45 protein-coding genes and 5 pseudogenes (1 of these 50 running past the window's edge) are annotated in these 57,671 nt (G+C 55.2%); 19 read left to right on the top strand and 31 right to left on the bottom strand.

Annotation, left to right across the window (positions count from 1 at the left end; all coding sequences use genetic code 11):
* Positions 1–351 precede the first annotated feature (351 nt).
* On the top strand, positions 352–609 hold the full coding sequence (locus OE750_RS16040; RefSeq protein WP_263765327.1) for a hypothetical protein: 258 nt from the start codon (positions 352–354) through the stop codon (positions 607–609).
* Positions 610–1,167: 558 nt separating this feature from the next.
* Here the strand turns inward: OE750_RS16040 and OE750_RS16045 are convergent.
* The 3 genes from OE750_RS16045 to OE750_RS16055 form a co-directional block, all read right to left on the bottom strand.
* On the bottom strand, positions 1,168–2,280 hold the full coding sequence (locus OE750_RS16045) for a zinc-binding dehydrogenase (RefSeq protein WP_263765328.1): 1,113 nt from the start codon (positions 2,278–2,280) through the stop codon (positions 1,168–1,170).
* Positions 2,281–2,526: 246 nt separating this feature from the next.
* Positions 2,527–3,108 (bottom strand): rhomboid family intramembrane serine protease, encoded by a 582-nt coding sequence (locus tag OE750_RS16050; RefSeq protein WP_263765448.1) that lies wholly within the window; start codon positions 3,106–3,108, stop codon positions 2,527–2,529.
* Between the two features lie 189 nt (positions 3,109–3,297).
* A complete protein-coding gene (locus OE750_RS16055) occupies positions 3,298–3,555 on the bottom strand; it encodes a helix-turn-helix domain-containing protein (RefSeq protein ID WP_263765329.1) in 258 nt (85 codons plus the stop codon).
* A 68-nt stretch (positions 3,556–3,623) separates the two neighbouring features.
* Here OE750_RS16055 and OE750_RS16060 point away from each other — a divergent pair, with 68 nt between their 5' ends.
* From OE750_RS16060 to OE750_RS16075, 4 genes are all read left to right on the top strand, one after another.
* The gene (locus OE750_RS16060; protein WP_263765330.1) at positions 3,624–4,247 is read left to right on the top strand and encodes a hypothetical protein; all 624 of its coding nucleotides are present in this window, start codon (positions 3,624–3,626) and stop codon (positions 4,245–4,247) included.
* Between the two features lie 692 nt (positions 4,248–4,939).
* The gene (locus OE750_RS16065) at positions 4,940–6,226 is read left to right on the top strand and encodes a plasmid recombination protein (RefSeq protein WP_263765331.1); all 1,287 of its coding nucleotides are present in this window, start codon (positions 4,940–4,942) and stop codon (positions 6,224–6,226) included.
* Between the two features lie 273 nt (positions 6,227–6,499).
* On the top strand, positions 6,500–6,712 hold the full coding sequence (locus tag OE750_RS16070) for a hypothetical protein (protein WP_263765332.1): 213 nt from the start codon (positions 6,500–6,502) through the stop codon (positions 6,710–6,712).
* An 11-nt stretch (positions 6,713–6,723) separates the two neighbouring features.
* Complete coding sequence (locus OE750_RS16075; protein ID WP_263765333.1) at positions 6,724–8,442, top strand: recombinase family protein; 1,719 nt, start codon at positions 6,724–6,726, stop codon at positions 8,440–8,442.
* A gap of 404 nt (positions 8,443–8,846) precedes the next feature.
* On the opposite strand, the pseudogene OE750_RS16085 reads toward OE750_RS16075, so the two are convergent.
* The 3 genes and pseudogenes from OE750_RS16085 to OE750_RS16095 all read right to left on the bottom strand — a co-directional run.
* Positions 8,847–9,132, bottom strand: a pseudogene (locus OE750_RS16085) (hypothetical protein); the annotation flags it as partial.
* 11 nt (positions 9,133–9,143) lie between these two features.
* Positions 9,144–12,119, bottom strand: coding sequence for a CHAT domain-containing protein (locus tag OE750_RS16090; protein WP_263765334.1), 2,976 nt, complete (start codon positions 12,117–12,119; stop codon positions 9,144–9,146).
* A 10-nt stretch (positions 12,120–12,129) separates the two neighbouring features.
* Positions 12,130–14,313, bottom strand: a complete 2,184-nt coding sequence (locus OE750_RS16095) for a caspase family protein (RefSeq protein ID WP_263765335.1) — start codon at positions 14,311–14,313, stop codon at positions 12,130–12,132.
* 147 nt (positions 14,314–14,460) lie between these two features.
* Between OE750_RS16095 and OE750_RS16100 the strand changes: the two genes are divergently transcribed.
* Complete coding sequence (locus OE750_RS16100; protein ID WP_263765336.1) at positions 14,461–16,224, top strand: alpha/beta hydrolase; 1,764 nt, start codon at positions 14,461–14,463, stop codon at positions 16,222–16,224.
* Positions 16,225–16,237: 13 nt separating this feature from the next.
* Here OE750_RS16100 and OE750_RS16105 read toward each other — a convergent pair whose 3' ends face one another.
* Together OE750_RS16105 and OE750_RS16110 are read right to left on the bottom strand one after the other, a co-directional pair.
* On the bottom strand, positions 16,238–16,894 hold the full coding sequence (locus OE750_RS16105; protein ID WP_263765337.1) for a peptidoglycan-binding domain-containing protein: 657 nt from the start codon (positions 16,892–16,894) through the stop codon (positions 16,238–16,240).
* Positions 16,891–21,555: a CHAT domain-containing protein gene (locus tag OE750_RS16110; RefSeq protein ID WP_263765338.1), complete on the bottom strand. Its 4,665-nt coding sequence runs from the start codon at positions 21,553–21,555 to the stop codon at positions 16,891–16,893. The genes OE750_RS16105 and OE750_RS16110 overlap by 4 nt, the downstream gene beginning before the upstream one ends.
* A gap of 311 nt (positions 21,556–21,866) precedes the next feature.
* On the opposite strand from OE750_RS16110, the gene OE750_RS16115 reads away from it, so the two are divergent.
* The 7 genes from OE750_RS16115 to OE750_RS16145 all read left to right on the top strand — a co-directional run bounded on the left by OE750_RS16115 (position 21,867) and on the right by OE750_RS16145 (position 28,377).
* Complete coding sequence (locus OE750_RS16115; protein ID WP_263765339.1) at positions 21,867–22,574, top strand: IS6 family transposase; 708 nt, start codon at positions 21,867–21,869, stop codon at positions 22,572–22,574.
* Between the two features lie 138 nt (positions 22,575–22,712).
* The gene (locus tag OE750_RS16120) at positions 22,713–23,381 is read left to right on the top strand and encodes a hypothetical protein (RefSeq protein ID WP_263765340.1); all 669 of its coding nucleotides are present in this window, start codon (positions 22,713–22,715) and stop codon (positions 23,379–23,381) included.
* A gap of 103 nt (positions 23,382–23,484) precedes the next feature.
* Positions 23,485–23,673: a hypothetical protein gene (locus tag OE750_RS16125; protein ID WP_263765341.1), complete on the top strand. Its 189-nt coding sequence runs from the start codon at positions 23,485–23,487 to the stop codon at positions 23,671–23,673.
* 250 nt (positions 23,674–23,923) lie between these two features.
* Positions 23,924–24,754: a hypothetical protein gene (locus tag OE750_RS16130; protein ID WP_263765342.1), complete on the top strand. Its 831-nt coding sequence runs from the start codon at positions 23,924–23,926 to the stop codon at positions 24,752–24,754.
* A gap of 977 nt (positions 24,755–25,731) precedes the next feature.
* Positions 25,732–26,625 (top strand): hypothetical protein, encoded by an 894-nt coding sequence (locus tag OE750_RS16135; protein WP_263765343.1) that lies wholly within the window; start codon positions 25,732–25,734, stop codon positions 26,623–26,625.
* Positions 26,626–26,726: 101 nt separating this feature from the next.
* Entirely contained in the window at positions 26,727–27,377 is a 651-nt protein-coding gene (locus tag OE750_RS16140) for an IS6 family transposase (RefSeq protein WP_263765449.1), read from the top strand.
* Positions 27,378–27,939: 562 nt separating this feature from the next.
* Positions 27,940–28,377 carry a hypothetical protein gene (locus tag OE750_RS16145; protein ID WP_263765344.1) on the top strand — a complete coding sequence of 146 codons (438 nt, stop codon included), beginning with the start codon at positions 27,940–27,942 and terminating at the stop codon, positions 28,375–28,377.
* Between the two features lie 117 nt (positions 28,378–28,494).
* Here OE750_RS16145 and OE750_RS16150 read toward each other — a convergent pair.
* Positions 28,495–29,388 (bottom strand): annotated as a pseudogene (locus OE750_RS16150) (IS481 family transposase).
* Between the two features lie 314 nt (positions 29,389–29,702).
* Here OE750_RS16150 and OE750_RS16155 point away from each other — a divergent pair.
* From OE750_RS16155 to OE750_RS16165, 3 genes are all read left to right on the top strand, one after another.
* The gene (locus tag OE750_RS16155) at positions 29,703–30,029 is read left to right on the top strand and encodes a hypothetical protein (RefSeq protein ID WP_263765345.1); all 327 of its coding nucleotides are present in this window, start codon (positions 29,703–29,705) and stop codon (positions 30,027–30,029) included.
* A 4-nt stretch (positions 30,030–30,033) separates the two neighbouring features.
* Positions 30,034–30,168, top strand: coding sequence for a hypothetical protein (locus OE750_RS16160; protein ID WP_263765346.1), 135 nt, complete (start codon positions 30,034–30,036; stop codon positions 30,166–30,168).
* 1,153 nt (positions 30,169–31,321) lie between these two features.
* Positions 31,322–34,942, top strand: a complete 3,621-nt coding sequence (locus OE750_RS16165; RefSeq protein ID WP_263765347.1) for a hypothetical protein — start codon at positions 31,322–31,324, stop codon at positions 34,940–34,942.
* 81 nt (positions 34,943–35,023) lie between these two features.
* On the opposite strand, the gene OE750_RS16170 is transcribed toward OE750_RS16165, so the two are convergent.
* Positions 35,024–35,614: a rhodanese-like domain-containing protein gene (locus tag OE750_RS16170; RefSeq protein WP_263765348.1), complete on the bottom strand. Its 591-nt coding sequence runs from the start codon at positions 35,612–35,614 to the stop codon at positions 35,024–35,026.
* A 159-nt stretch (positions 35,615–35,773) separates the two neighbouring features.
* Positions 35,774–36,540 (bottom strand): annotated as a pseudogene (locus OE750_RS16175) (IS6 family transposase).
* 58 nt (positions 36,541–36,598) lie between these two features.
* Between OE750_RS16175 and OE750_RS16180 the strand changes: the two are divergent.
* The 3 genes and pseudogenes from OE750_RS16180 to OE750_RS16190 form a co-directional block, all read left to right on the top strand.
* Positions 36,599–36,832: pseudogene (locus OE750_RS16180) on the top strand (tyrosine-type recombinase/integrase); the annotation flags it as partial.
* Between the two features lie 12 nt (positions 36,833–36,844).
* Positions 36,845–38,044: pseudogene (locus tag OE750_RS16185) on the top strand (IS91 family transposase).
* Between the two features lie 726 nt (positions 38,045–38,770).
* Positions 38,771–39,949 carry an ABC transporter substrate-binding protein gene (locus tag OE750_RS16190; RefSeq protein WP_263765349.1) on the top strand — a complete coding sequence of 393 codons (1,179 nt, stop codon included), beginning with the start codon at positions 38,771–38,773 and terminating at the stop codon, positions 39,947–39,949.
* Positions 39,950–40,000: 51 nt separating this feature from the next.
* Here OE750_RS16190 and OE750_RS16195 read toward each other — a convergent pair whose 3' ends face one another.
* From OE750_RS16195 to OE750_RS16290, 20 genes are all read right to left on the bottom strand, one after another.
* Complete coding sequence (locus OE750_RS16195) at positions 40,001–40,483, bottom strand: TIGR02444 family protein (RefSeq protein ID WP_263765350.1); 483 nt, start codon at positions 40,481–40,483, stop codon at positions 40,001–40,003.
* On the bottom strand, positions 40,480–41,064 hold the full coding sequence (locus OE750_RS16200) for a UbiX family flavin prenyltransferase (RefSeq protein ID WP_263765351.1): 585 nt from the start codon (positions 41,062–41,064) through the stop codon (positions 40,480–40,482). The genes OE750_RS16195 and OE750_RS16200 overlap by 4 nt, the downstream gene beginning before the upstream one ends.
* Positions 41,061–42,395, bottom strand: a complete 1,335-nt coding sequence (locus tag OE750_RS16205; RefSeq protein ID WP_263765352.1) for a UbiD family decarboxylase — start codon at positions 42,393–42,395, stop codon at positions 41,061–41,063. Before OE750_RS16205 ends, OE750_RS16200 begins: the two co-directional genes overlap by 4 nt.
* Before the next feature lie 17 nt (positions 42,396–42,412).
* Positions 42,413–43,810, bottom strand: coding sequence for an aldehyde dehydrogenase family protein (locus OE750_RS16210; RefSeq protein WP_263765353.1), 1,398 nt, complete (start codon positions 43,808–43,810; stop codon positions 42,413–42,415).
* A gap of 128 nt (positions 43,811–43,938) precedes the next feature.
* Positions 43,939–45,030 (bottom strand): helix-turn-helix transcriptional regulator, encoded by a 1,092-nt coding sequence (locus tag OE750_RS16215; RefSeq protein ID WP_263765354.1) that lies wholly within the window; start codon positions 45,028–45,030, stop codon positions 43,939–43,941.
* A gap of 22 nt (positions 45,031–45,052) precedes the next feature.
* The gene (locus OE750_RS16220) at positions 45,053–45,436 is read right to left on the bottom strand and encodes a Rid family hydrolase (protein WP_263765355.1); all 384 of its coding nucleotides are present in this window, start codon (positions 45,434–45,436) and stop codon (positions 45,053–45,055) included.
* A gap of 38 nt (positions 45,437–45,474) precedes the next feature.
* On the bottom strand, positions 45,475–46,773 hold the full coding sequence (locus OE750_RS16225) for an FAD-dependent oxidoreductase (RefSeq protein WP_263765356.1): 1,299 nt from the start codon (positions 46,771–46,773) through the stop codon (positions 45,475–45,477).
* A gap of 570 nt (positions 46,774–47,343) precedes the next feature.
* Positions 47,344–47,550 (bottom strand): hypothetical protein, encoded by a 207-nt coding sequence (locus OE750_RS16230; protein WP_263765357.1) that lies wholly within the window; start codon positions 47,548–47,550, stop codon positions 47,344–47,346.
* A gap of 36 nt (positions 47,551–47,586) precedes the next feature.
* A complete protein-coding gene (locus OE750_RS16235; RefSeq protein ID WP_263765358.1) occupies positions 47,587–47,868 on the bottom strand; it encodes an AAA family ATPase in 282 nt (93 codons plus the stop codon).
* 108 nt (positions 47,869–47,976) lie between these two features.
* Positions 47,977–48,951, bottom strand: a complete 975-nt coding sequence (locus OE750_RS16240) for an ABC transporter permease (RefSeq protein ID WP_263765359.1) — start codon at positions 48,949–48,951, stop codon at positions 47,977–47,979.
* Positions 48,948–49,895, bottom strand: coding sequence for an ABC transporter permease (locus tag OE750_RS16245; protein WP_263765360.1), 948 nt, complete (start codon positions 49,893–49,895; stop codon positions 48,948–48,950). The genes OE750_RS16240 and OE750_RS16245 overlap by 4 nt, the downstream gene beginning before the upstream one ends.
* On the bottom strand, positions 49,895–51,469 hold the full coding sequence (locus OE750_RS16250; RefSeq protein ID WP_263765361.1) for a sugar ABC transporter ATP-binding protein: 1,575 nt from the start codon (positions 51,467–51,469) through the stop codon (positions 49,895–49,897). The genes OE750_RS16245 and OE750_RS16250 overlap by 1 nt, the downstream gene beginning before the upstream one ends.
* A gap of 1 nt (position 51,470) precedes the next feature.
* Complete coding sequence (locus OE750_RS16255; RefSeq protein WP_263765362.1) at positions 51,471–52,523, bottom strand: substrate-binding domain-containing protein; 1,053 nt, start codon at positions 52,521–52,523, stop codon at positions 51,471–51,473.
* Between the two features lie 34 nt (positions 52,524–52,557).
* A complete protein-coding gene (locus tag OE750_RS16260; RefSeq protein ID WP_263765363.1) occupies positions 52,558–53,505 on the bottom strand; it encodes a C-terminal binding protein in 948 nt (315 codons plus the stop codon).
* A complete protein-coding gene (locus OE750_RS16265; protein ID WP_263765364.1) occupies positions 53,502–54,515 on the bottom strand; it encodes an alcohol dehydrogenase catalytic domain-containing protein in 1,014 nt (337 codons plus the stop codon). Before OE750_RS16265 ends, OE750_RS16260 begins: the two co-directional genes overlap by 4 nt.
* Positions 54,512–55,246: an SDR family NAD(P)-dependent oxidoreductase gene (locus OE750_RS16270; protein WP_263765365.1), complete on the bottom strand. Its 735-nt coding sequence runs from the start codon at positions 55,244–55,246 to the stop codon at positions 54,512–54,514. The genes OE750_RS16265 and OE750_RS16270 overlap by 4 nt, the downstream gene beginning before the upstream one ends.
* A 35-nt stretch (positions 55,247–55,281) precedes the next feature.
* Positions 55,282–56,013 carry an SDR family NAD(P)-dependent oxidoreductase gene (locus OE750_RS16275; RefSeq protein ID WP_263765366.1) on the bottom strand — a complete coding sequence of 244 codons (732 nt, stop codon included), beginning with the start codon at positions 56,011–56,013 and terminating at the stop codon, positions 55,282–55,284.
* Entirely contained in the window at positions 56,010–57,098 is a 1,089-nt protein-coding gene (locus OE750_RS16280) for a glycerol dehydrogenase (RefSeq protein ID WP_263765367.1), read from the bottom strand. Before OE750_RS16280 ends, OE750_RS16275 begins: the two co-directional genes overlap by 4 nt.
* On the bottom strand, positions 57,080–57,487 hold the full coding sequence (gloA, locus tag OE750_RS16285; protein ID WP_263765368.1) for a lactoylglutathione lyase: 408 nt from the start codon (positions 57,485–57,487) through the stop codon (positions 57,080–57,082). Before gloA ends, OE750_RS16280 begins: the two co-directional genes overlap by 19 nt.
* Positions 57,488–57,513: 26 nt before the next feature.
* Positions 57,514–57,671 carry the 3' portion of a 2,4'-dihydroxyacetophenone dioxygenase family protein gene (locus tag OE750_RS16290; protein ID WP_263765369.1) on the bottom strand. The gene runs 370 nt beyond the window's last position, so the window shows 158 of its 528 coding nt (coding positions 371–528); the start codon falls outside the window, past its right edge; its stop codon occupies positions 57,514–57,516.

Here is a 57,671-nt window from a genome sequence, read left to right on the forward strand (position 1 = left end):
GCCGAATACATATGAGCGACTTCCGAGAACATGCCAGAAATCATTTGCGAACAGCAGCCGGTACATACATTGGGCCGTTCGCTGCCATCGACACCAAGGCGGGAAGCCGTATTTTCTGCATCTGCGTGGTTGCAGTTCCAGCTTGAAGAAAGCAGCCGTTCATAGACTAGAGATCAGAACGCCGATGCTCGCGCTAATCATCCAATTCAGTTGGCTGCATAATGCCGGAAGTCTCGCCTGCAGATCCTTTTGGGCTGGGTGAGTTTCGGAACCTCCTCGCAAACAAAGCGTTAATGACTAGATGTCATAGTGAATTTGCCGGCAGCCATCGTTGATCCCAAGTTGAGGCTCGTGATCGAGAAAAGCTGTAAACCAGCAGCTGAACCTGATAAAAACTCAATTATGCAAATCAATGTGAACGCATATCCTCAGTTACGCACTTTGTGCTGGAACCGCCCTGACAATGCTGTCTTGGACGGACGTGAGGCGCTTGGCCTTTACGAAAACAACTGGCGCCTGGTAGAGGCTGAGAACTTCGACGTAGAAGAGAAACAGTTGCTTGATGATCTTGTTGCCCGTTTCGGCAACGGCGTATTTATGCCCGCTTGAAATGACGTTCAAATAAATCTCGTTTATTCGCGAATGCCATAACTCTATCCTGAACGTCTTGAGATACTTAAACGAAAATTTTCTTGAGAAATCCGAGCTCTGATTGCCCATACATCTTTTGGCTTCAGAGGCCGTTTCTGACCGACAATGCGACCTTTTTCCAGGCCGGGCGAAACGCGCGAATGGCAGGTAAGTTTTGGGTTTCCATGACTGATCCTTCGATCCGCCACACCCTCCCACAACAACAACCCGGCGTTGACTGTGGCAGCATATCACAGGATGCCGCACCGCACCCAAGGTCGGCTTGGAGCCCAAGGTAACGGATGCTGCGTGATGCATGGATGTCCGCTATGCGGACTGTGGACGCAGCATTACGTAGGTCGGTCCAATGTCGGGTTTGGGCGAAATTAAAACGACGGAGCAGCAAACCAGGATATGCCGCGATCGAATTAGAGATGACAATGAGTTCCACAGGAATAAGGCAACACAACTCACCAAGGTCGGCCCTCTGAAAAGAGCAGGCGCTGCCCGTGATGAGCCGCGCCGCTCCGATATGCGTTACGACCAGGGCGTTACGAGGTATTTTTCGCCCGTCTTCATGGCGCGGTAATCCATCACGGCTTCCTTTGTCAGCATGTCTTCCAACGAGACGCGCGATTTGTAGTTGCTGGCGAAGGTGGTGGTAAGGTTGTCACGTACACGCTGGCGCATACGGCCCATGGTTTGCTGCCCGACGGACTGTAGGAAGGGGAACAAAAGCCAACCCGACAGCGTCCAGCCGAACCCGTAGGATGGCGTCAGAATAGTTGGGCTTGTGTCAAGGCGACCGTAGATGAACATGCGTTTCTGCTGGTTGGAACCATAGCGCGAAAATTCGGTCATCTGCTCGATCGCGACCCGTTCCATCGCCCTGAAAGACATGTCGACCTGCTTGCCACCGCCAACGGGGTCAAAGCCGTAGAACGCACCGGTTTCACGAATGGCGCCGCTTAGTTGATCCATGAAGTTATCGTCCGAGGAATTGACCACGTGCGTCGCACCGAGACCCTTCAGCAGGTCAACCTGTTCACTCTTGCGCACAACATTTACCAGCCCGACCCCATCCTCTTTACAGATACGTGTCAACATCTGCCCGAGGTTTGAAGCACCTACCGTATGCAAAATGGCGTCCTGCCCGTCGACTTTGGCATTTTCGACAAAGCCAAGTGCAGTCATCGGGTTAACGAAGGCGCTGGCCCCTTCTTCGGCGGAATGATCGCCAAGAGGCAGGCACATGGAGGCATCGGCAAGGCAATATTGACTGTAGGCGTTACCCGGCACGCAAGACACGCGCTGCCCGACAAGAGCCTGCGCCGCTTCGCTGTCACCAGCCTCAACCACAGTGCCGGCGCCTTCGTTGCCGGCGGGCAACTTCATCCCGTGACGCGCCTTTGAGGCCGTGTTTGCTGCCTCGGGCATCTTGGCGACAAACTTGCCGGGCGTGTATTCAGCGTTTTCGACGTCCGCTCCTCCGACCAGAATGGCAAGGTCGGATGGGTTGATCGGTGCGGCTTCCATTTTTACGAGAACCTGGTTGCCCGTGGGGGCTTCAAAGGTCACATCCTCAACCGCGACGGTCAGCGTGCCGTCAGCCTCGAGCGTGGTGAACAACTGTTTTCCAGTCGTAGTCATGATCAGGTCTCCTACTTAATCGATAATGTTAGGGCCTCAGGTATGCCATAGCGACCTGATGTCACCCCTAAACGTATGGTCAAGGGATGCGCATACAGTAAAGTTTCCGTGACTTGCCGTCTCAAGGGCATGCGGGACAGGAACCAAATCCCGTTGGAATTTTTGCAGAGAGGCGCGTCAACCAAGATGGAGTCTAGCGCCAAAGCTCTAATGCTCTGCCTCACCCTTTGACCGAAGTGTCATGCTTCATTCCAAATTGACGTCGCGGAGGCGCGGAGTATGGACGTGTGTTCGTATAAGGAATGCAGCCGCTGCGCCCGCGATAGCGCCGAACAGGTGGGCTTCCCAAGAGACACCAGGTTGACCCGGCAGTACGCCCCAGAGAATAGAGCCATACAGAAAACCGACCAGTAGTGTCGCGCCAAGCGTGATCAGCGAGCGATCCACCAAACCGCGGGCCACGAGGAAGCCGAACCAGCCGAAGATCAGCCCTGACGCACCGATATGGATGGCGGAGCTTCCAAACAGCCAGACGAGACCGCCGCCGAGGCCAATCACCACGGCGTTCACTGCCGGCAAGGCCCTCGTGGCAGTGGCAGCCAGCAGCCCACCCATCACCAATAACGGCGGCGTATTGGCCATCAGGTGTGCGAAACTTGCGTGCAGGAGGGGCATTGCTATGACACCATCCAACCCGCTGACATGCCGGGGGATCAGGCCGAAGGCCGGGTTGAAGCCGTAGCCGATGATCCAGTTGACGACCTGCACCGCCCATAGCAGTGAGACAAAGGCTGCAAGTGCCGTGGTGCGCCGAAAGAATGCGCGCATGTGATCCCGTTTCCTCATGTTGGCGACAATAGCCGTCTCCACAGCGCCTTCAACGGCTTTCGTGCGCTGCACAGAGGCGTCTCAGCCTGTTCTCAATGATGGCTTGGAGCCGAAATCAGGCTTCTGACGCATCGAAATGCTAATGAAGCGGGCTCACACAAATATAAACGGTGAGCAATCGTCCAGCTCTCAAATACGATGCAATTGATCTGTCGCTTTTTCGGCGGCATTCAGCAGCCCTGAACTTTCGACGCCAATCGCTCGGGCCAAGACGATCAACTCCACTACATCAATCCGCCTCTCCCCGCTTTCAACTCGCGCCACGAAGGATTGATGGCAGTGTAGTCTTTGCGCCAGTTGTGCTTGCGTCAAGTCAGCAGCCCTCCGGGCCTCCACCAGCGCCCTGCACAACGCCTCGTGCCCCTCGCTCCTAATAGTTTTTGCCATGCTGTTGCGAATCCTCTTTCGCATCAGCGTTAATCCAGTTATTAGATAATCTAAAAAGTGGATATTTTATGCAAAACTTTGACACCAGACTGATCCAATATGATCTTACGCCTAAGGATGCACGCCCTGCCTTTCTAGCGCTTCTATTCGATAATCCTGTGATGCGCCGAGCATTTCGGCAAATGGCAGAAGACCGCGTAACCCGCGCAATGATGGAGTTTCTAAATTTGGATGTGATCCCCTATGAGGATTACAAATTGCTTAGTAAACGTGGTTACGTTAGATATTACGGGGACTTTTACACCTATATTCCAGCAGCGCGCGGTCTGGATTTACCAGACGTGCGCTTGACGCAGAAAGGTGAGAGATTCAAAGGTAATGGACCACTCGATTACCGCAATCACTGGCATTTCGCCGACTTTATCCTCGCATATCGAGTTAGGAATACGGGGAAGGGCTTGGTCGCGGGACGGGAAACACTTGAGGAGTGGATAGATGAGGGCAACGAGAGCTGCCTTAATGCGCTCGTTGATCCTAATACCGGTGGCAAGTTGACAAGCCTGACTGAGCTTGGTGTTTTTGATATCTGCGATCCAACTTACCGAGAAGAGATGATCCAGCTACGCGCCAAAGAAAAAGTGGCCCATCCTTTGACCGCAAGCAAACTCGTCCATGACGTGGTTTCGCACTGAAGGTGATTTCAAATCTATGAGAGGCACTCTGGGTGGCTGCGCGGCGAGGAAAGCATTGCTGAGCTGTGCCGCCCATTGCCCGGCAGGGTCATGCGAGGCAGGATCCCGTGAGGGGTCAAGGGATATCGCCGGGCATGTATTAAAGCTGGTCAAAACAAAAATTTGAGGTAGGCAAGCGACGTTTGTCCGGGATCCTGCGCGCTAGGCAACGTTGCTCATAATGAAGAAGCAGCGGAGGTAAGGCGTGTGCAAGTATTTCGAAGGCAAATGGGCATTGTTATAGGACAAGCACATCAGGCCGCAGGAGCCGTTTATGCCCCTGACAGCCCCCCCCGGAATTAAGAACACCACAGAGGTAACAAGCGCTACCTTCCAAACAAGAAGAACCGTAAAACTAATTCAAGGCAATCCTCTCGGGTCCGGCAGGCTGCCGGTCGCAGGTATCGTGCAATGGGGGTGCCCCATTGAGTGATGCCGAGAAGAGGTCCGGGGGTATCCCCGGAGCGGCGGGTTTCGAAAGGGTGCAACCCTTTTGTCCGGGTGTTTCAAAAGAGGGGCGAAGCGATCCCTCTTTGCCGGATAGGGGATAAAGCATTTATCCCCTAGTAGGTTAGGGAATAAGGATTTACCCCCCACTTCGGATTTTCACAGGTGCTTGATATACTCGGACAACGTTTCATGAGGTGTTGTCCATGTCAATATTTACGCATTTTCCGGAGGATGAGCGACGCTCAAATCCGCGTGCCGCGCTGGTCCGGATTGAGGGCCGGGATGCAAAAGGTTACGGAAACCAGCGGCGACATGACCTGCGGATCGGCCCCCAGCCCGCATACGTCAACGAGGCCCCGGATCAACCGAACCGGATCCTGATTGACCCTATGCCTACAGCCCGGCTCAAAAAGCAGGCAAAGCAGCGGCGATCACAACGTGCCACACAACGCGCGATGAAGAGCAACGCAGGCATTGCGGTGGTTGGCTTGATCGGCTTTGGGATCGAAGCCCAGAGCATGTTCAACGCCCTCCCCCCGGACAAGCAGGACAAAGCCCTCCGGGCAGCGGCGGAAAAGATTGCCACAGAGCTCAACACGACAGTCTCGGGTCTTGTTCTGCATCTCGACGAAACAGCGCCGCATGCCCATGTCAGTTTTTGCGGCTATGATATGGACGGCAAGCCAATCTCGAATGCCATGAAGCGGCAACTCTTCATAGACCTTCAGACAGCCCTGCACGAAGAACTCCTGCCCTATATGCCCGAGCTTGAGCGTGGTCGTGCGCGCAAACGCCGGGTGAGCGCGGGGGCAAAGCCGCATGAGGTTATTCACCGGTCGGTTGCAGAACTTCATGCTGATCTCCCCGGCGAGATTGAAGGCCGCAGAGCATATCTCGAGACCCTCAAAGAGAAGGTCAGGAAGAATGAAGACCGCGCGCAAAAAGCGCGCGAGAAGGCCGAGGCCGACGAGGACAGGGCCGAGAAAGCCCTGAAGAATGCTCAGATCTATGAGCGCCGCGCAGCCGATGCGCAGGCGCAAATCGCAGAGCTTGAGACGGTAATCGAAGCAGAGTTGGCGAAGAAGGCCGACCTTGAAGCGGCAAGGGCCAAAGCCGTGGAAGAACGCGATCAAGCGTTGGAGGCTGCCGGAAAGGCGGAGGCCAGGGCACAGGAGGCCGAGATGCGTGCTGCCGATATCGACACAAAGGTCGCCGACACGGCCATGCTGGCCGCTGAAGCGGCAGCGGCAGTCATCACAGGTGATCTTTTCCAAACCGACAAAGGCATTTGGCAGATCAATCAGGGCGGTCCTGCGAGGGATCGTCTCAAGCAAGTCTGGAACCACATTAAACCGGCAATCGAGCGCGTTGCGCATTGGTGGGATGGCGTCCGGGCGCGCGTCGATGCGCTCCCGGATCCTGAACGCGATGAGTTCTACAGCGATGTGCCGCCCGTTGATCCTGATGATCCCTCCGAACCCGGGATGTAAGATCATCAGCGGTCGACGGTTTTGAGCCTGCGAACGGTGTCTGCGCGCCTATCAGCCAGCACCGCCCAAATCCCGATGTTAAACGAATGGAGAGTTCTCCGGATTTTCGCCCTAGTTATCCACATAAATCGAATGCTCGGGCTGATTTAGGAGGCGCTTTTGAGGGGCCATCTTTGGTAACCTGTGCCCAGCTTGGTCCCAGCGACCTTACATCGACACAGCTTATCAACGCCCCTGCTTTTATTGGCTTGCGGCGAACGGAGACGGCACGCCATGGCGCGCGAACGGAAGACAAACGCACAACAGGAGGACGTCCGGAAGGACGATGTCCGGCCTGTGGCGCAGGCTTCCGAGATCTCCGGACTTGCCAAGCAACAGGAGAGCACGCATCCTAAGCTCATCGCCCTCGTAAAAATTATGGCGCGCCAGGCGGCCCGTGAGGACGCCTTGGCGCAAGAGCGCGACACATACCGCAAGACGGATTAGGGGGGACCACAATGCCAATGACCAAACGCCAGAAGCGCGCCGCCATCTACGCAAGGTTTTCAACCGACATGCAGACGGCGGCCTCGATAGATGACCAGATCCGGGTCTGCACAGCCCTTGCGGGGGCGCTTGACCTCTCTGTGGCCCGGACCTTCCGTGATGACGCGATCAGCGGCTCCACCGATCTCAGGCCGGGGTTCCAGGGGCTGATCCAAGCCGCGATGTCCGGACAGATTGACGTGGTCATTGCGGAATCTCTCGATCGCCTGAGCCGTGATCTCGAGCATATCTCCGGCTTCTTCAAGCGCATGCAATTCCTCGGGGTCGAGATCGTCACAAAGGCGGAAGGCACCATCACCGATTATCATATCGGGCTTGGCGGCACGATGAACGCACTGTTCCTCAAAAACCTCGCGCAAAAGACCCATCACGGGCTTGAGGGTCGCGTAAAGGCAGGCAAATCCGCAGGCGGCAAGAGCTATGGCTATGACATCCACCGCTCCCCCCTGCCCGACGGCACATTCACCACCGGTGAACTCAAGATCAACGAGACCGAAGCCGATATTGTGCGCCGGATCTTCGTTGACTATGCAAGCGGCTTGAGTGCCCGCAGCATCGCCACCGCTCTCAATCAAGAGGGCATCCCTGCCCCACGCGCGGCAACCTGGTCGTTTTCGACGATCTCGGGGAACTGGAAGCGCGGCACCGGCATCCTCAACAATGATCTTTATATCGGTGAGCGGATCTGGAACCGGCAGCGGTTTGTGAAGTGCCCGCAATCGGGTAAGCGTCAGGCGCTGCCCAACCCGCCCGAAGATTGGGTCCGCGAGGCCGTGCCGGAGCTGCGGATCATCGATCAGGAGCTTTGGGACCAGGTGAAGGCGCGCCAGGGCGCCACGCGCAGCACAATCCTTGAAGCACGCACCGACGAGAATGGACCACAGGCCCAGAAGGCGCGCCGTGCGCGCTACCTGCTGTCCGGCACCGTAGAATGCGGAGACTGCGGCGCGGGCTATATCATGATTAGCGCGGATAGGCTCGGATGCTCCGCGGCCCGCAATCGGGGCACCTGCCAAAACCGCAAATCCATCAAGCGGCTCGACCTCGAAGAGCGCGTTCTTTGCGGTTTGCGCGAGCGCCTGATGACCCCCGAGATGATCTCGACCTTCGTTGAGACCTATCAGGAAGAAAGCCGCAAAGAACACCGTGCGGCCAAAGCCGCTCGCGCCAATGCCGGACAAGAGCTTACCAAAGTCACCCGCGAGATCGACAATATCGTTGAGGCCATCTCGCAAGGCATGTTCCAGCCGAGCATGAAGGCAAAAATGGATGAGCTGGAAGCACGCAAAGCCCAATTGGAAGGCGCGCTATCCGCCCTGCCCGAAGAGGACACCGTCCTGCTTCACCCCGGACTGGCAGATCTGTTCCGCAAAAAGGTTGAAGACCTCGTCGCCAGCCTCAATGATCCGGGCCTTAAGACCCAAGCGGGTGAATTGCTGCGCAGTCTGATCGACACGATCATCCTGACACCGGATAGTGATGCGCCCAACGGGCACTTGATCACGCTTCAGGGCGAACTGGCAGGGATTTTGTCGTTCTGTGACAAAGGGATGGCTGTAAATGCCGACGCCCGCAGCAATGCTACGGGCGCTAGGCAATTAACAATGGTTGCGGGAGCTCGATTTGGACACTATTTCGCAGGTTTGAGTGAAACCCGGATTAAACGTTAATATCGCCTCTATTGATCGCAACGACGAGTTCGCCTCATACGCCGACGTTCGAACTTCTGCGGGTAGCTCACCCTCCACCGGATTATCTCGCTCTGGCCCGAACTATTGCTCTTTAGCAATCGTGAGGCCATAGTTCGAGTATGAGAAAAACACTCGCAACCTTAACCTTGGGCCTTTCTCTGTTGACTGCCGGGTCGTGCGCAGTGGCCGAGCCGTCGCATGGCTCTTTCACTGCCAAACGACCTGATCCGCACAGACAAAACGTCCAGGTCGCGCTGGAGAGCATCCGGTCCGCTGCGTCGGCCGAAGATGTGCCTGCTTTGTTGGCTTGGTTCGATCCCGATGCGACGTTCAGTTTTGGCACCGAGACCGAGTGTCTTGGCACACTTTTAAGGGGCCAAGACACCGTTGATCTTCACGAAAATTTCGCCCAGGTGCCACTGAATGTGCCCGAAACTTCTGGGCACGCCTTTTTCGTATTTCCCCAGCAAAAATTGGGCCAAACCGGTTCCACCAGAAACGGATAGTTTCGTGGCTGACGTCGATGCCCCGCTCATGCAGCAGATCCTCAACGTTCCGAAGCGACAACGGAAACCTAACATAGAGCATGACCGCAAGGCGGATGATCTCAGGACTGGTTTTGAAATAACTAAAAGGGGAGCCCCTGCCCGGCTCAAGCCAGCTTGCTATGACAGGGCCCCCTAACCGCCGGCAACCACGAAGGGACCCCAAGCAGAAGGGTGCGCCCACTTTGGGTTTTGAGGCTTGTCGATCATGGACAGCATCGACGTGCGCAATGCCTGGGCACCTGCGGTGCTAGGCGGCGTTTCTTCAGGAAAAGAAGTCAGTGCCGCAAACATTGACGTCGTCAACGCCACAGTCGCATCGGATTGCACTGGCCAATGAGATACCAGAAGCCGCCTCGCTCCGGCGTAAAAGAACGCACGGGCCAGGCCGGACAGACCTTCGGTGCTGTCAGCCGTAGGGCCCGACGCAGTGTTGCAGGCCGACAGGATGACCCAGTCCGCATTCAAAGAAAAGGTCGCAATCTCGCTGGCGCGTAGCAATCCGTCCGTACCGTCTGTACCGGGGGTCAAGGCAAGTGCGGGTTCGCCCAATTCGCTAGCTTCTCCGCCCAGAAGGCCATGCGTGGCGAAGGCGAGCACCTTTGCCTCAGCGGGACTGGCCTGCCTTAGCCCCTCCTTTGTGGCGTCTTGGCCGAGTAATAGCCGCCCCGCCCCCGCCGCGATGCTGGTGGACAGCCGTTCTAATTCCTCTTCCGTTTCAGGAAGAGGCGCGAGCTGGACCCCTTGAGCACTGGCGTCAAATTCCGGGTTTCCAAGCCCGAGAAATGCCAGGCTGCCCAAGCTTTGGACAACATCCTTGCGAAGGTTTTTCAGGCTTGACGCGGCGGGGAGCGTTGCAAAAGCGTAGTCGCGTATGGCCCAGGGAACTGTGCCGTTCAGACCGCCGGGAATGTCCTTCGCCGCCGCGCTCACCAGCACGCCAAAGGGCAACGTCTGGAGGGCATCATCCGGAGAGATCAGCACGACGCCCCCTTTCGGAAGGTGACCCGCAAGGGGGGCCAATGTAACCGAGTATAGGGCATGCGCCAGATCCAGATCGTAGGTCTCTTTCTCATTCGTCTGGCCGAGAGGCATCGCGCCTCGGACTATCCGAGCCGGGTTTAGCCCTTGGCGGAGCCGATCCACCGCATCGCGGAGCCACGGTCGGCTGACATCGCTGCGGTGCCAGATGACATGCTCCGGCGTGACCGCAAAGACATGCAGCCCGGCCCCCGTTGTCAGGTAGAGAACAAGAGCTTCATCCGGCTCCAGCAGGTCGCGCGCAAGAGTCATCGTCAGCGGCGTCAGTGCGGCTTGTGATGCGAAACCGGGATGGCGGGTTGCCAACTGCCTCTCGATCTCGTCCAGCTTTTTGTCCAATCGCGACACTTCGGCCTGTCCGGAAACGCCTTGAGCCGCGGCCAGGCTTCGGGCGGCGATCAATGTGTCCCGCTGGCGCAGGAGGATGGCAAGGGCGTCATCCCCCGTGGCGAGCCTCTCGGTCATTACGGCGATGGCCTGGCCGGCTTCGGAGTGACGCACGGTCTGAATTTGCCGGAAGACATTTTGCAGCAGACCGGGGTGGGTGCCGCCCTGACTGAGGCCGACATAGCCCTCGCCTGTCGGCCCCTCCCATGGAAACACGAACGGGCCGGTTTGCCTGCATAGAAGATCATCGCCTTCGCAGGGGCCCCAGGGCGGGTTCTGCCGCAAGGTTTCGTAACCGGCATCTATTGCCTGCTCCATCACCGCGGAATATCGGACGATCTGACGTTTCAGCGTCTGCGACTGCCGCGCGGGAATGCTGGTCAGGAAATGCGCCGCCACCTCGAAGGCTTGATCGGCCATTTGCGCCCTCATCTGGTACTCGGAGTACACGCCGTTCTCGTCCAATCCGACCCGCCCCAACCCGGCAAGGGCACGGGCCAGCGTATCGGCGCGGACATTGAACTGCATGCGAATGGCGTTGTATTCCGCCCGCGCGGCCTCATTATGGCCGCCGCGCTCGAAATGCTCTGCAAGCAACAGGCGAATGTCGAAGATCAACCGCTGGAGCTGATTGTCCTGCGGAAAGCCGTCCGACGACAGAATCGACAGATCGACATCTCCGGGTGCCAACGTCTCGGCTGTATCGGGCAGGCCCTCAAGATAATCAAAACCGACAAGCATCATTTGCAGCGCGGTTTCCATAGCAAGATATGTCGGCGTGTTGCTCTGCCCCTCGGGCGGGGCCAGATATTGCATAGAAGATGTCATGAGATCTATCGCAGTTTCGGTATCCGTGGTTTCGGGATCCAGCCTGTGCAGAAACTGCATCAGGCTTCGGTGCTCCTTGCTGATGTTTGCAAGTGCCAGCGCATCCTCGGCTAGGGTGCGAGCGCGGGCGCGATTGCCTAGACGCCAGTCGATCATCGCCGCCATCGACAGCGCGGCGGGGCGCACGCTGGGGGCACTGATTGCGAGAGAAAGCAAACCCTCGCGGGCCTCCAGAACACGCCCCATGGCTTCCAGCACGCGCAGTCGCATTAGTCGGCCCTGAGGAAAGGGGGCGCCCATCAATCGTTCAAGCTCGGCCAATGCCTCTTCCAAGGGGGTCAGGTTCTTCTTTTCCGTCAGGATGAAGGCGGCGCGGCTTGAGGCATAGGCGGACAAAAGTCGCATCTGTTGAACGGTCTGGTCGGAAAAACGGTCGCTCCAACTGTCTTGGATCATATAGTTAGCGGCGCTTCGATAGCTGCCAGCAGCCATTTGGAACAGGCCAAGGTCGATAAGGATATTGCCGCGCAGGTTGGCCATTTCTGGCAGGCGCTTCGTCAGAAATGGCGTGCGCGTGCCAGCCTGATCCATAGTTACCAAAGCGGCGTTCCGATTTTCGGCGCCATATTCAAAAGCAGCCTTGTAGAAATAGAGATCCGATAGCAGGAACGGATCGTAAAGGCCGTCACGATCGTAAAGCGCAATCGCCTGTTCAAGGCTTTGTGCAGCTTCCGCAAAATCCTTGGCTTGGGATTGTTCCATGGCACGCATACTCAGATCGCGCATGGTCTCCTGCGCGACCGCAGGGTAGGCCAATAGAAGGAGCAGAAGGTAGTGTGCGTATCTGCGGATCATGCAGTGTCCTCTAGTCCAGCAGACCGGCTTCGCGAAAGACTTCGGCGCGCGGCAACACCCGCCAACGATAGCTTTGCACCCAGACGTTTGGCTCGCTCACACCGGCAGAGAACAGACCCATGGCACCACGTGTCGCTCCAGTACGCGATAAGTCCCGTAACATCTCGCGGGCCACGGCCCCCCGCGCATCGCGCGTCTCGCCGGCGCAATTCTCGACCAACCCTTGCAGGTTAAGCGCTTCGCCGTTTTCCTCAAGCTCGCTCACGAGGAAATAGAGGCGCTCATGGCCGGCCGAATACGCATTGCCCGGACAATCCGAGCACATCTGCATCATGGCACCGACCTCGCGCGCAGCTTTGGCACCTTCGACCAATTCATAGTTCACATGGACGCAATATTGCGCGTCGATGTGGATGCGGTTCACGTCCCGTTGTCCGGCCTCCTCGTTTTGCGCTGTAAAGCGCAGCACGTCGCATTGTTTCAGGTCACCGGAGGGAGCCATCGATGAAAAGGCGTCCGTTGAGCGGGCTTGCATGGCGGCTTGTCCAACAGGACCACATTCAGCTTCCACATCCATCGTCTGACCAGGAGGGATCAACTGCGCGGGCGTGCTTGGGAAAACCTGCACATCCAGCGCCACAGGAATAGGGGCTGCGATCGCTCCACCGCCATCCAAAAGATCGAGCGTCTTGGCCAGTTGCTCGGCGCGCAGAATGCGCCGCACCGCCTCGCTGAGAGGTCTTGGGTTAGCTTCTGGCTTTGCCACCTTATGCCCGACCGGCTCTGAGCCAATGGCAGTGGCGGGGCCGAACCAGAGACCGCCATCGCGCAGGACCACTTGCACATCATAGGCTGTGCCGGAGATATCGGCTACGATACCAAGCTGGTCTGCATTGGCGGTCACGGCATCGGCAAACAGGGTCGAAAGCTTTGCAGCCTGCGGCAAGGTCGCGCCGGTCTCGAAATTCAAGACAGGCGAAAAAGTGATACGTCGATCGATAGGGTGCAATTCGACTTGTGCAAATCTTGCCGTCTTCGGGATTGTGCCGATGGCAGGGCAAAGCGCATCTGCTTTGGGCAGGCAGTTGGCGTCGACCATGCGGATAAAAGCATCGCGGGCATCCGCTTCTTCAACTTGAGCATAGCCGATTACTTCGTCCGGGGCGGCCGAGATATCCTCGACAAGGGCGAGCATCGTGCCAGCCTGCAGGCCATGGACAAGCCCGGCTTTGACCTTGTCAAATTCGGTCAGATAGCGCGGGATACGGGTGCTACCTTTGCCGCCAAACACCGGCGCATCAATCAATGTGCCTTCCCACAAAGGGGTCTGAATCGCGCTGGCGCCAAAGCTGGTGTTGCGGTTCATATCGCTCAGGACCGCTTGGAAAAGCTGCCGATAGGTAAGGGCCAAGCCGCTATCCAACCGTGCCGCGAGTGTGGAGGTGAAAAGACCATACCACTGCGGATCTTGCCCTCCGCGCGACAAGTCGCCTTCGCGGGCGACATCGTTGGACCGCGTCGCATAAAAGGCAAGGTAGCTTCCTGCGTCCGCAGGCAGGGGGGGAGCGGCTTCGGTCACGCCCGCCTGCGGTTTCGCAGCGCGGATATCGATATTAAGCGCTGCCGGGTTAACTTGCCGCTCCGCAGTCAGGCCGCCGCTGCGCATTCCGCTGCCGGAGTGGCAGCTGTCCATCACCAACCAGACGTCAGCGCCCTTGGCGCGAATGCCGGCCACGAGCGCGCCGATCCGGTCGTCTGTCAGCGCATTCGGGATGATTTGAGTGCCCGGCTCCGCGACCCGCACGTCAGAAGGTAGGAAGACCTCATCCAACCCATCGGTCTCATCCCCTTCCAGATCCAATTGCCGGGTGCCGTGGCCGCTGAGGTGAATATAGACGAGATCCCCTTTTGTGGCGCGGGAGGTGACCTCGGCAAAGCCCGCTTCGATCCCTTCCAGCGTAGGCAGGCTGGCACCTTCGACATCACTTGCCACGATTACAATATCTTCGGCCCCGCGTTTTTGCAGCGTGTCACGGATTAGGCGCACATCGTTTCCGGGCCCTTGAAGATCAGAAATTTTGGCAGCCTCATCATAGTCGGAGACGCCAACGAGCAACGCGCGAATGTCCGCGCTGGCGGTCGTTGCACCCCAGAGAATGAAACAAACCGCTGCGCTGAAATACCTAAAAGACATCACCTTATCCTGCGCGTTCCATGGTGGCATTTTGCTATTGGGATGAGCCTAACATTAGGATATAAACTCTGTAAACCTACACCTATTCAAAGCGGGCGATGCCCCTCGTCCGCCATCGGATGCAGCATATTGAAGTTGGATCAGACCATGCAGACTTTTCTCCAAACGCGCACTCCACTGCTGATGATGGCTCTGGGGCTGGCCCTTTGCCTGCAGACACCGGCCTTGGCGCAGACAGCGCCGCTTGATCCTGGATCCATGGCGTTTGAGATGGCATTGATGGAGGCGCAGGCACCGCAAGACAGGCTGGCCTTAGTCGAGACTGCGATTGCGGCAGTCGAAGCGAGTGCCGAGCCGGATTACCGGATGTATTTCGACCTGAATGACCTGCGCCTGGATCTGCTTATTGAACTTGCCCGAACCGCAGAGGCAGCCACTCTGGCAGCCTCTCTTTCGGCCTTTGCTTTGGAAAATTCGGGGCTTTTGAATGCTGATCCGATTTTCTACGCCCGCCATGCAGCAGCCCTCTTTGAGGAGGCCGGTAACCAGCGCGTCGCTCTGCAACAGTTGGAGGCGGAGGCGAAACTGCGTCTGGAGTCGGGCGAGACGGGCGAAAGCTTGGCGCGTGTCTACCGGGATATGCAGCGTTTGGCTGCGGCGCGCGGAGACAGTGGCGGCGCGGCAACCTACGCGGAGCTTGCTGAAAACGCGACTGACTCGCAAGGGGCGGCTGTCAACAAGCGTGGCGATACGGGCTATTCCGAGGTCGACGTCTTTTACGCCACCGACCGGGCGCGTAGTGGGAGCGCTGATCCCAACAAGTTCTATAGTGCAGGACGGGGTGATCTGGAATATGGCACAGTTACGGTCTCCATCCCCAAAACACATGAACCGGGTGCGATTGAGCTGCCATCAATTTGGCGGCTGGAATTCGGGGCGACGCCGGCCAAACATGTCATGCTGCGCAGAGTGATCCCTCAGGACAGCGCAGAATTCTTTGCGTCCATGCAGGAGCGGGTCGCAAAGAGCCCCCGCAAGGAGGCTTTTGTATTCGTGCATGGCTTCAATACCACGTTTGACGCGGCCTCTCGGCGGGCGGCGCAATTGGCCTACGATATGAATTATAGCGGTGTGCCGATCCTTTACTCTTGGCCCTCGGCGGGGAAGACATTCAGCTATGTGGCGGATACCGCCGTGGTGCGTCTCAGCGGTCGCAGGCTGGCGCTGTTCCTTGAGGATTTGCACGCCAACAGCGGCGCGGATACGATTCATATCGTTGCGCATTCCATGGGTAACCGTGCGCTGACCGATGCACTCGAGCTTCTCGCGCTTAAGACCCGCGTCGCTGAGGGTGGCGGGCCGATGTTCGGCCAGTTGTTTTTCGCCGCGCCAGATGTGGACGCAGGACTATTTCAGGAGATGATGAAAACGATCCGCCCGATCGGCGAACGACTGACGCTCTATGCCTCTGACGTGGACTGGGCGCTTGAGGCATCGCGCAAGCTGCACGGCTATGCGCCGCGCGCGGGCCAAGCCGGCGACAATATTCTGGTCGCCACGGAATTCGACACCGTGGATATGAGTATGTTAGGCGATGACATGCTGGCGCATACATATTTTGCTAACGACAGCTCTGCAATCACCGATATCGCCTCCCTGATCTGGCGCAGCCCGGATCCCGTCCATCGCTGTGGTTTGGTCAACCTGCAGGAGCAGGGCAATCCCGAGATCTGGCACTATGAGAAGGGCGCGTGCCAGGTCGGCAAGCTGGTCGCGCTGATCTCGCAGCTTTGGAACCTCGGGCCCGTGGACGCGCAGGCGATCAAGAGCCAGGTCCGCGCCCTGGTTTCCGATCCAAACGAAGCCGCCGAACTGGAGCGCCGCTTGGTCGATATGATTGCCACGGAGTGACAAGACCAAGCGGCTAGCAGCCGCCGAATGCCAGAACGCTGTCAGTTGCCAACTGTCGTCGTATCTTTGGTCCGGCGCGCCCGGTCGCGGATAATCCAGCCTCAGCCTGATACGCAATCAAGGCAGTGCGTGTGCGATCGTCAAAGATAGTGTCTGCGGTTCCGATTAGATACCCGCCCGAGATCAGGCTTTCTTCCAGACTCTCGACCATGACATTCACATCGCCCGCCTGGAGTTCGATATCGGGGGTCCGATTTTCGATCGCTCGGCATATTTCCAGATCCACAGGTTTTAGCCTGAAATCTCCTGTCAGCATGATCCCCTCGGCATCGCGGGGCTGCGCCGCCAGAATGCTGTCGAGGCGCATCACTTCGACACGGGAGTTGGAGACGATGCGCAGATCCTCGGCCGTGTGATGCATCTTCATGCCACCTCCGTCACAGCCGAACGAGCATTCAAACGTGTCGTTCTCCAAGATCCCACAGCTGGTGAAAAACAGCACTTGAGGAAGGTCAGGAAGGGTGTAGGTGATGTCTCCTCGGGCAGTGACGACCATCTCCTCCACCCCATCTTGCGGAGCGGGGAGCGCATAGCAATCCGCAACCTGTGCCTGCGCATGGCTTGCCACAAGACAGGCCGCCGCGGTGATGATATGAAACCGTGTGATCACAAACTGCCCTCCAGCAGGATAAATGCGGCCCAGTACCGGGGATGCGCCCAGCCATTCAGGGCGGCGTCCGTCTGCGGATTGGGGACCGACGCGTCGTCCAAGGCAAACCCGCCCCGATCCGGCAGCGTATCGACGTCAATCTCGCCGCGCATCACGGCAAGCTGCGCGCGCTGCAATGCGCCCGCAGTGTCCAGCCCCTGCGCATAGTGCCGATAGAAGGCAATCATCAAAGCCGCCGTTGCCCCATCAGGAACAGGCAGAACGGAAGCCAGAACCGCCTGCGCACCGCGATCCTGGGCAATCGCGGCCACGCTTTCCAGTTCGCTGCCATCGGCGTTCACTGTGCCAAAACCCGTCTCACAAGCCGAGAGCGTCAGCAGCGATACCTGTGACAAATCAGCGTCGCTGCCCAGTCCGGTGCGCAAATCCTGCACGCTCAGGAAATCGCCGTTGCCAAGCAAAAGCGCGCTGTAATCTTCGGTTTTGCCAATTTTGAAATGGGAGGCAAGGTGCAGCACACCGGTTTGCCGTGGGGCGCCACCTCCGAAATTCAGGGCCTCTATCAATGTGCCTCGGTTGAAGTCCTGATCGAATTTGGCGGTGCCCGAGATATACCCCTGATCGGCACTATTTTCCTGAACGACGGCTTTCACCTCCGTCTCGACTGAGGGCAGCGCAGGCAGACCATTGAGAGCCTGGGTCGCGCCAAAGCCTGCAATGATCTCGCTGCGCGGCAAGGCCCCGTTCGGGACTGTGCCGGCGGTGATGTGGGACAGGGTGTAGCGTTCTGCCAGCCATTTGCCGTCGCTATAGAGTGCGGCGATCGGCAGGTAGCGCAAATGGCGGTCCAGTGACAGGACAAGCCAGTCTACCTCTTCGGCGTTCAGAACCTCCAGAACCTCGGCAGGCAGAAGCAGGTCAGACAGCCGTTGCCCCATGCTGCGCGGGTCGTGCATGGGCTCGAACACGTCCGTGCGGAAATCGGCAACCATTTGGTCCAGCGCACTTTCGGAAAAAGGCGTCTGGTCGATTTTGTCCCATTGCCAGACCTGCTGTCCGGCACCCGTGGACAGCACCAGCCCGAGGCGATCCTCCAGAACCACGTATTGAAGGATGGCACTCTTGCGATCGCCTGCGTTCTCCAAATAGCGCAGCATCAGCTTGTCATAGGAAAAATCCGGGGTCTCGCCCTGATCCGCCACATCCTGAGCCGCGCGGATCACGCGATCCATCCGCTCCCTTATTGCAAGGTCATGCGCTGCCATTGCAGCATTCAAACTGTCCAGCTCAGCGATTTCCGCAGCCGTTAGGGCGCGCAGCTGGGCAAGGTTTTGGAGCTGCGCCAAGCGCACCGTTTGCGAGGCCTCCGGCAGGGCGATGGTTGTCATCGCATTCAGAAGACTCTGTTCCGTCTGCGAGAAGGGCAGCAGGTCATAGGCGTCCTGCGTCAGGCTGGGCGCGCGGTTGGCAAACTCAAAGCTTTCGAAATCCTTGAGCATTTCGAGCACGCGAGAGGCTTCTTGAGGCCGGTTCTGCGAGATCATCAAATCCGCCAGCCAGCGATAGTGGTTCTCCACCTGCGCGCGGAAACAAAGCTGCATGTTCTCAGGCAGCGTCGACAACAGGCTTCGGGTCGACTGCAACTGGTTGACCGCACGTTTTGCAATAACCATCGCGGCCTCGCGGGCACCATAGGTAACAAGGCGCTCGGAGGTTTTGGACAGGGTGCAGACGTTCGCAAGAGCCGCACCCAGCGGCCCGCTTACCGTGCTATTTACTCGGTTCCGCTCCAAATCGGCTGAAAGGGCGATCAGCTCCAACTCAATGGCCTTGGTGGCATCGCCGCTCGCGGCTTCGAGTGGGGCAAGGGCGCGAGCCCTGACAGAAAGGGCCTGCGAATAGGGCATATGGATCACGGCCTCATACCGGCTACGCGCGACGCCAAGGTCCGAAGTGGTGGCGCGCTTGCCGATCTGGCCTCGCAATACGGCAAGCAGATCCCTAGCTTCGCGGACGCCCTGACGCGACAAAGTCGTCAAAAGCGGCTCCAGCCCCTTGACCTCTTGTCCGTTCTGCGTGGCCCGTGCGACCTGCCGGCGCAGCGGTCCCAGACTGGCGGAAAGCTCTGCCCGGCGCGCAAGGCGGGCGCGGCGTTCCGCCTCCGCGTAATCGCCATAGAACGCCAATACATCCACGAGTTTCGCCGAGTAGGCCGTCTGATTTTGCACCGCCCAATAATCGCGCTGCTGCAAGGCATTGCGGCTTTGCTGCACAACCAGACGCAGCTCTGCGTCAGAGATCGCGACGAGGTGATCGAACGCCATCGCAATCAGATTCGGGTCATGAAATCCGAGTGCAGCGTCCTTGAGGCCCGTCAGGCAGCTCTCGTCGTTGGCGGCCTCACCGATGGGGCAGGTTTCGCGCATTCGCGCCTGTGCCTGCGCGATATCCGGCGCAAAATACCATGGCGCATCTGCCTCTGATGAGGGAGTGCGCAGGAAATCTTGCTCATATGGATGAGCGGCGAGACCCGGGGACAGCGAAACAAGATCCGACAAGAGGTCGGTGACGCCAAGGGTATCGACGCGGCTGTATTGCGGTGGCTCCAGGATCCAGGCCTGGCGGCTGCTGTCCGCCACCCGCAGCCACCTGACCGCCTGTGCCAGATCCAGCGCTTGCCCGCTGCTTGCATCGGCATAAAGCGCGCCAAGCTCAAAGGCGATTTCGCGGTAGCGGTCGCGTCTGAGCTTTCGTTCAACGGCAGTGCGCCCATCGGCATCGGTATCGCTCTCTTGTCCGGTGTCTTCGGGCACATATCGCAGAGCTTCCTTTGTGATGGTCTTGAGTAGCTGATCGCCGGTCTCGCCATCACTCCAGAAGCCGCTTGGCTCCAGCATCCGGCCATAGAGCAGACCAGCCGCAGCGGCGGGCTGCATTTTCTCGATCGCACGATGGTAGTAGGTTCCAGCCTGCGACCAATCCCGCACACCGCCTGCGGCGGTTTCCATCTGCTCGGCCAATTGGGCCAGCGCGGTGGGATCGCCAAGGTCGGCGGCCCTGTGCAACAGGCGCTGGGCTTCGCTGTCATCTTGCGCCACCCCAAGGCCATATCGGGTCATCATGCTCAGGCGCAGCATCGAGGGCGCGTGACCGGATTGCGCAGCCATCGCAAAATGCGCGGCAGCACGCGCGGGGTCGCGGCCCTCGGCGCTCAGCCCTTCCATCAAAATCGCCCCGAAAGCGTAGTGAAGTTGCGGATGCGCGCCGTCCTTCAGCGCATCATAGAGAAGGTCGCTTCCAGCTATGGCTTGGAAATCCCGCAAGAACTCCTGCGCCGTCCCAAGCGTCAGATGCGTGTCGAGCAACAGCGACCCTCGCGCGTCTTCTATCTTCTCTTTGGTCCCCCAATGGCGCCAGACAAGGGTTTCGTTCACATCGGCGAGGCTGCGATCCACCAGCTCTGCAATATGTGTGCGGGCATCCTCGAACGCGAAAGGCAGGGCAAGCACGTGATCCAGCTCGGCAAGGGGAACCCCGCCGCCGCTGCGCAAGAGAAGCGCAAAGCCAAAAGTCTGCTGCGCAGCAGAGTGGCCGGAATACATGAGGTGCCGCGCCATCACGGCGATCTGTTCCGGCGACATCGAGCCTTCGCCTTTGACATACTTGCCCGAGGGGCTGAACACGGGGAAAACCTGCGCAGCCAGGCCCTGCATTGCCTGCCAATCCGAAACATCGGCCAAAGGCAGCCGCGTCAGGACCGTCAACGCAGGACCGAAGATGCCGTCCTGGCCAAGGTCCGCAAGCGCGCCGTCAAGATAGGCGCTGCCGGTGTTCCGCTCTTTGAACACGCAGCGCAGGATAGGGTCCGCCTGCGCCAAGAGAGCGTCCCCCGAGCCGGCGGTCAGTCCAGACAGGATTCCGCTGAGGGACGCGTATTTCTCGGGCAGCGCGTCGTAGCCAATATAGGCGCTGGAGCACAGCTCGAAGAGCGCGGTCAGATCGACCGTCGGGGCAGAGCCGCAGGTTGCGTCGCTGCGCCCAAGTGCGACCAAGTCACCCGGCGATGGCAGCTCCCGCGCCGAGAGGTTACCCCCAAGACTCTCCCAAATGGTGCGGCTAGCGGGACCGAACAGCCCATCGACCAGCACGACCCCGCAGCCTTTCGCAGTAAGCGCCATCTGCGCAAAACTAGAATGTGGCTGCCAGTAGGCACGCTTTTCTTCCTGATTTTGCACGGTGGTTTCAAAACCGGTATCATGGATGTGGCGCAGAACAGGGCATAGCCCATCCTTATGGCGCACGACGTCCTGCGACATCCGCTCTTTCGCTGCGCGGTTTGCTGACAAGATGCGGCTCAGAACCCTGTCACGGCTATCGAGGCCCAAAAGCCCGTTGGCGAGAAGATACGCCGTATCATTTTCGCTGTATTCGGCATTAACGATCAGCTGCCGAACGCTGGTGCCACTGAAGGCAGAGGCGAAAACCAGCATTTCATCATGAAGGCGCGATCTGCTGGACAGAATATCATTGCCGCAACTCAGCTGCTCGAGTGTGCCGTGCCAATCGGTTATCTCGGCCGTTTGCTGTTGCGCCGTGGCTGTTTGCGGCCCGCATACGCTGCCAAGGACTGCGCTCATCAGGCCAATGAAAAGCTGTCGCATGATTGCCTTTCCGCTTTGTCGCTCTTCAAAATCCATATTGGCCATTCGACCTGAAATCCGGTTGTTGCGTCTACGAAATCGACCGCAGCTAAGGTTGTTTCATCCGCCTCTCGCGTTGAGCGGACCCTGACCTCTCGGGCTGCGATGGAAATCCCGTCCCTCTGCAACAGCTCTCCGAGACGGTTGTAGACAAAACAGCGTGGCTCAACCTGACTGCTGGGCTTTGTAGTGAATTTACAGCCCAGGGTCAAATTGTGGGAATTTTGCATTAAACATGCGGTTTGGTCACGATCCTACTTTTGAGGTCGATCATGCCGTGTAGATCCCCTTTCAAGCGCCATCGGTTTCCGCAAGACATCATCCTTTGTGCAGTGCGGTGGTATCTGCGCTACCCGCTGTCCTATCAGGACGTGGTGGATCTGCTCACAGAGCACGAAATAAGTGTTGATCGGTCCACTGTGTATCGCTGGGTGATCAAGTTTGGCCCAGAGATCACCAAACGATCGGAGAAGCATCTACGCCGGGCAAGCGTGGAATGGCACGTGGACGAGACCTACATCCGCGTTGGCGGAAAGTGGCGTTATTTGTGGCGAGCCGTTGATGCCAACGGTCAGATGATCGATTTTCGCCTGACTGTTCGGCGGGATGCAAAGGCAGCAAGGGCCTTTCTGAACAAAGCTATCGAGCGCGTGAGGTTACATCGGCCGATCACCATCGTCACAGACAAAGCGCAAAGCTATCGACGCGTCATCCGCGAGATCAATCACTGCTACGACCCGCATTTCGACAGCATCCGACACATCGACAAGAAGTGGCGCAACAACCGCATCGAGAGCGATCATGCTGCCATGAAACGGCTACTTGGATACCGTCAGAGCTTTCGGTCACTGCGATCAGCCAAAGCAACCCTGAGCGGGATAGAGACAATCCGAACCATCAAACGCGGTCACATCCACAATAAGCAACCAGGTATCAGAGGCGAGATCCAATTCGTAAGCCAGCTCTTCGCAGCCGCGTGATCCACAACGGTTGCGGGCGTTAACCTGTAATCAGCAGGTTAACGCAACAGTCCCCTGCGGGTAGCTCACCCTCCACCGGATTACCTCGCTCTGGCCCGAACTATTGCTCTTTAGCAATCGTGAGGCCATAGTTCGAGTATGAGAAAAAAACTCGCAACCTTAACCTTGGGCCTTTCTCTGTTGACTGCTGGGTCGTGCGCAGTGGCCGAGCCGTCGCATGGCTCTTTCACTGCCAAACGACCTGATCCGCTCAGACAAAACGTCCAGGTCGCGCTGGAAGGCATCCGGTCCGCTGCGTCGGCCGAAGATGTGCCTGCTTTGTTGGCTTGGTTCGATCCCGATGCGACGTTCAGTTTTGGCACCGAGACCGGGCATGAGGCCTTCCTTGAACTTTGGCAGGACTATGGTGACAATTCTTTCCGCCGATTTCTAACGGTTTTCGAAACTGCAGTGGCGCCCGGCGGGTTTCGACAAAAGGATGGCGCAATGCATTTTCCTTATCATACCCAGATCGTGGCCAAGGACGTAGAGCCCTATTTTGTGATGCATGTCACGCCGGGTCGACTACGCGCAGGGCCCTCGCGGGATGCGCCGCAGGTCAAAATCGCCACCTATGCCTCGGTTTATTGCGTGGACCCACATTGCCTCTCGGATGAGGCCGGGGATTGGCTCGAGGTGCAATTGGCCGATGGCGGCAGCGCCTATGCCCCGCCAGATGCACTGCGCCCAGTCGTATCCAAGTATCGCTTGATCCTTGAGGAGCGCGAGGGCGGATATCGCGTCACTGTCTTCGTGGCAGGAGATTGATGTCTTTGCTGCGCTCTCCAAAATAAGTTAGGTTTGATGCATGTGGTCTCCTGAACCTTCTGATCACAATAACGATCCTTGGCCTTGGCGTTTTGCCTTGGTCTTGTTTGCGTTTTTTGTCGGAGCCGAATATTTTTTCGGTGGCGGGATTCCCCTGCTCATCCTAGGTGGTTTCATATCTGCGATTGTCGGCGTCGTCATAGCCGACCACCTTAAGGACGCGCCAGACGAAGAAGGCGTTGAAGGCAATAGCCACCAGCAGGCGGCTGCGTCACAAGATGACACGCAATGAGGCCTCAATTGCAAGAACCGAACGGAATCCGCTCATGATCTACTGCCGTGAGATACTCAGCTTTTGTCTTCAGATATCTGATGGGTGCCGAACGGCCATCAACGGCTCGACAACTAGACCCGAAGGGAGCTGGTCCACACATTTCATATCGTATCACTACCGGTTGTGGTTTTCACAAGCGCAGAAGGTGCCGCCATTCAAACGCTGCTGTAGAACGGTAATGCTCCGACACTTTGGCGGTAGAACAACCATGAGGCGCGTTGCTCAATTTGGCGCGACAATTGCCACGTTGCTGTTGCAAACGGCGGTCGCAGCCGAGCCACTTACCCCACCTGTCACGGGAGATATTTCGGTGCCGGGGCGATCAATGACTCTCAACGATGACGGCACGGGCACCGCCCTGCAAGACGGCACCGCAACTCGGCTGGCAATAGACGGCGGAAGCGTCATTCTGTTCTTCGACGCGGTTTTCGCTTTCGATGTCAAAGGAAATCTGCTGCGAGAATTCTCTCACGACGGAATACAGATGGGCGACCTCCTGCATCGTATGGCAGGGGTTGAGGCCTTCACTGTCAGGCAGGATCTCGACACACGCCGCGCCGTGGCCGCTGAATTGGAAGCTCTAGACATCCCCCGCAGCGCGGCAGAGCTGAACAAACGGATTGCGCAAGATCGACCAGCGATCATGGCAACAGGTGACGAAGTCGCGAACCAAAGCGCCATTGATCGGCTCGGCGCAGACCTTGCTCGGGGAGACATACGCCTGCTCGAGAGCAGCCGCGCCCGCCTTATTGGGTTCGGGCCGCCCCTGTCCGGCGCTCGGCCTGACATCATGATTGCGGCCGAACCAGATGAGCCACTGTTTCTGTCGCCTGCGCATGGTGCGGCAGCGACAAATACGCTCGGGTCGCGCCTGATTTTCGCAGCCCCCAGTTTAGCGCCGGAAACGTGGCGACGAGGCATCTGCATCCCATTAAGGGGCTGCGGTTGGAGCGAGATCAACGCCCTGACCGAAGTCCGGGCAGACTGGTTGCAGATTGACAAAGAAACGGGACGGCTTGAGGCGGTCGTGCTGCACTGAGGTACAGGCGCCCTTCCTCCCCAAGGCAGATTTTCATGATATCATTGCGAACTGTCGCAACTATGTTGCAGACAAGAGGGGCAAACTTAGCAATGCGCAGCACGTGCGGCGGCAGCGGTGCATGTATCGGCGATAAGTTGTGCTAGGACGGCTGCGTTTTCTGCTGTTTTCCGCTCCATCTTAGTCCGCAGAGCTACATCACCTCGAGCATCTTGATGCAAATTCCGCCTTATCCACAGCCATCGACGCGCATTTTGGACCAGTCGCGGTTTGATGCCGCTTCTTTGATAGCGCTAGACCTGCCCATCGAGAACATCCCGCTAGCCAAAACGATGCGGATCTCGACGGTCCTGTATCTGGTTGGTGGTTTAGCGCAAAAAGCGTCCGGCGCCGTATCACCACCCTACACCGACCGGAGCGCAATTTGTGCTCGTTGAAACTAGTCGCCCGAAGCTTGCTCCTAAAAGGAACGCTGGGCTGGATAAACGACGACAAAATGCAACTTGGTGACGATCTGACAGCGAGAATTCAAGGCTTCTACCAAACGATTGACTATCATGCAGAAACCCACTCTTCTGCGGGTCTAGAAACAAGCTAATGGCGTTCATATCTCGCGAAATCAAACAAAAACGATAGTCTATGGAAGTGCTGACAATTCGCGAGGCAGGAGAGCGTCGTGTCGTGGCCGAGATCACCGATACACTATCTGGCCCCATACGCGCTGACGTCAGACACTCTGACACCGCCCGACAGAAACATGAGCGTTGTTGATATGGTGCTCAATCTTGCGGGCCGCACTATCAGAAGAAGGGAGTTTCTCGACCGTATGATCGACAGATTGATCCAATCCGAAATCGAACTTCAAAGCCCAGAACATTATGAAAGGTCGCAGTTAGTGCAGCAATTCCCCCGTTTGTCGATATTCACATTTTGTGCCAGCATGTTAATATACTTTGACTTAAAGAACGGCATGATAGATGACGCAAACTGATGAGATGCGAGCAGGATTTATTCAACTACCTGATCCCAAGACCATCGAATATCCCCTGAAGTTAGTAAAACTAAGCGTCGCTGAAGGCGAAGGCTTCACAGCCCAGTCCGATGCCTTATATACGATTATGGATGCTCGCGGCGCAGTCAAATCCATCGGCTCGCCGGTTTCGGGAAAGGTTATGCGGCTTCTTGTAAGGGAAGGTGACGTTTTTACCGAACGCAGCAAGTTGATGGAGGTGCGATACTACCCTTCACAGAAAACTGCTGCGGCCTCGCCAGCGCCAAAAGCAACGCCAACGCCGGCACCAAGAACGAATTCGGTCGCATCAGAGGCGAAACCACCCCAGCGTGAATCCACACCGTCGAAACGGTCAAGTGCCAGATCGAATAGCCACCCCAAGAAAACGAAACGCAAAGGCATGGTTGTCTTACAATGGGTTGGATACCTAATCTTCCTAAGCCTCTTGGGCTTTGGTGTAACACTAGCCCTGATGTACGATGAAAGAGGCCGTGACACCGCGTTTTCCGCCATCCTCCCCACCAATTTGTTCTATACGGGAGACAGTGAGAAATCCCGGGTCTCAGGACGTGCTAAGCTTCTTGTCCCTGTCGATGGCCGAAGTGGTAAAACCACCACTATTACTTGCGAGCTAACCCATAAAGAATACGATAAAATCACTGAGAACATACAATATTTCGATGGCCAAGGCTATGCAAGATGGGTCATTTGGCGGGGCCGTCTGTTTCCTGGTCTGAACTGCGACTTTCACCCACGAAATGCGCCCGACCTCCAGCATGACCTTAATAGCGCGACCGTAAATACAACTCTATCTCTGATTTTCCTGAAGTCACTTCGCGAGCACGATGCAGGCAATTAGGAGCGATGCTTTTGCCGGCTTTGTCACGTTAAGTCGATGAAGTTGCGGGAAGATGTTATAGTGGCTGCATGAGCAAGATATTCCATGCATGACACCGCTTTCTGCCTGCAAAAATCCAAAGGGCGGTCTGGCTGTATTTTCGCTTTTCCCTGAGCTTTCGAGGCGTCGAAGAAATGCTGGCGGATCGCTGGATCCGAGTCAGCTATGAGACGATCCGCCGATGGATATTGAAGTTCGGCCCGCTGATTGCTGCCAACATAAGGTCCCGCAGAGTTCGGGTCTCTGGAACGTGGCATCTCGACGAAGTATTTATCCGTATCAGAGGCAAGCGGACATACCTTTGGCGCGCAGTCGACGATGAAGGCGAAGTTCTGGCCCAATCGCGCCGAAACAAGCGTGCGGCCCTTAAACTCTTGCGCAAACTCTTAAAAATGCAAGGATATATTCCGGATGTAATTGTTACCGACAAGCTGGCCTCCTATGCGGCTGCACTTCGGGAACTTGGGTTAACCCACCTTCATTCCACGGGTGGTCGGCTAAACAATCGCGCAGAGGTTTCACACCAGCCCACACGCCGACGGGAACGTCGAATGGGCAGGTTCAAATCGTCTAGCTCAATGCAACGTTTTCATTCCGTCCATGACACCATTTACAACCATTTCAATTTGCAACGCCACCTGATCTCTCGCCAAACTCTCCACCAAACGCGCGCCAGGGCATTTGCCGAATGGTTCGAAATCGTGGCCGCTTGATGCAGGACGCAGCCTACCAATTCCCCTCTTCTAAGTTAACGTGACAATGCCGGCACGAAAGCGCGACATGTCCAAACGCTGCGACCGTCATATTTGGGTTATGGGTCCCGCGCCTGATACACGAACAAAGGAAGTTAAGTAACTTGACACAAAGATGTCTGTCATGTTTCAATTTTCGGCATCTGAAAGTGAGGAAACAAGCAAGACGTAACAGATGGTGTCTAAGAGCTTTAGTCTATTGATTATTTTGACAATGAGTATTGCCGCTATTTAATCAATTGCTCATGCTGAAAATGCTTACGGTCAGTGCCGTGCAAAATGTGAACGATCTTTTGCTGGTATGTTTATGATCTTTCAGCTGACGCTGGTGCCTGTGCCGATAGTTGCAACAATGCACATTGGAGTGGCAAAAATAGGGCCTCAAGAGCTGCAACAACAGTTTCCCTTCGGGAACGCGGCTGAATGCCTGCATTCGCGGCGTTGATTTCTACAACGGATAGCCGCCAACTGTTGGGGGCCCCTTCACTTTCAAAGTTTTGTGCTGATAATCTGGCTTTATAATATGAATAGTATATTGCGACTGATCTTTTTGACTTCGACAACTATGGTATTGTGCGGTGGGGTAAACGCCTATTGCATCGACAGTGTTGCTGCTATTCAGGCGAAGGAGAGCAGTCGGAGAGCAAAGAGTGAGATAGCCGATGCCAAGAAGTTGATGGCTGCGCTTAACGATGTCTCCTACGAGATTGTCGGGGGGAAGACTTGGTGCAACGGCGCGCAACTTGCTGCAGATCTTTACCTCCGCGCTGCCTATCACTACACAGATGCAGCGCTTGAGTATAAGAAACTCATTCGGATTTGCGGAAATTATGGTGACAGGGGCAATGCCCAAGTGGCTGAAAATAACTGGGAGACTTCCCTACATAACAAACAAGTTATGTGGGACAAGTATGAGTCGATATCTGATTGGCGAGACAGCTACTGTTCGTCATCCGAATGATAGCTGGAGCGCGGGCGGCTGTTTCCACCCAAAGACGCTAAACTGGCCAGTTAAAACCGTCTTAACCAAGTCGGCATTGTGTAAGGTGCGGCTACTCGTGAGACTTCCCTTTGTTGATTATAGCTTTTCTCTGAGGGCTTCGTAAGGTGTCTTTCCATTGTGCGCGCCATGCGGTCTGTGAAAGTTATAAAAGCGCTCCCATTCGTCCAGTTTGGCTTCGAGATCGACATCATCTTTGTAGTTGAGCAGCTGATAAAATTCTTGCCCGTCGGAACGGTGAGACCGCTCTACCTTGCCGTTGAGCTGGGGCGTGCCGCGTTTGATGTAGGCATGGCGGATGCCGAGATCCTCGACGAGCCAGTGGAACTTCGCTTGAAACTCATGGCCGTTATCCGTCCTGATTTCGCGGATGCGGAAGGAGAATTTATCGATGACATGGTTGACGAAATCTATGGCGTTGGCTTGAGTGTGTCTTTCGTAAACCTTCAACGCCCGCACACGCGTTGCATCGTCGATAGCCGTATATTGAAAGCGGCGCACTTTCTCGCCCTGTTTGCCTTTGAAAGTCAGGAACTTAACATCCATCTGGATGTGATGATCCGGCACCTGCTTCTGATAACGCTTGGTATGGACTTTGCGAATGCGGGTGCCACGTGGAAGGCGGTTTAGCCAATGCCGGCGCAGGATGCGCGAAACCGTTGCGTCAGATATCCTGATGCCGTGATAGCGCTCCAGATACCAAACGATCCGCATGGGACCGAGGTGGTATTTGCGACGAAGATAAGGCACCTTTTCCTCGCGCTCCGGTGGCGTTCTGTTCGCGTGCCATTTGGGGATGGGCGGCGCATTGATTAGCCCTGCTTCGCCGTGTTCTACATAGGCTTTGCGCTAGCGGAAAAAACTGGCGCGACCGATCCCGAAATAGCGGCAGGTTTTGGCAACATGGCCGATCTCTTCGGCGTATCGCAGTATCCGCAACTTGCGTTGTATCTCGCGTTGATCTTTGTTCATGATCATCTCCTTCTTCCCGGTGCCGGGAGGTTAAAGGGAATGTCTCGCGAGTAACGGCATATCTACAGGCTCGACGAATTGTTGCCGTGGAATTGGGCGCCGCGTTGGCCGCTGCTGAAAACAGTCATGCCGCATAAGCTGCGGTATTAATGAAGCGGTTAAGATGATGTATATAAAAGGCTGGTTGCCTTTAACAGGTTGCCTCACACGAGTTGAGCACATTGATGCAGCTATTTACGCAGCTACGACCAGCATCACCGCTCGGACATGTTTCAGCGCAGTTATAGTAGCTGGTCAGACAGGCGTGTCGACAAGTGGAACTCGAAGCCTTGAATATCGTAGCGCAACTCACACCAGTAAGTTTTGGTTCGGTGGGTTCACAAGTAGCTGAGGTTTCCAAGGCTCGTTTCGACCAGTGCAAGTCGGAACTGTCGATAGAGCCGTTCGCTTTTGCGGTGTTAGTCAAAGCGACAGAAGCTGCTATGAGAAGTGCGGCGGCTGAGATAATCCTTAGTGGTCCATTTGCCATAATCTGCGTCTCCCTAAAGTTTATGCACGAAGCCTATCCCACATCAAAAATCAATCAACCCTCTTTAGGGGCCATTATTCAGGCTGAACAATACGATTGCAACAGGGAATGAAACGATGAACGAGTTTATGAAAAACGACTGCACCGACCTTCTGGAAATGGTGGTGCGCGAACGACGCCTGGCGGTTTCTGACCGCGAATGGCAGCACCGGCTGCACGAGTATGGCTATTCCGTCCGCGACACCAAATAGAGGCGTATTCTGACGTCGCTGCTGCGTGGTGCATCCATCTGCAGCCTGCCCGCACATCTGGTCCGCTGAACGCGAAAGCACGCCCAGGCGCGGGAAGTGAAGCTTTTCCGCTGCGTTTTCCGGATGAACTACGCTTACGCGCCCTTAGCTGACATTCCCCAGTGGCCTGCTGCTTGACAGTAAGGTCGGTTAAAGATCGCTTAATTTTGTTTACTGGACAAGCTTATTTAGCCTTGAGCGGTGTCTGCGGTCGTGCAAAGGCTTGAATGTGGGCGGACCAAGCCGCAAATACGCGTCATCCGTGCCCAGCAACGACATTGCCACGTTAACTTAGATGAGGGACATACGCCGACTGCGCCAGGAATCGGCCTGCTTCGGTTACCATCTATGTTTGCGGTGAGCATTGGTTTGATCGCTCCAGAAAGAAGGGGAAATCTAACTCTACCAATCTAATGTCGTGATATAAACCGCAGATGTTACGCCGCTCTCTTGCATAATCTTCATCGAGCACCAGGCGCGATAGCGCTTTCGCCGCGGAAAATTTTGCTTACATGGATTTAGGTTATGTCATGGCTGCCAATGTCTCCTTCTGTGGGCCGCATCGCATCAATTTGGGGCCGCTTTGAGTGTCTGGTATGGGCCGTTCTCTACGGTCAACACGGGCGGAAACCGGACTTTCGCTGCGGCCTGCACCAATGGCAGGTAACGGGAACATCATTGCCAGTGTTTCAGCAGACTCAGACCAAAGCCCTTACCTGGCTTCTTCACCGAAAATAATACATGCTCGTGTCAGCTTTAGGTTGAAGGCAGCCACTAAGGCAATGATAGTGAGAACGGCGCGCATTATCCTTCTTTTCTAGTTTGGCAGAATAGGCTTAGATCAATGGTTTCTTTCCTAGAGATTTCACCGGAACAAATCCAACGCCTAGACGAGCACTTGCTAGTGGAGCTACTCCGCAGGCTCGCTAAAGCTGAAATGTTGAAGAATGGCATCCCATTGAGGGATGTGAATGTCCCAACGCAAATACACATACCCGACGGAGGCGAAGACGGACGCGTCTCGTGGAGCGGGGGGGTAAACGAGACTGACTACCTGCCCAGTAGGCATACGATTTTTCAATGTAAAAGAGGTGATCCTGGTCCCGCCGGCTGCATGAAAGAAACTTGGAAAAAGGGAACAGGAACCGCGGACAATCCGGCTGAACTAAACGAAGCACTGGAAGAAGCCTTGGTTGCAAGTGGATCCTACATCATCGTTACTGGCAGCGCCGTAGTCGGTACCAAAGTTACGGCTCGGGTCAACAAAATCGAAGAAGGCATTAGGGCCGCAGGCAAAAACCCGGATTTGTTGTCGAGTATTCGGATTTATGACGCCAATAAGCTGTCTGACTGGACATCCACTCACCCGGCAATTGCGTTGTGGCTAAACGGTATTTTGCAAGAAGTCGACCTTGGTGGCCTGCAGTCATTTGATCTATGGTCTCAAGATGGCGACATATCGCAGGTGGCGTTCCAGACCAGCGAAGAACCACGCTTCCGCCTGACAGGAAACACCGCCCGAGCTTTAAGATCTGAGTTAAGAATCGATCAAGAAACGATCAATTTTGAGCAGCTTCAGGCAGCAATTGAACACTTCTTCGCCTCCGGTCAAAATTCCGTTCGTGTTGTTGGTCCGTCAGGTTTTGGTAAGTCACGCGTCGTTCATGAACTATTCTCGAAGCCATATGATGACTGCCCAACACTCGATACTTCGTCAGTGATATTTTGCGAATTTGAAGATGTTTCTCAACGTCTTGGCAGCCTTGCCTTGAATTTGGTCTCGAGCGGAGCCGAAAGCGTCCTGATCGTCGATGATTGTCCTGACAGTTCTCACACCGACTTGTTCAGAAAAGCTCAAAGACAGGGGTCCAGAGTTAAGCTGATCACTTTGAACGTAGAAACGCGGTCTCAGGGAGTCCATGGGAACCTTGTCATCGAATTACTGCCCGCTTCAGATGACCTTATTAGCAGGATTGTAGAGGGCAGTCCCTATCCTAATGCAAAGAATGACATTGGCTTCATTCGAGACCTAGCTCAAGGTTTTCCCAGAATGGCTCTCGTGGCAGCTGAAGCAGCGGAGAACGGTGACGCAGCGCTAGTTTCGGTTGATGCATTGGTGGATCGGATTGTCTGGGGGAAAGATAAGGAGGATGCAGAAGCCCTTCGAGCGCTGCAATTTTTAAGCCTATTTACACTTGTTGGAGTGGAAGGAGATAGACAATTTGAACTGGAGCAATTGGCAAGCTTTATGGAAGCATCGGCCAAAGAAGTTTTTCGAAGTTTGGCAGTCTTTGGTGATCGCGGGATTGTTGGGAGAGTGGGGGACTTTGCAGAAGCGCGCCCACAGCCACTGGCAGTAAGGCTAGCGGTTCAATTGCTTGACACCTCGCCAGATGGCGAACTTATCCGGCTATTTGAGAACATCGACACCGACTTGCGTTTCAGATTGCTTGGGAGGTTGAGGTGGCTAAGCTTCGATCATCGTGTTGCTGGTCTTGCGTTAAGCATTGTCGAAACAGTTATCCCCAATATCGATGCGCTCAACACAGACGAAGGTTCCAAATTCATGGATCGGCTAGTTCATCTGGAACCCGATCTAGCAATGGCTACGTTTGAGAAATTCCTTTCACACCTGTCAATCGATGAGCTCTTGGCGTTCAGAGACGGTCGCCGCAATACAATTTGGGCGTTAGAGAAGCTTGTTTTTCGGGATGAGAGTTTTGAGCAGGCGGCCCATCTTTTGCTGAAACTAGCTGCGGCGGAGAACGAAAATTGGGGGAACAATGCTCACGGTCAATTTGTTGGACTGTTCCAACTGCATCTATCGGGCACTGAGGTTGAACCAGCAAGACGACTAGCGATCTTAGATGCTGGGCTTAAGCATGAAGATGCCAGAGTAAGGTCGGTTTGTATCGATGCGCTCGGCAAGATGCTGGATACGGGACACTTTTCAAGGTCTGGTGGCAACGAACGGATTGGTGCAGAACCAGCCCTCCAAGACTGGCAACCCGCAATCTATCAAGATATTTTCGATTTCTATAACGCAGCGATTGATCGACTTACAGATATCGCGTTGGAAGCGAACGTCGAGACGTATGAAAGGACTACTTCGCATCTTGGAGGCAAAATTCGTGGATTGCTTTCGTACCCCAATATTTTCAGTAATCTACGAAGCCAAGTAACCAGGGTTATTGAGAAAAATCCTGCATGGACCAAGCCAATCAAGTCTATAAACCAATGGTTTTTCTTCGACAGCAAAGAAGCTCCGACGGACTATGTCACTCAAGTGCGTGACTGGTATGACGAGTTGTTTCCAAGCTCCAAAGTGGACCAGCTGTTGCTTTTGTCCGAAGGGTGGCCCGGCGACTTCCACGATATTGGTGTCCCGTATGACCCCGAGACCGACACAGACCATGAGTATGCAATAAATTGCATTCGCGAGATTGTCTCCACTCTTTCAAGAGATGCGAAAGACAACTCAGAGTTAGTTAGCAAGATTGCCCGTGGTGAATTCAACAGCGCTTGGGCGCTTGGACATGCGCTGGCCAGTCATGTTGAGGATCCCGAAGCATTGATAGGTTTGGCTTGTGAGGCGCTTCACCCCCTAACAGAAACGGTAATATGCCTAAAAACATTTTGTGGCATGATATCTGGGGGCTTTAGTAGATCTCGCGATGTCGGAATGGCCTGCTTGGAGATTTCTTTGAACGCGCCTGAACTAGACGGTCACGCAATTTCGTTGATTTCAGCGGCTCAAATGGATTCTGAAATTGCATCACGCGTTGCCCAGTTAGTTACGGATGGTCTGTGCGATCCACGACATGCTGCGACGCTGAGTTGCGGCCGCGGCTTTGATGATCATGACTTCGCCACTATCCTGCCTCTCGCAGATGCAATCAAACAAACTGGACCGCAGGGAATATGGTCCGCCTTGGACTTGGTTTTTATGTACAGATACGGACAGCCCGAAAGCTTTGTTGAAAAAGCATCTTATGTGAAGGAGCTTTGCTCTCATCCCAACATTTTCTCCGTTGAGGCCATCGGGGTAATGGACGCCCATCATTGGGAAACAAGCATTGAAAAACTCTTTAGTTCGGATCAGGTGGACGACGCATTCGTGGAAGCCCTTTGTGATCGCTCGCTGGAACTGGCAACCAAAGCGGAACATGACGTTCAGCTGGAAATGGATGATGCAGCGTGCAAGGTTTTATTACTCGCTGTGCAGTACGATCCCGCCTTGGTGTGGAACAGAGTGCTGGTAGCATTTGACAATGCCGATGCCCTAACAGAATGGCGCTTACATAACCTACTAAAAGGTTCGGATCGAACGCCCGGTCAAGCTGGAATTTTGAATGATCTCCCCGAGGAAATTTATCTGAATTGGATAAGTGAGAAACCCAACGAGCGGATTGAATTCGTGCTTGAATGGGTCGAGTTGGTCGAAAAAGGAGACGAGAGCAGTCTCTTTTGGACTGCCCAGTTTATTTCGTTGATCGAAACCTATGCATCCAACGTTTCTCAGCTTGGAGGAATATATAGCAGATTGCTTTCCGGTGTAAGTTGGGGTCCGTTTTCTTCTCGATTAAAACCCCTAGCTCCGCTTTTTGAGAGCCTTAGGAACAGCCAAAATCCAATAGTTAGAAAATGGGCCAACGACTGCGTCCGGAGCCTAACCACAAGTATTGTGCAAGAAGAAAGACGGGAAGCAAATCGGGAAGCAGAGCTACGAGGATAGCATTCCTTAAATATATCATGTCTGCTTTTGAAACCGAAGCGGCTACACACCCTTTGGTGTTTGAATGGCAGCTTTGGGCCGTTAATCGCCGCCAATTATGGTTAAGCCTAGTAAACGCCAACCCTGCATGCCGCCGCGATAATAGAAAATGCGGTTCGCGGGGTAGCCAGCCTTGATCATGTTCCGGATCGCGGTGGGCGACTGGCCGCACCAGACACCGTTGCAGAATAGCGCTACGGGCTTTGCCTCCGCACAGTCCCAGCCGTCGAAATCGGGCTCACAACCCAGTTGTGCAAGTTCGTCCACGACATAGTTGTAAGGAATATTAATTGCACCAGGTATCGTGCCGCCCGCGAACCAGTCACGGGTGCGGCTGTCCACTACCACGGCCTCGGGGTCCAGTAGCATCTCTATTAGTTCCAGTTCGCCGATCGTGGTCACCCCTTCCGCAGGGCTGTGCGGTTGGATGCAAAAGTCGGGACAGGGCCGCGATGTAAGCGCCCATTCGCCGTCTATCTGATTTTTGGTGTCTTGAACCCTGTTGATCTCCACCATACCGTTATCTGTATGCACGGTGACTGATGGGATGTCTTTGGTAATGCCCACCTGATTTTCAGCCATCGCTGTCCCTGTGAAGAGTATCAGGGAGATTATCCACGCGAGAGTTTTCATAACTTGGTTCTCCAGATTGCATCTTTAATCTAAGGAAAAGCTTAGGCGTTGAATGTTCCTCCGTCACTTCAATTCACCTTTTCCCAAGTCGACACCCCCTTACGGGTAAGGCTTTCGTCTCCCTGAGGGCGTTGTCAAACTAAGGCGAACCGGTCTCAGCTACGGCAATAGCACTGCCCAATATGTTGCGCAAAGACCGCGCCACTCGTTAAGAGCGGCATCTCGATTGAGTTTGAAATTGTCGCGAGAGTAAAGATGTCGTTCCTTGTTGAAGTGGTTGCTAATTGAGGACTGCACGGCAACGAATTTCTGTAGAGAACGCATCTGCCTGAAGCGCAGCATAGCGCGTTCTCGTCGTCGAAATGGCAGATGGGAGTTTTCGGCCCGGTTGTTTTGCCGGTGCAACGTTTCCTGCTTTGAAACGTTGCCAATGACTTTCATTGCGGCGCCGTAAGACGGCAATTTGACCGTTACGATGATCTCTGGTGGGCCGTAACGCTTCATTGATTTTCTTAGGAATTTCAACGCCGCTTTACGATCACGGCGTATTGTGACGAATCTTTCCAAGATTTCCCCTTCCTGATCTACTGCCCGCCAAAGATAATGCGTCTCGCCGTTTATCTTCACGAACACCCTCTCAGGCATGAAAGCATGCCTTGCCGGGCAGTGCCATCGTCCAAGTGCCATTGCCAATTCGAATAGGCGCGCATCTGACTGACCCTTTTCTTGCGGATCTCTGCGGCAAACAACGGGCCAAATCTGCTCCACCAATACCGAACCGTTTCGTGGCTGATGTTGATACCACGTTCATGCAAAAGATCCTCCACATTACGAAGCGAAAGCGGGAAACGAACGTACATCATCACTGCTAAACGGATGATCTCTGGGCTCGTCTTGAAGTAGCGGAAAGGGCTGTGTTTGGTCATACCGCAACGCTAATTCCTCGCCCTGCCCGCCTCAACAAGTTTTCTTCTGACAGTGCCCATGGCAGGGATCAATAAACCGGCGACCCTGCACACATTGCGACACAGCTTTGCCACGCATCTTCTGGAGGCGAACACGGACGTGCGGGTGATCCAGGTGTTGCTGGGGCATGCCAAGCTGACGACCACGGCGCGCTACACCCATGTGACCACCAAAACGATCCGCGGCACGGTCAGTCCCTTTGAGCAGATGAAACTATTGCAGGATGAGACCCTGCGACGAGGGTTGGAGTAGTGATCATGGCCGGTGCCCCGTTCAAAACTGGAGATAGCTGACATCTTCCGCACCCATGGTCCTGCGTGGCGGCAGGCCAACGCCGGGCATGTCAGCCTCTCCCAGTTGAAGGTGATGTCAGCAATTGCAGCCTGCCGGACCGAGGCGCTCGGCGGGCATGTGGCCGGTTGCACCAAATGTGGGCACCATCACATCGCCTATAACTCCTGCAAGAACCGGCACTGCCCCAAATGCCAGGGTCCGGCTGCACGCGACTGGATGGCGGCCCGTGCCGAGGATCTGCTGCCGGTCGAATACTTCCACCTTGTCTTCACTTTACCAGCCGAGATTGCGCAGATCGCCTACTGGAACAAGAAGGCGGCCTATGGGCTGCTGTTCAAGGCGTCAGCACAAACGGTGATGACCATCGCGGCCGACCCCAAACGTATGGGCGCGCGGGTGGGCATGACCAGCGTGCTGCACACCTGGGGATCAGCGCTGACCCACCATCCGCATATCCACATGATCGTGCCGGGCGGCGGCCTGTCGCCCGACGGAGCGAAGTGGGTAGCCTGCGAACCGGGGTTCTTCCTCCATGTGCGGGTGCTGTCGCGGTTGTTCAGGCGCCTGTTTCTGGACGGGCTCATGGAACTGCACCGCACCGGGCAACTGGTCTTCTTCGGTGATTTCGAAGGGTTAGCCACCGCTGATGCCTTCAAGGCCTGGCTCGCCCCGTTCCGGAAGACCGAATGGGTGGTCTATGCCAAACCGCCCTTTGGAAGACCGGAGGCGGTTCTGGCCTATCTGAGCCGATACACCCACCGGGTAGCGATCTCGAACTCACGCCTGGTTAGCGCGGATGCGCAAACAGTCACGTTCCGCTGGAAGGACTACCGCATCAAATCCGGCGACCGCCAAAAGGTTATGCGGCTGGCCACGCCCGAGTTCATTCGCCGTTTTCTGATCCATGTCCTCCCCGACAGATTCCACCGCATCCGGCATTACGGCCTGCTGGCCAGTTCAACCCGCAAGGCCAACATCACGATGATCCGCGCCTAGCTCTGTGTCCAACGTCCAGAACAACCCGTTGCGCCAGGTGTCGAGGCCGAGATCATCCCACTCACCCTGCGTGAACCATGCCCTTGCTACGGCGGCCCGATGCGGATCATCGAGATCTTCCGGCGCGGGCAAAAACCGATGTCGCGCGCACCACCAAGGGAGCAGGCCGCATGACACACCGCCTGTCAGATGGCACAGAACGCCACCGGCTGCACCCTGCAGATCCGGTCACGACAGGCTGTGCCCATCTTCCTTTGGCGCGAAACACAATGGCAATCACGCCAAATCGTGCAGCGGTTCCGAGGGCATCGAACGCGCTCGCGCCCGTCTCAGGCGCCCTGCGCACACTCGGCCGCACCCCTGATACAAACGGTGCCCCAACCGCAAGCACACTTTCCCCATAGGGTAATCCAAGCCCCCCGCGGCTTCCTCCTTCCGAGGTTTGTCAACGTGGGCCGCCATCTCATGGCTGCCACCGTCGCGCCGCGGCCCACATCGAAAAACCTTCAGGGAAGCAGACCTTCGCGGCATTGCAGCCCGCGCCCAAGGGTGACGCGAAAGCGGACGTCCGAGCTGCGCTTGGAGCTAGGCAAAAACTCGTAGGGGCGTTGCCAAAATTATTGCGGTGACCCTAGTCGTATCCGCAAAGGCGCTTCAAAAACGACCGATTTTTCAACAGCCAACTTTGAAGAGGCGAGTGACCGAACGCGAGCTAGAGATCCCAGTGGATCATCGGAACATGATGTAATGCCCATATTCGAAAATATGGCAACCGTTCAAGGAAGTCGTAGGACTTACGCTATTGGCTGGTGTGTTTAGACTTCCTCGTCAGGGTCAGTATATCGGCCCTGATCGTCATCTTAACCGATGCTTTTTAAAAGACAGTTGGAGGATACTCACATGAAATACATTGCACCCGCAGTTGTCATCGCAGCGCTCGCGATGCCGGCACTTGCCGAAGAAGTCAAGATCGGAGTGGTCTTGGGCTTTACCGGGCCCGTCGAATCAATGACGCCGCAAATGGCCGCAGCAGCTGAATTGGCTATGAAAGAGGCAAGTGCGACAGGGCTTTTCTTGGACGGCAGTACTCTTGTGCCAATCCGGGGCGATAGCACGTGCGTCGACGCAAGTGCCGCCAATGCTGTCGCAGAACGCCTTGTCACATCAGATCGCGTGAAGGGCATCGTCGGCGCGGCTTGTTCCGGCGTCACCTCAGCGATCTTGCAAGGCGTGGCGCGGCCCAACGGCATAGCTATGGTATCGCCGGCTTCCACCTCGCCAGGGCTGTCATCGGCGGAAGATGACGGATTGTTCTTTCGCACAGCACCAGCTGATACACGGCAAGCGCAGATCATGTCGGAAATCCTTACGGACCGGGGTGTAAAATCGGTCGCTGTGTCCTTCACCAACAATGACTATGGCAAAGGGCTTTCTGAGGCGTTCAAGACCGCTTTCGAAGAAACCGGCGGCGAGGTTACTATATCCGCCTCGCATGAAGACGGTAAATCGGATTACTCCGGAGAGATCGGTGCGCTAGCCTCTGCAGGTGGCGAAGTGTTGGTCGTGGTCGGCTACATTGATCGGGGTGGCGCGGCTATCACCCAGCAGGCACTGGACAGCGGGGCCTTCGACCGATTCCATTTTGCAGACGCCATGATCGGCGATGCACTGGAGGAGAAATTCGGCACTGATATCGCTGGCTCCACCGGTCAGTTCTCCGGCACGGATAGTCCGGGCGTCAAGATGTTTGCCAAAATGGTCGGTAGTGAATTCGACGCGACATCAGCATATACACCCGAAAGCTATGACGCAGCGGCACTGATGATTTTGGCGATGCAGGCTGCCGAGTCAACAGATGGATCCGAATACAAATCGCATTTCTTTGACGTGGCAAACGCGCCGGGCGAAAAAATCTATCCCGGAGAGTTGGGCAAGGCGTTGAAGATCCTGAGCGAAGGCGGCGAGATCGACTATGAAGGCGGCTCGGCCGTCGAACTGATCGGAGCAGGCGAAAGCGCCGGGAACTTCCGCGAAATCGAGATCATCGAAGGCAAAGCCGTGACAGTGAAATACCGCTAAGAGCGTAAGTACGATAACCCCGACAGGTGCTGCACCTGCCGGGGTCTTACTCTAAAGGCAAAGTGAAGCCAGCCGCCTAAGGGCATCACCCTCCACCGCCAGCGCGGGGATCAAGCGTTGAGCATTGTGCATCATGTCGGTGTGAGCCTCGCTGCCCGTTACGGTAGCCAGATTTTTCGCGTGACGATACAGTAACGCCTGTTCGATCTGTTCGGCCTGCAACTCCAGCAGCTTGATCGCAGATCTGATCGGATCTTCATGCTGTCCAGAGGCAGGCCGACGCGCGACCCGAGCGTGGCGCAGGGGCCTCACTACTGTTTCATGCCATTCGGCGACAGCATCCAGTGCCACAAGGTCATGCGTGACGCGTCGCTCCTCTTGTCCCAGCCAGAAGGCGAAAAGCAGCAGGTTGACGTCAATACCGACACGTTCCTGCATTTCCAGACAGGTTGTTGCCACACCAGGCCGCGTGTAGCGATCCAGCGAAAATCGCCAGAACGGATTGTCCAGCGTAGGATCCTCAAAATAGCTCATTCAGGGGGCGTGGACTTGCCCAGCCCTGCCCATCTCTGGATCGGCGCCTTAATCCCAAACTGATCCAGCGCTCGGCCCACGGTGAAGGACACCATCTCATCCAATGTGTCAGGCTTGGCATAGAACGCGGGCACCGGCGGCGCGATGATAGCCCCCATTTCTGCCGCCGCCATCATGCTGCGCAGATGTCCCAGGTGGAGCGGTGTTTCGCGCACCATCAAGAGCAGAGGCCGACGCTCCTTGAGTGTTACATCCGCCGCGCGTGTGAGTAGGGTCGAAGTCACGCCAGTCACAATTTCCGATAACGTCCTGACAGAGCACGGCGTTATCATCATACCGTCTGCCGGAAACGACCCACTTGCGATGGTAGCACCAACGTTGCCAATGGCGTGCAACTGATCGCAAAGCGGCTCCAAGTCACGGATGCCGATGTCCAATTCATCCCGCAACGTCAATTCCGCCGAGCGGCTGGCAACCACATGCGTCTCCACCCCCGCAGCGCGCAGCATTTCCAACGCGCGGAGACCATAAATCGCCCCGCTTGCCCCGGAAAATCCGACGATGATCCGCTTGCTGTTCATGGCTCGAGGTACTTCGACAGGTCAATATCGGCCACGCCTGGCACAGACTTGCGGGAAAACTCCGCCTCGCGGCCCCAAGGCATTGTCGCGTCGATGGTAAGACGACCCCAGTGATCTTTCATCTCGTCACGATAGAAACCGGGGAAATCATGCAGCACCTGCGCGCGGGTGTCGGCACGCCCGCGTGTCATGTAGGCCCACATCACATCATCTAAGTTGTAGATGTCCACATCAGAATCCACGGCAATCACCACCTTGTTGTAATCCAGATGGGAACCCAACGCGGCAAGGATCGCGTGCTTACCGTGACCTTCGTATTGTTTATCGATCTTGATGATTGAGATCATCACATTCGGCTTGCAGCTGACATCCAGCACACCCGGCACCATGCCAGACACATGGCCATAGACCTTTGCAGCGATCACCGCCTCCAATGGGCGCAGATCTTCGTTTGATCCGCACAACAACCCGTGCAAAACAGCATCCTTCCTGCGCTCTACGTGGGTCACCTCGAAAACATGATTGTCACCTACTTCGACATAAAAACCCATGAATTCACCAAACGGCCCCTCAGGACGCCTGATATTCGGCAGGAAGCGGCCTTCAACTACGATGTCTACGCTTGCAGGCACTTCAAGATCGATGGTCTTGCACTTGCGCATGGCGATCTTTTCACCTCGGATTTGCGCAGCCATTGCCAATTCACTTGCGTCGATGGGCAACGATGCACAGGCGCCCAGAAACAGCTCAGGCGGGCAGGATAGCAACAATGCGGCCTCCAGCGGCGCGCCCTTTTCCTCAGCCCGCTTCTGGTATTGGGTCAGGTCATGAGGCCCTCCCAAACGCACGCGCAGCTCGTCGTCGCTAATCTGCTGGGAGCGGTGGAACGACAGGTTCGGCACGCCGGTGTCAGGGTCGTTTGCCAGATAGACGGCAGATGTGAAATAAGGGCCGCCGTCCTTACCATGCCAAGTCAGGGCGGGTAGGTCGCTCAGCTTGCAGGCGACAAATTCGCCATCTATGCCAGCCTTTGCTGTCTCATAGACCGCCTCGTCCTTGGCGCCCATGCAAGCCTCGGTCAGCTCGATCCACCTCGCGCAGAACGATTGGCCCGGTGCCGCGCCTACCATCCGTAGCAACCGTTCATGGCTGCCGTAGATGTTCGACACGACAGGGATGTCAGACCCTACAACATCATGAAACAGCACCGCTTCGTTGCTGCTGTCCTGAAGCGCCTTGGTCACGGCGGCCAGCTCGAATTCCGGATTGACCTGCCGTTCGACGTGTTTTAGATCGCCGTGTTTTTCAAGGCTCTTGAGTAGATGCTGCATGTCGATCCCCTTCCGGTTCAGGCGGCGGTTTTTTGTGAACGGATGACAAGCGCCTTCTTGCGCATGAACCGCATGAACCCACCAGGACCATAACGGCTGCCACCAAGCCCTGACGCACCAAAAGCTGTCTTTTCGGCCTGCGAAACACCGCCCATCGTATCAAAATCGTTGATCCAGATACCCCCGGCGTTGAGTTGCTCGCCTATACGGATGGCTTCGTCCTCTTCACCGATCACGGTGGCGCTGAGGCCATAGATGGTTTCATTAGCAAGGCGCACGGCCTCGGACGTATCGGTGAAACGCATGATTGGCACGATTGGGCCAAAGGTTTCATTTTGCATTATTTTCATCGTGTGATCGACGTCCACCAGAACAGTTGGTTCGCACCACAATCCCCCATCGGAATTGATGATCTCGCCGCCGGTCAGGATTTTGGCGCCCTTGGCGACCGCATCATCCAGTTGATCTTGAAGGATTACTGCCTGTTTCTGGAAAATAACCGGACCAAGCGGACCGGAATTCGCCGCATCAGTATTCATTTTCTGCTTCTGCATTTCGGCTACAATGGCCTGTGTCACCTGGTCGGCGAGGCTGGAAGCGACATAAACCCGTTCGATCGCACAGCACAGCTGGCCGCTGTTTTCGACTGCACCGCGCACGATGATCTCGGCAGCGTCATCAACGTCAGCATTGCCAAGGACAATGGCTGCATCATTGCCGCCCAATTCAAGGAACGCGGTCTTGAATTGTTCGGCGGCACGCTTTTGCACGATCTGACCTGTGGACACACTGCCGGTAAAGACAACTGTATCGCTCAGATCAATCACATCGCCGCCAACCTCGGCGCCGCCTTCGACAAGAACGAGAATGTCTCGCAGGGCGTCCACTTCAGCAACGGCTGCACGGAAAGCGGGGATGAAACGCGGCGTGACCTCGCTTGGTTTAATCATCACAGCAGAACCGGCAAGCAACGCGGTAATCGCGTCGATCATGCACAGGATAAGCGGGTAGTTCCACGGCGAGATGATACCCACCAAAGCATGTGGAACATATTGTTGCTGGAACCGCAGGCTTGCATCGGACCCGGATTGTCCGGTGATCTGCATCATCGCATCCGCCGCAGTAGCACAGCGCATCTGGGTAATGCCTTTCAGCCCTTCGAGCTCGGCAACCGACATGTCGTACCGACCGGTATCTTCCGTCAACTTGCCAATGATGTCTTCACGGTGTTTTTCAACGGCGTCACAGAGTGCAAGCATTGCATCGCAGCGCGCGCTCAGGGGGAGTTGCACCCAGTTTTCTTGTGCATTGCGCATGCTGACCGCAATGGTTTCCAACTCTGCTCGGCTTTGCGGCTGAATAGCGTAGTCGATTTTGCCAGTGCGGGGATTTCTGACTTGTATTTTCTTGCGCATCACGGGGTCCTCAATTTCATTAAACACAAACACGGCCGATGATCTCAAGCGGACGTTTAAGCTAAACATAGCAGATCAGCACCCAGATTAGCGAAGGTGTAGACTGTTGCATTCAGACGTTTGTTTTCTCATTTCGGAAACTCGCCGCCCCGCCGGCGGACCTGATGTGCTGATTTTGGCGGAACGCCGAAATAGGATTTGAAAGCCGAGGAGAAACTGGCCTGACGCTCATAGCCTACAGCACGCCCGATTGCCGCAACCGAGCCCTCACGCCGCTGCAACAAATCAAGAGCATGTTCCATCCGAATAGCCGTCCGGTATTTATGAATAGTTGTCCCGTTCACAAGCCGAAAACCGCTCTTAAGCTTGGTTGTGTTGGTACCAAGTTCCTTGGCCAATCTGGTCAGGGTGAAATGTTCGGCAAGATCCTCATGTAAGCGGGACCGCAGTTCAGCTATCATGCGCACGTCTGCGGGTGACAAATCTTGTACCGGATTTCCTTTTTCCGTTGCCGCATCAATACTGTCCACGGATTCACCAATCAGCTGAAGGATCAGCCCTGTTAACGTCACCAGATCGCGGCGGTTTGAAACTTGCAAGTTTATCATACGCCGCAATGTCATAAGGCTGTCAGCTGAAAGTATCGTTTCGATCATAGTGGATACACCGCTGGGCGGCGAGATAAGCGCTTGCCCTGCCGCGCTCTCAAACGGAAAGTCCGTATACTCCGTCAGGAAAGCAGGGGTAACGTAAATGGATGTCTTGAGGTGTTCACCGGGGCCGCTCCAGACCGTATAGTCGACGTCTTCAGTTTGCCGACAGCAGAACAAATCACCACTATGAAAGCTGATTTCCGGATCGTCTTGCGCTTTCACACCAACTGCGACTGGCCCTTCAAGCAGATAGTGAAATTCAACAAATCCCTCGCCCTTGACTGTCTCAATGCGGGGTTCATGCACATCAGCACGTGTCGTCACCAGCAGCAGGTCGCCACCCAGTCGCATAAAATGCCAGCGAAACCTGCTTTGTCGGTCTACAATATCGACGTTTGTGCAACTGCCTTCCATCAAGGGGTTGGTCAGCGTAGGCCACTCATTGCTTTCCCGCTCAACAGACTCGAAAACTTGAAGCAGCGAGTTGCTGCCATCGCCGAGTATATCACGAAAAAGTCCGGCAGCTTTGGTATCTGGGTCAAAAGAGTTTTTGCTTGGCGGGATCATCCCATGGATATTAACCGCGCTGTCAGCCTTTGGCTATAGATGCGGTTACCTCGATTTCCACCTTCGCGCCGGGGCGCGGGATCTGACAGACGACCAGCGTATTCGTGGGCCGAATGTCTCCAAACACGTCCCCGAGCACCGAAGCCACAGCGCCCAGATAGGCAGCATCAGTCAAGTAAACTCGGGCCTGAACCACGTTTCGAATACTGGCGCCCGCCTGCACCAGCGTTTCGTCAATCGCGCTCAACGCGTTGCGTGTTTGTGCAGCGACTTCATCCGGCAGATCACCGCTCTCGGGATCATCGCCCAATGTGCCGGAAACATAAATTCGCTCCATATCAATTACGGCGCGGGCAAACCCGGCAAAGTCTTCTGCGGGGGCTCCTGAGAAAATACGGTTTTTCATAATGTCTTGTCCTTTCGATTTTATGGGGAGACGACCTGTCAAGTGCAGTCGCGCATTAGGCTGTTTGAGGCGGCATGACCGCTGGCGGCGGCTCCGTTGAGCAGAGCCTGATAGAGATAGTCGCCACAGAAATAAACTTGCTGCGGCATGGCATTTTGCCGTTCCCGAAAGGCGCGCAGTTCTTTGCAATACCCGGGCTGGAATATCGGCAGCATCCGTTCAATCCATTGGCTGTGGCAATCTAGGCAGTGCGTTTCCAATTCGGGGCAGATCGCAGTCATGCGCTCCGCAATCACCTGATCCAACTGCCCTGTCCGCCCCTCGTCGCGGGCACGGGCAACCGCGTCGGGTGAAAGCTGTGCATAAAGTTGCGTTTTCTCACCTTCGGGTGATGCTTGAAACAAGGATACACCTTGTGCTGCGGCTCTTGAATAGAACTGCATCGTTTCTTCCTTATAGCAGTCCAGCATGTAGTGGACCGCTCCGTAGGAGCTATATCGGACCTGTTCAAAGAAACCGGTATCTTCATCACCAAGAGATGGCATGAGCGCGGGAACCAGATCGCCCGGCAACGCGCAGATGACAAAATCTGCCGTCAGAGTTTCGGCCTTGTCATCTTTCAGAATCTCAATTCCGCAAGGCTGGCCCGGGTTAATGCGCGTGACCTTCACGTTGGTCTGTATTTCAAGACCTTCGGCCATCGCATCCGGCAGCGCTTGCATATCAGGCTTCAACGACATCACAGTCGTTCCGAAAAGGTTCGGAATCGTGCTGAGATAAAACGCGGCCGAGACCTCCTCGGGCAGCCAGTTTCGAGCGCCGATGAATATCGGATCTACCAACCGGGACAGCGCATTTTGTCCGAGAGTTTCAAGAATATAGTCCGACAGTGTAACATCGTCCGCCTCATACACGCTGGTGGCATCGTCGGGGTTTGCGCGACGTCGCAGTTTCCAGAGCTGAATTGCATGACCCACCAGCCGCCATCGCTCTTTGAATGTAAGGCCGGGTGTAAATAAGCTGGATGGTCCGGGCATAAGGTGAACATTCCAGTTCAGGTTCTGCCCTACGGTCTTTGCGGTGAGTTGCCGCGAATGGGACAGATGATCCGTGAGCCCCAACTCGTCCAGCAGCGCAAAAAACGGTTTGCTGCATGAATACAAAAGACGCGCGCCCCGGTTGAACACCAAATCGCCAGCCCACTGTGTCCCGACACGCCCGCCGATTAGGTCCGTTTCTTCAAGAACGAGAACATGAAAACCACGTTTCGAAAGGTTGCGCGCGGCGCTTAAGCCGGCGACACCCGCACCAACGACGACAACGCTTTTACCCAGCATTTTGTGTTCATCCGAATAATTTCACGACGATGCCATGATGCCGAATAAGAAGCTGGCTGCCAACGCTACGGTTTTTACAATTCAGGCGGTTTCCATTCGCTGAAAGAAGTTCTTTAGGTAGCCCCCGTCTGCTTTGCCCTGCTATACCACGTTAGTTCGAGCAGCGCGCAAAAACTCTGGGTTATGGATTCAGATCCGCACCGCTGTCTAGGCTCCAACTTATGAGTGCGCTGGTTTCCCCACTTCCCCTCCCGAGCATCAAAAGGGCTGGGCAACGTTAACTCGCAATCTAGCCTCATCTGTAGATTTTATTGAGACAGCCCCCCGTCGAAGTTAACTGCCTATATAATTATGAAATCGGAGAACCCTTAATGGTCTCATAAACGCCAGCCAGACAGTTCAAGGCGCTTTTCTGAGGGTCTTGATATTCCACTATCCGCAAGTCGGATAAATAGGATTCTCAGTCTCGGCTTGTTCCTTTACGCCCGTGGTCTATTCGACGAGCCATTCGGCATTTTTGGCGTCATGCATCGTCAAGACACGAACATCTATATTTCCGAAGCCTGACATTTAGACCTCTAACCGGACGAGAATTGCGATCTCTTCCCTCATCACCCCAGCCAGCAACAGGTTCGCTACCCAAGTTTCGAGCTCAGAGATTTCTGTTTTGGGATCGTCGAAAACACGGATCATCGGCGCAGGACCGTCGAAGACGGAGGTCACACCATGACGGTTCTCCACCGCACCATCCGCCCCGACTAATGTCTCCGGCAACAAGGTGTTGCTACCCTTTCGAATTTGGTGCGAAGTCGGTTAATTGACCTTCAAACTACAAGGTCTGCCACGCACATCAACTCCCGCCGCCGAGCACGGGAAAGGTGCCCGAAATATCCGCTGGCCAATATCGCCGGCGAAGAACAGGCTGTTGGGTATCTCTCCATACATGGTGCCCAAAAGCATCAACTCCGCAACCGAGATATCCTGTGCCTCGTCGATGATCACATGCGTGAACGACAATGGCTCGCCCAACTCAAGGGCGTGTGCGCAGTCGGTCCGTCCAAGCAAACGATGTGAACTGGCTCCTCTGACCGGCATTTATGATCTCGGGAGGGCCGAACTTGTGGGTCGCTTCGTTCCGCGCATCAAGGCAAAACTCTGCCTTAAGCGTGTTCGATACGCGCCAATCCATCACACCTGATTTACCTATTTTTCTCTAAAACTGATTATTATCGCTGCGACGACTATAACTACACCAACAACTATCAATCGGGCTGGTCCAGCAACGTCATAGGCGGTCAGGAAATTGAACAACAACGTTAGCATTGCCGCTGCCAAAACGGGCCCCATAACGCCACCTCGACCAACACCGAAACTTACCCCACCTAAAACAACTGCGGCCAACGAAAAGAGTGCGAGGTCTTGGCCCAAAATGACACTTCCTTTCCCTAGCGATCCGACCAAAACAATGGCAGCAAAAGCAGCAAAAGCACCTGACATGATATGAACAATAAAGACCGTCCTTACATAAGGAAGACCAGAAGCCCACGCTGCCTTGGGGTTGGTGCCAATCGCTCCGATCACCCTATTGAGCACACTGAAGCGCAACAAGACGGCGAAAACACAAGCGAAAGCAAACGTTACGAGCGGAATCATCGGAACGCCGAAACTTCGCATCCTCATTAACGCCACCAGATCTTCAGGCGCGCGGTCCGGCTGACGGATGCCCGACAGAATTAGCACGACGCCTGACAATATCATCGCTGTGGCAAGTGTCACTAGAACCGCCGACGATCTGCGTATGGCGATGAACCAAGCGTTCACCGCGCCGCTGATCAAGCCTATAAAAATGGCCAGCAGGCAAAGAACTGGAGTTGAGGCTTCAATCCAACCTCCGGTCAGCACATAGACTGCAGCGACAATCACGCCGGACGAACTCAAATCGATTGATTGCACACGCATACAAAGCGACTGCCCGATGGCCACGAGGACAAGTGGTGCGGCTTGACGCATGATCGTCCAGAAAAAAACCGGGCCAAGCATCGCAGGGCGCTCCACCCAAACAACGATCAACAGAATTATGAACAACGGATAAACAAAAGGCATATCCACGACTCGAGACATAAAATGCCTTATATTACCGGCTTGTGCCTGTGCGGGAATCTTATTGGTCAAACTCATACCCCAATATCCTCGCGCTTTTGAAAGGCGATTGCACCAAGCAGAATAATACCGGTGATCACGCGTTGAAGAAACGGATCAACCGACAGGTGGTTCATCCCGTTATTGATGAAAGTGAGAGCCGCAACGCCACAGACGACTCCCGCAACAGACCCTACACCGCCAGAAAGCAACACTCCTCCAATAGCCACAGCCGTGATTGAGTTCAGTATCAGCGGATCCCCAATGTTCGCTGTGGAACTTCCCACGCGACCAAAGATAAACATCGCTGCGATCATCGCCGAAAGCGACGAAATCACATAACAGGCGATAACCAACTTTCGGCTATTTATTCCGCTCAGCCAGACTGCTTCATCGTTGGCGCCAACAGCGTAAACGCGCAACCCGAAAGAGGAGCGCGCAATAACGCCCCACGCTAAAAAAATAGCAGCTCCAGCCCAAAAAATTGCGACTGGAAATCCAAAGATAGTAGACCGCACCAGCGGTGCGAGAAAGGTCTGCACCTGTCCTGCTGCATCAGGCAGAATGAGCGGGGCGGCCCCGGTAAAGATAATCATCATTCCAAGTGTCATTACGATAGGATGAACGCGAAAGACGGTTACCCCGATCCCATTTATCAGCCCAGTTAACAACGCGACACAAAGGCCAGCTCCTATACCAAGAGCCTGACTTGATGAGCTCACCATAATGGCAGCAACAACGCTGACCAAAGCGCCATTGGAAATGTCGATGCCCCCCGTGAGAACTGGGAACATCAGCCCAAGTGATAGAATTAACAATGGCGTTGCCTGCGGAACCAAGTTTGCCAGATTATCACCTGTCAAAAATCCTGTTGTTACAACAGCAAGAAAGATGGCAATGATTAGCGGTAACACTATTACGAAGGGGCTCAAGGCATCACGGCGGCGATGATCGCCGGTTTTGAAATTTATAATACTCAACATCAGATGACCTTCTTCTTGTCGGTTATTGCAAATTGGAGAACACTTTCTTCGGTTGCGTCGTGGCCTGCGATTTCTGCAGTAATCTCGCCTCCCCGGACCACTAGAATGCGATCGCACAGACCGATCACCTCGTTCATTTCGCTAGACGTAATGAGAATAGCGCAACCGTCGTCGCAAAATTCTCGCAATGCATTGTAGATCTCGGCTTTCGCACCGACATCAACGCCACGTGTTGGCTCCTCAACCACCAGCACTTGCACACCGGACACCAACCACCTAGCCAGCATTACTTTTTGTTGGTTGCCGCCCGACAAATTCACAACGAACTGCGAGAGTCCTGCCGATTTCAAACGCATACGCTGATTGACTGCCTCAATCGCCTCCTGCCCCCGCCTCGCACGAGAAAACAGACTGCCGCACCTGAAAAAACCAAGGGATACGTTCCGCTCGATGCTGTCCTTCAAAAATAAGCCTTCGGTCTTGCGATCTTCAGGAACAAATCCCAAGCCACTCCGAACAGTGGAGACGATGCCACGTTCTGGCGTGACGCGTTCACCCTCCAATGTGACCGACCCACTCACGGGCGGCTCCAAACCGACCAGCGCACGGATAATTCCCCGCTGGCCTTGCCCTTCCAAACCTGCAAGCCCTAGAATTTCACCCGCTCTCAGCTCGAAGCTGACCTCAGGGCTACTCTGATTACATTTCAGACGGTCAACCTTCATTTTGGTGGGGCGCTTGATGTCGGGATTACGCATTGGAAAATAGTCGCCGAGATCGCGACCAACCATCGCCTGTATTAGGCCAGCTTCGTCCGTTTCCCCTCTTTTAAAGTTGGCTGATAGACACCCGTCCTTCATCACCGTTATGACATCACTTAGACGGAAAATCTCATCTAGGCGGTGCGAGATATAGTAAACTAGTTTGCTCTCAGCACGAAGGTTTTCGATAAGGTCAAAAAGCTGCTCAGATTCAGCTGTGTTTAGCGCAGCTGTGGGCTCGTCGAAGATATATATCTTAGCGTCGTGCGAAATACCCTTGGCGATTTCAACAAATTGTTGCTCCGCAATGGTCAAATCACCGCATGGCCGTGTCGGATCAAGACTTAGTCCGATCTTGTCGAGGAGGTCCTTGGATTGTTGCACCAACGCTCGCCGGTCAATCAATCCCAAGCGCCTAGGCTCGCGCCCGAAAAAAAGATTCTCGGCAACAGTCAGATTTGGAATCAAATTCAGCTCTTGATATATGGTCGAGACCCCAAGAGCTTGCGCCTCACGTGGATCATGAGGGTTAAAGTTGCTCCCGTCCACTTGGATAGTTCCGCCATCCGGGGTGTGAACTCCAGCAAGCATCTTCATCAGAGTGGACTTACCCGCACCGTTCTCTCCAGTCACTGCGTGAACAGTGCCTGAATGAGAAACCAGCGACACCTCATCCACTGCTGTGACACCGGCAAAGTGTTTGGAAACGGCGCTAAAGCGCGCCATTTCCGTTTTTTCAGATGTGCTACCAAGACCGGCAGCACGTGCATGGGCATGTCTGCAGTGCATGCCGGATCCAACGGTAACCTCCATTTTAGCGCGGAAACAGTTCAGAAATCTGTTCACTGGTCAGGGTCGTTGGAACCCAGAGGTTGTCGTTGGCTTCAGGGTGGTAATATTCAGCCAGATTATCGTTGGTGATGGCCTCAGGTTCAGCCCAATAAGACTTAGCCAACTGCCCACCATCAAGCAATTCGGCTACACCGTTGAGGCCAACCGCGAACATCGACGGGGGGAATGACGCAGCCATGCTGTCGAGACCCATCTCGGACCACTGGCGCATCAGACCATTGTTGCCTTCGCCTGTCATTAGAATGGGCTCAATACCCAATTCGGCAAACACATCCAAACAAGCACGAGTCATGTCGGCTCCCCCAGACCAGATCGCGTCTGGTAAATCGCCCGACAGAACCCAGCTTTCGCAGAGTGGTTTCGAGCCCTCGTAAGACCACGCTCCATAGTCCTCACGCGTAACTTCAATGCCAGCGCCGTCTATGGCAGCAGACATTCCGTTGTAGCGCGCCACATCCTCTGAGTGCCCAGCAATGCCGCGCAGCGCCCAAACCTCACCTCCGTCTGGTAGCTTTTCCACCAGCCATTCTCCACCAGTGCGACCATAAGATTCGCCACCAGCCCACATCTGGCTTGCATAATCGATATCAGGGTCGATCTGTCCAAAATTGATAACCGGAATACCCAACTCTTTGGCTTTTTCGACTTGCTCATTCAAAAGTCCGATTTGACCAGTGTGGATCATGATCGCATCTACGCCACGAGCCAACATATCTTCTACGTCAGAGATCATAACCGAAACATCTTCTTGGTAGTTCGTGACGATCAGGTCTTCAAAACGTTCGTCAGCTGCGGCCGCCGAGCGGGCCTCTTCAACGGCCTGCACACGCCATGAGTTGGAAAGGTCGGGAAAGACCAAGGCAACAGTCCACGGGCCATCTTTCTTGAAAGCGCCCGCTTCCGTCATTGCGTCCCCCTGAGCCTCGAACCAAAGCAGGTCGGGTTCGGCCAAAGCCACTCCGCCCGCGAAGGCCAATGCTGTGGTAGCAGTTAAAAGTTGCTTAAGTTTTGTCATGTTAAAGTTCCTCCCTTTTTTATGACATTCTTGTTTAGGCGACCCGGAAATCCGGCTCCTCCCCTTCGGCGATTTGCTTGGCCTGAAGAGCCGCGCCGCGTTGGATTGCAGCCACAGTGCCTTCAGAATACCAAGCGGAATGGTCCGACAGCGTGATGCCATCGACCCCAAACAGTGGGTTTCCCCGTGGTGGTTCAGTGGTAAATACATCCAGAGCAGCGGCTCGAACCCTCCCAGATTCGACAGCGTCTGCCAGAGCTGCCTCGTCAATCAGCAGCCCACGCGCGGTGTTGACCAGAATTGCATGCGGCTGCATACGCTCCAGAAAATCCTGATTAATGATACCAGTATTTTCTTCAGTTGCGGGAGCATGTAGCGTCAGAACATCTGACCGCTCTGCTAGTTCTTTAAGCCCCACAAGTTCCGCTGAAGTGGAGGTCTTCAAAAAGGGGTCGTAAGCGATGAAATTATCGACACCAAAGCCCCGCATCCGCGTCTCAACTGCGCGAGCAATCCTGCCATATCCTAAAAAACCTATAGTCGAACCAGCAATCCTACGGATTGGCTCGTCTTGCCCTACTTGCCACGCACCATTGCGGACATCCCGATCTCGACTGACGATCCGGCGAACTGCAGCTAGTAGCAACGCAACAGTATGGTCCGCCACTTCGATATCGGCACCGTAGTCATTAACGCGCGCCACGATAATACCCATAGCCTTAGCAGCGGTCAGATCAATATGATCAACACCTATACCATAGCGAATGAGTCCTCGCGCACTCTCCATCTTGGAAATGAGGCCTCCATCCACGGGCGTGTCACGAACAAAGATGATCTCGGCATCAGTAACTGCGGCCTCCAGAGCGGCCCTATCGCCCGCTCCGTCACAAGTGACAATCTCGAAGCCCAGTGGTCCAAGGATCTCGCGCTCAAGGTCATAGTTGGCATAACCAGGTTCAATAACAACTGCTTTGCGTGTCATGTCTTACCTCCAATCGTGGCAACAATTTTGCCCTCGACCTTTCGGTCCCTCAGCAGACCGAGATATTTGGGGATTTCCTCAAAGTCGACCTGGATCTCGATCATGGGGTCCAGCTCACCTCGCTCGACCATCTCCAACATCTCACCCAACATTGTGGCAAAATCGGCCTGCGTGCGCAGATCACCCGCACCATACGCGCCTCCTAATGCGATTTCATGCACCGAAAGGGCATAGGTGTAGGGCTCAACGTTCGACAAATCAGGTAACGGGTCAGTTGTCGCGTATTGTCCATTAAAGCGGACGTGGCTGAAGTTTTCGTTTGCGTCTTTGGCCTTCACAACCTCAAACATCACATCCACGCCATCCGGTGCGATGGCACGGACCTGACTGTGCAAATCGGGAGCGGTATAATCCAACACATAATCCGCACCAAGCGCTCGGACCCTTTCGAAGCTCTTTGGGCGCGCGAGACCAATCACTGTTGCGCCTAGAGCTTTGGCAATCTGCACTGCAAAACCTCCAGTGCCACCAGATGCGCCCTGCACTAGGATCACGTCCCCATCAGCCAAACGGACCTTCCGCGCCAAAGCCTGAAAGGCGGTTAGGCCCGCGCATGGCAAAGCTGCGGCAGCTTCATCAGTAACACTTTCAGGAATTGCGGCCAGCACATGCGCTGGAGCTGTAACGTATTCAGCAAAGACACCGTTAGGGCGGCCTAGATCATGATGCCAAGCCACACGCTGGCCGATAGCGACATGCGTAACGCCCTCGCCGACCTCCTCAACCACACCTGCAGCATCCAATCCCACAATGTGCGGACAATCCCACCAAGGGGCTACTCCGATGCAGAGCTTCCAGTCTACTGGGTTCAATGACACGGCATTGACACGGACTAGAACTTCCCCAGCAGAGACTTGAGGCTTAGGTGCCTCGATTGCGACGACTGTAGACAATTCGCCGCCCGGCTTTGGGCACAAGATCGCACGCATTGTTTCTGATGAGCTGCTCATGTGATCAGATACCCGCCGTCGATAACCAGAATTGCACCCGTTACGAAAGATGCCATCGGCGATGACAGATACGCGACACCACCTGCCAAATCTTCTGGTTTGCCCCAGCGTTCCAATGGCGTTCGAGCCATTATCGGCCCTGACCGTTCAACATCATCTTGAAGCGCTTGCGTCAGAGGCGTGGCGATCCAGCCGGGTGCTATAGCGTTTACGCGAATGCCGTCCTTGGCGTAGGCAATTGCCAGCGATTTGGTCATCTGAGCCACTCCGCCCTTTGAAGCAGAATAGGCAGGCACAAGACCGCCGCCAAAGAATGTCAGCATTGAAGCAGTATTTACAATCGTCCCGCCGGTCTCTGCCAGAAGCGGGCGAGCGGCGGCACATATCCGCATTGACCCGTTGAGGTTAATATCCACTACATCAGCGAACACCTCGGCATCCAATTCGTCACCACGTCGAATTATCCCGGCACAATTCACCACATGATGAAGGCTGTCGAATCTTTCGATCAACGAAGTCACAGCAGCCCCGTCCCGAACGTCAACAGCATGGGCAGCAACACCGGGCATCTCAGTCTCGGCCCGGTGGGCTTCGGCGTCAGTCGCTCCTGTCACAGTAACATTGGCGCCCTCATCCATGAAGGCACGCGCAATACCTGCACCGATACCCGATGTGCCGCCCGAAATTAGCACTGATTTCTCTTTGAAGCACTCTATTGGCCAGATACTCATTTATTTTTCCTTTGCCACTTTTGATCAGTTGACCGTCAGGTGATTGAATAGCCGCCATCCACTATGAGCGTGGTGCCGGTTACGTAAGTTGCCGCAGGCGAGGCCAGATATAGAACGGCGCTTGCCACTTCTTCAGGTTTGCCCCAACGTTTGAAAACAGTGCGCCCTGCGATAGCCGGGCCGACCTCTTCATCTTGCACCAGCGAGTCAGTCATGTTCGTATCAATCCAGCCAGGCGCGATAGCATTCACGCGGATGCCTTGCTGCCCATACTCGATAGCCAGAGATTTGGTTAATTGGGAAACGCCGCCTTTGGATGCGGCATAGGATGGGACCAGCTTGTCACCAAAGATCGATAACATGGACGAAACGGTCACTATTGATCCTTGGCTCGCCGCCAATAGATCTCGTGCGCCAAGTGCAAAGCGTGCGGTCCCAAATAGATTGACCTCCATTACATCGCGGAAGACAGACCATTTGTATTCATCCACGCGTCGGGCCACACCAGCAGCGGTGACCAACACATCCAATCGTTCGAAAGTCTCTAAAAGCGTATCTACGGCCGGATCGTCTCGCACGTCACAGATGTGGACTGTGATACCCGCATTCCGTAGTAACGCGGCGCTTTTCTCGGAACTTGCAGTGCCATGCACTGTTGCGCCATGATCACGGAACGCAAGAGCGATGGCCTTGCCAATACCCGAAGATGCGCCCGTAACCAACACTACCTTGTCGGCGTAGATGTCCTTTGAAAACGTCCCATTCATTCTTTATCTCCAAATTTGTTTGCACGAAGAATTGCCGCCTCAACTGCAATTGGCGTAACCGCTACTGGTTCGTTGTAAATAATCTCGCCCGCGCGCGTCGCGCGCTCGATGATGACAGTTAGGGCTTCATCAATGTTGATGATGCCGAGGTCACCCAAAGTCGCAGGCAGACCCACGCTGCGGTTAAAAGCAACATATTGAGCCAACGTCTCGTCGTCAGCGTCATTCAGAGCCAATTCCACCAGCACACCAAAGGCGACTTTTTCGCCGTGCAACATATGATGCGTCTCAGCAAGTGCGGCCAAACCATGATGAATTGCATGGGCCGCCGCAACGCCCCCAGACTCAAAACCCACACCCGACATCAAAACCGTCGCCTCAAGGACCGCTTCAAAAGCTTCGCTTGATCTACTAGCTCTGCAGTCCGCCACTGCCTGCGCGCCATGTTCGAAAAGTGTCGCGCGGCAAGTTTCGGCCACCGCCATCGCCAGCCGTGTCTGAGCCCCTCCTGTCATGTTACTCGCGCCCGATCGATAGCAGGCGATTGCCTCTTCATAGGTTGCCAGCGCGTCGCCGATACCTGCAATGAACAATCTCACAGGGGCTGCTGATATAACCGTACTATCCACCAATACTAATTGCGGGTTCCAACGAACGAATTGATCACGCAACACATGACCTTCTTCGTCATAGATTACCGCTAACGCAGAGCACGGGGCATCCGAAGCCGCCACCGTTGGTATCGAAATAAACGGTAGATTGAGCTTATCAGCAGTGGCGCGGGCGAGGTCGATGGTTTTACCGCCCCCAAAGCCCGCGATTGCATCAGCACCTGCTTTCATTGCGGCCTCTGCCGCTGAGGCGATCGCCAATTCTGTGCAGGCTCCTGCGACACGTTCCATCGTAAGCGTGATAGCGATGGTATTGAGGCCATCAATCACCCCATCGGGCAAGCCCGCATCCACGATGCCGTAAATGCGTGTGCCGATACGGGCGGCTTCAGAACCGAAACGGCCTAAGGCGCCAGGGCCCTGAACGTATCGGGCCGGAAAGACCGCCTGCCGCATCATGATTTGCTCAACCATTCAGGTTGTACCAACTCAATCATGTAACCATCAGGGTCTTTGAGAAACGCGATCTCGACTGTGCCGTGATTCATCGGCCCAGGCTCACGAGTGAACTCTGCTCCCCCTTCTTTCAGCACTTTCGAGGTTGCGTAGATATCCGATGTTTCCAAAGCGATGTGACCGTAGGCATTGCCCAAATCATAATTGTTGTCGCCGTAATTATACGTTAACTCGATGACGGTGTTGCTCTCTTCAGGTCCATACCCGACAAATGCGAGCGTGAATTCACCATCAGGAAAGTCGAGCTTTTTGATCAGCTGCATACCAAGCAATTCAGTGTAAAATTTTAATGATGCGTCCAAATCGCGGACCCGCAGCATCGTATGCATCATGCGAAGTTCTGCCATGATTTTCTCCTATTCTGTTATGGTGTTCAGCGAATGAACTGTTCGACGTAATCTTCGCCCAGACCAACCGATTTGAAGTGCTCCCTGCACAGATCTATTTTTGTGAAAACGTCTTCGTAACCCAGGACTTTTCCGAAAGGGTCGACATAACACATGACGCCATTGACCTGAAAATATGTGATCA

Origin of the sequence: Lentibacter sp. XHP0401, assembly GCF_025751535.1 — a bacterium.
GTDB lineage: Bacteria > Pseudomonadota > Alphaproteobacteria > Rhodobacterales > Rhodobacteraceae > Lentibacter.

Coding starts and splice junctions, on each gene's coding strand:
- OE750_RS16045 (WP_263765328.1), bottom strand. CDS start 2,280: ATGACTACGACTGGAAAACAGTTGTTCACCACGCTCGAGGCTGACGGC.
- OE750_RS16050 (WP_263765448.1), bottom strand. CDS start 3,108: ATGCGCGCATTCTTTCGGCGCACCACGGCACTTGCAGCCTTTGTCTCA.
- OE750_RS16055 (WP_263765329.1), bottom strand. CDS start 3,555: ATGGCAAAAACTATTAGGAGCGAGGGGCACGAGGCGTTGTGCAGGGCG.
- OE750_RS16060 (WP_263765330.1), top strand. CDS start 3,624: ATGCAAAACTTTGACACCAGACTGATCCAATATGATCTTACGCCTAAG.
- OE750_RS16065 (WP_263765331.1), top strand. CDS start 4,940: ATGTCAATATTTACGCATTTTCCGGAGGATGAGCGACGCTCAAATCCG.
- OE750_RS16070 (WP_263765332.1), top strand. CDS start 6,500: ATGGCGCGCGAACGGAAGACAAACGCACAACAGGAGGACGTCCGGAAG.
- OE750_RS16075 (WP_263765333.1), top strand. CDS start 6,724: ATGCCAATGACCAAACGCCAGAAGCGCGCCGCCATCTACGCAAGGTTT.
- OE750_RS16090 (WP_263765334.1), bottom strand. CDS start 12,119: ATGATCCGCAGATACGCACACTACCTTCTGCTCCTTCTATTGGCCTAC.
- OE750_RS16095 (WP_263765335.1), bottom strand. CDS start 14,313: ATGTCTTTTAGGTATTTCAGCGCAGCGGTTTGTTTCATTCTCTGGGGT.
- OE750_RS16100 (WP_263765336.1), top strand. CDS start 14,461: ATGCAGACTTTTCTCCAAACGCGCACTCCACTGCTGATGATGGCTCTG.
- OE750_RS16110 (WP_263765338.1), bottom strand. CDS start 21,555: ATGCGACAGCTTTTCATTGGCCTGATGAGCGCAGTCCTTGGCAGCGTA.
- OE750_RS16115 (WP_263765339.1), top strand. CDS start 21,867: ATGCCGTGTAGATCCCCTTTCAAGCGCCATCGGTTTCCGCAAGACATC.
- OE750_RS16120 (WP_263765340.1), top strand. CDS start 22,713: ATGAGAAAAAAACTCGCAACCTTAACCTTGGGCCTTTCTCTGTTGACT.
- OE750_RS16130 (WP_263765342.1), top strand. CDS start 23,924: ATGAGGCGCGTTGCTCAATTTGGCGCGACAATTGCCACGTTGCTGTTG.
- OE750_RS16135 (WP_263765343.1), top strand. CDS start 25,732: ATGACGCAAACTGATGAGATGCGAGCAGGATTTATTCAACTACCTGAT.
- OE750_RS16145 (WP_263765344.1), top strand. CDS start 27,940: ATGAATAGTATATTGCGACTGATCTTTTTGACTTCGACAACTATGGTA.
- OE750_RS16160 (WP_263765346.1), top strand. CDS start 30,034: ATGAACGAGTTTATGAAAAACGACTGCACCGACCTTCTGGAAATGGTG.
- OE750_RS16165 (WP_263765347.1), top strand. CDS start 31,322: ATGAAAGAAACTTGGAAAAAGGGAACAGGAACCGCGGACAATCCGGCT.
- OE750_RS16170 (WP_263765348.1), bottom strand. CDS start 35,614: ATGAAAACTCTCGCGTGGATAATCTCCCTGATACTCTTCACAGGGACA.
- OE750_RS16190 (WP_263765349.1), top strand. CDS start 38,771: ATGAAATACATTGCACCCGCAGTTGTCATCGCAGCGCTCGCGATGCCG.
- OE750_RS16195 (WP_263765350.1), bottom strand. CDS start 40,483: ATGAGCTATTTTGAGGATCCTACGCTGGACAATCCGTTCTGGCGATTT.
- OE750_RS16200 (WP_263765351.1), bottom strand. CDS start 41,064: ATGAACAGCAAGCGGATCATCGTCGGATTTTCCGGGGCAAGCGGGGCG.
- OE750_RS16205 (WP_263765352.1), bottom strand. CDS start 42,395: ATGCAGCATCTACTCAAGAGCCTTGAAAAACACGGCGATCTAAAACAC.
- OE750_RS16210 (WP_263765353.1), bottom strand. CDS start 43,810: ATGCGCAAGAAAATACAAGTCAGAAATCCCCGCACTGGCAAAATCGAC.
- OE750_RS16215 (WP_263765354.1), bottom strand. CDS start 45,030: ATGATCCCGCCAAGCAAAAACTCTTTTGACCCAGATACCAAAGCTGCC.
- OE750_RS16220 (WP_263765355.1), bottom strand. CDS start 45,436: ATGAAAAACCGTATTTTCTCAGGAGCCCCCGCAGAAGACTTTGCCGGG.
- OE750_RS16225 (WP_263765356.1), bottom strand. CDS start 46,773: ATGCTGGGTAAAAGCGTTGTCGTCGTTGGTGCGGGTGTCGCCGGCTTA.
- OE750_RS16235 (WP_263765358.1), bottom strand. CDS start 47,868: ATGCCGGTCAGAGGAGCCAGTTCACATCGTTTGCTTGGACGGACCGAC.
- OE750_RS16240 (WP_263765359.1), bottom strand. CDS start 48,951: ATGAGTTTGACCAATAAGATTCCCGCACAGGCACAAGCCGGTAATATA.
- OE750_RS16245 (WP_263765360.1), bottom strand. CDS start 49,895: ATGTTGAGTATTATAAATTTCAAAACCGGCGATCATCGCCGCCGTGAT.
- OE750_RS16250 (WP_263765361.1), bottom strand. CDS start 51,469: ATGGAGGTTACCGTTGGATCCGGCATGCACTGCAGACATGCCCATGCA.
- OE750_RS16255 (WP_263765362.1), bottom strand. CDS start 52,523: ATGACAAAACTTAAGCAACTTTTAACTGCTACCACAGCATTGGCCTTC.
- OE750_RS16260 (WP_263765363.1), bottom strand. CDS start 53,505: ATGACACGCAAAGCAGTTGTTATTGAACCTGGTTATGCCAACTATGAC.
- OE750_RS16265 (WP_263765364.1), bottom strand. CDS start 54,515: ATGAGCAGCTCATCAGAAACAATGCGTGCGATCTTGTGCCCAAAGCCG.
- OE750_RS16270 (WP_263765365.1), bottom strand. CDS start 55,246: ATGAGTATCTGGCCAATAGAGTGCTTCAAAGAGAAATCAGTGCTAATT.
- OE750_RS16275 (WP_263765366.1), bottom strand. CDS start 56,013: ATGAATGGGACGTTTTCAAAGGACATCTACGCCGACAAGGTAGTGTTG.
- OE750_RS16280 (WP_263765367.1), bottom strand. CDS start 57,098: ATGGTTGAGCAAATCATGATGCGGCAGGCGGTCTTTCCGGCCCGATAC.
- gloA (WP_263765368.1), bottom strand. CDS start 57,487: ATGGCAGAACTTCGCATGATGCATACGATGCTGCGGGTCCGCGATTTG.